At 68.0% G+C, this 57,671-nt stretch carries 35 protein-coding genes and 1 riboswitch (2 of these 36 cut by a window edge); of the genes, 12 read left to right on the forward strand and 23 right to left on the reverse strand.

Features of this window, described 5'->3' with window-relative positions; genetic code table 11:
• The 6 genes from IDF66_RS09735 to IDF66_RS09760 all read right to left on the reverse strand — a co-directional run.
• Positions 1 to 4,201, reverse strand: partial view of a non-ribosomal peptide synthetase gene (locus IDF66_RS09735; RefSeq protein WP_190266689.1) — the 5' portion only. 371 nt of this gene lie to the left of the window's left edge; 4,201 of the gene's 4,572 nt are visible here — the first part of the coding sequence; it begins with the start codon at positions 4,199 to 4,201; its stop codon lies off the left edge, out of view.
• A complete protein-coding gene (locus IDF66_RS09740; RefSeq protein WP_190266690.1) occupies positions 4,183 to 9,492 on the reverse strand; it encodes a non-ribosomal peptide synthetase in 5,310 nt (1,769 codons plus the stop codon). Before IDF66_RS09740 ends, IDF66_RS09735 begins: the two co-directional genes overlap by 19 nt.
• A gap of 71 nt (positions 9,493 to 9,563) precedes the next feature.
• Positions 9,564 to 10,496: a hypothetical protein gene (locus IDF66_RS09745; protein WP_190266691.1), complete on the reverse strand. Its 933-nt coding sequence runs from the start codon at positions 10,494 to 10,496 to the stop codon at positions 9,564 to 9,566.
• Positions 10,497 to 10,558: 62 nt separating this feature from the next.
• Complete coding sequence (nbtC, locus tag IDF66_RS09750; RefSeq protein ID WP_190266692.1) at positions 10,559 to 13,732, reverse strand: nocobactin polyketide synthase NbtC; 3,174 nt, start codon at positions 13,730 to 13,732, stop codon at positions 10,559 to 10,561.
• Entirely contained in the window at positions 13,725 to 15,047 is a 1,323-nt protein-coding gene (locus IDF66_RS09755; RefSeq protein ID WP_387998887.1) for a beta-ketoacyl [acyl carrier protein] synthase domain-containing protein, read from the reverse strand. Before IDF66_RS09755 ends, nbtC begins: the two co-directional genes overlap by 8 nt.
• Positions 15,044 to 15,823, reverse strand: coding sequence for a thioesterase II family protein (locus IDF66_RS09760; protein WP_190266693.1), 780 nt, complete (start codon positions 15,821 to 15,823; stop codon positions 15,044 to 15,046). The genes IDF66_RS09755 and IDF66_RS09760 overlap by 4 nt, the downstream gene beginning before the upstream one ends.
• Before the next feature lie 79 nt (positions 15,824 to 15,902).
• Between IDF66_RS09760 and IDF66_RS09765 the strand changes: the two genes are divergently transcribed.
• Positions 15,903 to 16,544 carry a GNAT family N-acetyltransferase gene (locus IDF66_RS09765; RefSeq protein ID WP_164308255.1) on the forward strand — a complete coding sequence of 214 codons (642 nt, stop codon included), beginning with the start codon at positions 15,903 to 15,905 and terminating at the stop codon, positions 16,542 to 16,544.
• 38 nt (positions 16,545 to 16,582) lie between these two features.
• Here IDF66_RS09765 and IDF66_RS09770 read toward each other — a convergent pair whose 3' ends face one another.
• Genes IDF66_RS09770 through IDF66_RS09780 form a run of 3 tightly spaced genes read right to left on the reverse strand, consistent with a single transcriptional unit; the run spans position 16,583 to position 22,799 of the window.
• On the reverse strand, positions 16,583 to 17,893 hold the full coding sequence (locus IDF66_RS09770) for a SidA/IucD/PvdA family monooxygenase (protein WP_190266694.1): 1,311 nt from the start codon (positions 17,891 to 17,893) through the stop codon (positions 16,583 to 16,585).
• A complete protein-coding gene (locus IDF66_RS09775; protein ID WP_190266695.1) occupies positions 17,890 to 21,450 on the reverse strand; it encodes a non-ribosomal peptide synthetase in 3,561 nt (1,186 codons plus the stop codon). The genes IDF66_RS09770 and IDF66_RS09775 overlap by 4 nt, the downstream gene beginning before the upstream one ends.
• Complete coding sequence (locus IDF66_RS09780) at positions 21,447 to 22,799, reverse strand: salicylate synthase (RefSeq protein WP_164308252.1); 1,353 nt, start codon at positions 22,797 to 22,799, stop codon at positions 21,447 to 21,449. The genes IDF66_RS09775 and IDF66_RS09780 overlap by 4 nt, the downstream gene beginning before the upstream one ends.
• Before the next feature lie 165 nt (positions 22,800 to 22,964).
• Between IDF66_RS09780 and IDF66_RS09785 the strand changes: the two genes are divergently transcribed.
• The 4 genes from IDF66_RS09785 (at position 22,965) to IDF66_RS09800 (ending at position 26,394) form a co-directional block, all read left to right on the forward strand.
• Positions 22,965 to 24,635, forward strand: coding sequence for a (2,3-dihydroxybenzoyl)adenylate synthase (locus IDF66_RS09785; RefSeq protein ID WP_317628648.1), 1,671 nt, complete (start codon positions 22,965 to 22,967; stop codon positions 24,633 to 24,635).
• A 44-nt stretch (positions 24,636 to 24,679) separates the two neighbouring features.
• Positions 24,680 to 25,366: a phosphatase PAP2 family protein gene (locus IDF66_RS09790; RefSeq protein ID WP_190266698.1), complete on the forward strand. Its 687-nt coding sequence runs from the start codon at positions 24,680 to 24,682 to the stop codon at positions 25,364 to 25,366.
• A gap of 68 nt (positions 25,367 to 25,434) precedes the next feature.
• Positions 25,435 to 25,626: a hypothetical protein gene (locus tag IDF66_RS09795; RefSeq protein ID WP_190266699.1), complete on the forward strand. Its 192-nt coding sequence runs from the start codon at positions 25,435 to 25,437 to the stop codon at positions 25,624 to 25,626.
• Positions 25,627 to 25,731: 105 nt separating this feature from the next.
• Positions 25,732 to 26,394: a DedA family protein gene (locus tag IDF66_RS09800; protein WP_190267420.1), complete on the forward strand. Its 663-nt coding sequence runs from the start codon at positions 25,732 to 25,734 to the stop codon at positions 26,392 to 26,394.
• A 60-nt stretch (positions 26,395 to 26,454) separates the two neighbouring features.
• Here the strand turns inward: IDF66_RS09800 and IDF66_RS09805 are convergent, their stop codons facing one another.
• Positions 26,455 to 27,390: a methionyl-tRNA formyltransferase gene (locus IDF66_RS09805; protein WP_190266700.1), complete on the reverse strand. Its 936-nt coding sequence runs from the start codon at positions 27,388 to 27,390 to the stop codon at positions 26,455 to 26,457.
• 169 nt (positions 27,391 to 27,559) lie between these two features.
• Between IDF66_RS09805 and IDF66_RS09810 the strand changes: the two genes are divergently transcribed.
• Genes IDF66_RS09810 through IDF66_RS09825 form a run of 4 tightly spaced genes read left to right on the forward strand, consistent with a single transcriptional unit; the run spans position 27,560 to position 40,921 of the window.
• The gene (locus IDF66_RS09810) at positions 27,560 to 36,247 is read left to right on the forward strand and encodes a non-ribosomal peptide synthetase (RefSeq protein ID WP_190266701.1); all 8,688 of its coding nucleotides are present in this window, start codon (positions 27,560 to 27,562) and stop codon (positions 36,245 to 36,247) included.
• Complete coding sequence (locus IDF66_RS09815; protein ID WP_190266702.1) at positions 36,244 to 37,824, forward strand: ABC transporter transmembrane domain-containing protein; 1,581 nt, start codon at positions 36,244 to 36,246, stop codon at positions 37,822 to 37,824. The genes IDF66_RS09810 and IDF66_RS09815 overlap by 4 nt, the downstream gene beginning before the upstream one ends.
• Complete coding sequence (locus tag IDF66_RS09820) at positions 37,821 to 39,623, forward strand: ABC transporter ATP-binding protein (RefSeq protein ID WP_190266703.1); 1,803 nt, start codon at positions 37,821 to 37,823, stop codon at positions 39,621 to 39,623. The genes IDF66_RS09815 and IDF66_RS09820 overlap by 4 nt, the downstream gene beginning before the upstream one ends.
• Positions 39,620 to 40,921 carry a lysine N(6)-hydroxylase/L-ornithine N(5)-oxygenase family protein gene (locus IDF66_RS09825; protein WP_190266704.1) on the forward strand — a complete coding sequence of 434 codons (1,302 nt, stop codon included), beginning with the start codon at positions 39,620 to 39,622 and terminating at the stop codon, positions 40,919 to 40,921. Before IDF66_RS09820 ends, IDF66_RS09825 begins: the two co-directional genes overlap by 4 nt.
• A 16-nt stretch (positions 40,922 to 40,937) precedes the next feature.
• Here the strand turns inward: IDF66_RS09825 and IDF66_RS09830 are convergent, their stop codons facing one another.
• The 6 genes from IDF66_RS09830 to IDF66_RS09855 all read right to left on the reverse strand — a co-directional run bounded on the left by IDF66_RS09830 (position 40,938) and on the right by IDF66_RS09855 (position 46,271).
• The gene (locus IDF66_RS09830) at positions 40,938 to 41,930 is read right to left on the reverse strand and encodes an ABC transporter substrate-binding protein (RefSeq protein WP_190266705.1); all 993 of its coding nucleotides are present in this window, start codon (positions 41,928 to 41,930) and stop codon (positions 40,938 to 40,940) included.
• A gap of 34 nt (positions 41,931 to 41,964) precedes the next feature.
• Entirely contained in the window at positions 41,965 to 42,840 is an 876-nt protein-coding gene (locus IDF66_RS09835) for an ABC transporter ATP-binding protein (RefSeq protein WP_190266706.1), read from the reverse strand.
• Positions 42,837 to 43,928 (reverse strand): FecCD family ABC transporter permease, encoded by a 1,092-nt coding sequence (locus IDF66_RS09840; RefSeq protein WP_190266707.1) that lies wholly within the window; start codon positions 43,926 to 43,928, stop codon positions 42,837 to 42,839. The genes IDF66_RS09835 and IDF66_RS09840 overlap by 4 nt, the downstream gene beginning before the upstream one ends.
• Positions 43,925 to 44,977, reverse strand: a complete 1,053-nt coding sequence (locus IDF66_RS09845) for a FecCD family ABC transporter permease (protein ID WP_317628649.1) — start codon at positions 44,975 to 44,977, stop codon at positions 43,925 to 43,927. Before IDF66_RS09845 ends, IDF66_RS09840 begins: the two co-directional genes overlap by 4 nt.
• Before the next feature lie 73 nt (positions 44,978 to 45,050).
• On the reverse strand, positions 45,051 to 45,836 hold the full coding sequence (locus IDF66_RS09850; RefSeq protein ID WP_190266708.1) for a siderophore-interacting protein: 786 nt from the start codon (positions 45,834 to 45,836) through the stop codon (positions 45,051 to 45,053).
• A gap of 87 nt (positions 45,837 to 45,923) precedes the next feature.
• Complete coding sequence (locus tag IDF66_RS09855) at positions 45,924 to 46,271, reverse strand: GNAT family N-acetyltransferase (protein ID WP_190266709.1); 348 nt, start codon at positions 46,269 to 46,271, stop codon at positions 45,924 to 45,926.
• Between the two features lie 226 nt (positions 46,272 to 46,497).
• Positions 46,498 to 46,612, forward strand: a riboswitch (TPP riboswitch).
• Between IDF66_RS09855 and thiC the strand changes: the two genes are divergently transcribed.
• The gene (gene thiC, locus IDF66_RS09860) at positions 46,602 to 48,272 is read left to right on the forward strand and encodes a phosphomethylpyrimidine synthase ThiC (protein WP_190266710.1); all 1,671 of its coding nucleotides are present in this window, start codon (positions 46,602 to 46,604) and stop codon (positions 48,270 to 48,272) included. Its footprint overlaps the riboswitch before it by 11 nt.
• On the forward strand, positions 48,269 to 49,123 hold the full coding sequence (gene thiD / locus IDF66_RS09865) for a bifunctional hydroxymethylpyrimidine kinase/phosphomethylpyrimidine kinase (RefSeq protein WP_190266711.1): 855 nt from the start codon (positions 48,269 to 48,271) through the stop codon (positions 49,121 to 49,123). Before thiC ends, thiD begins: the two co-directional genes overlap by 4 nt.
• A 26-nt stretch (positions 49,124 to 49,149) precedes the next feature.
• On the opposite strand, the gene IDF66_RS09870 is transcribed toward thiD, so the two are convergent.
• The 4 genes from IDF66_RS09870 to IDF66_RS09885 are packed head-to-tail and all read right to left on the reverse strand — an operon-like array spanning position 49,150 to position 54,938.
• Complete coding sequence (locus IDF66_RS09870; RefSeq protein ID WP_387998873.1) at positions 49,150 to 50,808, reverse strand: ABC transporter family substrate-binding protein; 1,659 nt, start codon at positions 50,806 to 50,808, stop codon at positions 49,150 to 49,152.
• On the reverse strand, positions 50,805 to 52,916 hold the full coding sequence (locus tag IDF66_RS09875; protein ID WP_190266712.1) for a dipeptide ABC transporter ATP-binding protein: 2,112 nt from the start codon (positions 52,914 to 52,916) through the stop codon (positions 50,805 to 50,807). The genes IDF66_RS09870 and IDF66_RS09875 overlap by 4 nt, the downstream gene beginning before the upstream one ends.
• Positions 52,913 to 53,953 (reverse strand): ABC transporter permease, encoded by a 1,041-nt coding sequence (locus tag IDF66_RS09880; RefSeq protein WP_190266713.1) that lies wholly within the window; start codon positions 53,951 to 53,953, stop codon positions 52,913 to 52,915. Before IDF66_RS09880 ends, IDF66_RS09875 begins: the two co-directional genes overlap by 4 nt.
• Before the next feature lies 1 nt (position 53,954).
• The gene (locus IDF66_RS09885; protein WP_164308237.1) at positions 53,955 to 54,938 is read right to left on the reverse strand and encodes an ABC transporter permease; all 984 of its coding nucleotides are present in this window, start codon (positions 54,936 to 54,938) and stop codon (positions 53,955 to 53,957) included.
• Positions 54,939 to 55,065: 127 nt separating this feature from the next.
• On the opposite strand from IDF66_RS09885, the gene IDF66_RS09890 reads away from it, so the two are divergent.
• Positions 55,066 to 55,848 (forward strand): HAD-IIA family hydrolase, encoded by a 783-nt coding sequence (locus IDF66_RS09890; protein ID WP_164308236.1) that lies wholly within the window; start codon positions 55,066 to 55,068, stop codon positions 55,846 to 55,848.
• A 142-nt stretch (positions 55,849 to 55,990) separates the two neighbouring features.
• Here the strand turns inward: IDF66_RS09890 and IDF66_RS09895 are convergent, their stop codons facing one another.
• The 3 genes from IDF66_RS09895 to egtB form a co-directional block, all read right to left on the reverse strand.
• Positions 55,991 to 56,371, reverse strand: coding sequence for an SHOCT domain-containing protein (locus IDF66_RS09895; protein ID WP_164308235.1), 381 nt, complete (start codon positions 56,369 to 56,371; stop codon positions 55,991 to 55,993).
• A gap of 161 nt (positions 56,372 to 56,532) precedes the next feature.
• Positions 56,533 to 57,489, reverse strand: a complete 957-nt coding sequence (gene egtD / locus IDF66_RS09900; RefSeq protein WP_190266714.1) for an L-histidine N(alpha)-methyltransferase — start codon at positions 57,487 to 57,489, stop codon at positions 56,533 to 56,535.
• A protein-coding gene (gene egtB, locus IDF66_RS09905; RefSeq protein WP_190266715.1) for an ergothioneine biosynthesis protein EgtB crosses the window boundary here: on the reverse strand, positions 57,486 to 57,671 show its end. 1,071 nt of this gene lie beyond the right edge of the window; only the last 186 of its 1,257 coding nucleotides appear in the window; its start codon lies off the right edge, out of view; its stop codon occupies positions 57,486 to 57,488. Before egtB ends, egtD begins: the two co-directional genes overlap by 4 nt.

Below are 57,671 nucleotides of genomic sequence, written 5' to 3' on the forward strand. Positions count from 1 at the left end.
GGATCTCCGCGACCTGACGGGCAACCTCGTCCAACAGCTTCCGCCCGACGTCCGGTTCGGCGAGCACGTCGTCGGCACCGACCGACCGACCGACACCGAGGCGCACCGGGAAGACACTCGTGAACCAGCCCAGCGTGCGCGACGTGTCGACGCCGGCACCGCCCAGATGGTCCTCTCGGCCGTGCCCCTCGAGCGCGATGTAGGCGCCACCCGTCGCGTCCTGGCCTCGCTGCACCCGCCAGCCTGCGACGGTGAGAGTGAGCGCGGCGAGCAGGAACTCGCGCACGCCGACGGTACGGTCCGCCGCCTTCAGGATCGTCGCGGTGACGTCGATGTCGGTGGTGGTCACCGCCGACCGCAGAGAGGCCCAGGTGTCCGCGGTCGGATCGACCTGCCGGGCCCCGACGGCCGGATCGGGTCCGGCGACCTGGGTGGTCCAATAGTCCTGCTGTGCCAACACATCCGGATTGTCCGCGCGTCCCTCGACGAAGCGGCACCACGCACGGTAATCGGTGTGTTCCTCCGGGAGGGCGGGGATCGTCGACGAGTCGTCGGCGCCGTCGAGCGTCGAGCCTGCCCGCGCGAGGTCCGCGAAGAGCACCTGCCAACTGACCGCGTCGACGGCGAGGTGGTGGATGGCGAGGAGCAGGATGTCGGCGGAGGAACCCTCGGAGTCGTTGCGGCGCATTCGCACTGCCGACACCATCCGGCCCGAGTCGGGGTCGATGCGGTCGTTCGCCGCACGCGCGGCGGCGGTGATGCTGCCGGCGAGGTCCTCGGCGTCACGGACGAACAGCACCGACGCGGCGTCGACCGTGCCGCGGTCGCGGGTGATCAACCCGTCCTCGGTGACGATCGAGCGGAGCATGTCGTGGGCGTCGATCGTGGCCTGCAGGACCGCGATCAGCCCATCGTCGGACACCTCGGCCGGTAGCGCGAACAGCACGGTCTGGGTGAACCGACGGTGATTGCCGTACTCGTACATCCACTCGACGACCGGCAGTGCGGGTACGAGACCTGGACCGGCCGAGAAGGATTCGTCCTCCTCGGCGTTGTCGATCGCGTCGGCGAGGTCGAGCACCGTCGGGCATGACAGCACCATCCGGGGTGTCACGGTGAGGTCGTGTCCGCGCAGCGCGTTCACGGCGGCCATGGCGACGATGCTGTCGAGGCCGAGGTCGAAGAAGTCCTCGTCCGGACCCGGTGCGGTCCCAAGGACGTCGGCGATCACACCGGCGACGATCGTGGCGGTCGGTGTGAGGTCGACGTCGTCGGCAGTGGCGCGTGCCTGCAGTGCGGCGGCGGCCGATTCGGCGAGGACGATGGCGTCCACCTTGCCGTTGCTGTTCATCGGCAGCACCGGCACGCCGACGACCCGCGACGGCACCATGTGCGCGGGGAGCGCTTTCGCGACGTGGGCGCGGACGGCACGGGCGTCGACGTCGTCTCCGGCGGCGAACCCGACCAGTGCCGGCCCGGCGGCCCGGTCGACGACGACGACGGCGGCCGCGGCCACACCGTCGGCGCGTCGGATCGCGGCCTCCACCTCACCGGTCTCGATGCGGTATCCGCGGATCTTCACCTGATCGTCGCTGCGGCCGACGAACAGGATGTTCCCGGCCGCATTGCGACGCACCAGATCTCCGGTGCGATACATCCGCTCGTGGGGGCGGAACGGGTCGGCGACGAATCGCGTACTCGTCATCGCCGGCTTGCGTTGGTAGCCACGGGTCACCTGGGCGCCCGACAGGTACAGCTCGCCGGCGACACCGGTCGGTGTCGGGCGGAGTCGGGAATCGAGGACGTAGGCGCTCATCCGGTCGGTCGGCGTACCGATGGTGGGTACCGCCGAATCCGCGACCCGCGCGACGACCGCCTCGACGGTTGTCTCGGTGGGCCCATAGCAGTTGTGGACGACGGTGTCCGGCAACGCCGACAGCCGGCCCCACAGGGCGGGACCGATCGCCTCCCCGCCCAGGGCCAGCACCGACAGGTGACCTCCGGCCGGCGCCGCGCCGTCCGCGGCATAGCCGCCGACGAGACCGGCCGCGGCCAGCTGTCCGAACATGGACGGCGTGGTGTCGATCATGTCGATCGCGTGCCGGGCCAGATCCGCGACGAGCCGGCCTGCGTCGCGCATCTCGTCCTCACCGAACAGGTGGATCGCGTGGCCGTCGAGTAGCCCGGCCAGCGGTTGCCACGAGGCGTCGAAGCTGAACGTCCAGGCGTGCGCGATCCGCAACGGACGGCCCAGCCGGGCACGTGCGGGGGCGAGCATGTGGTCGCGGTGGTCGCGGCAGTAGCTCATCAGGGCGGCGTGTGTTCCGATGACGCCCTTGGGTTCTCCGGTCGATCCCGACGTGAAGATCAGGTAGGCGGCGCTCGCCGGACTGATCGCCGGTTCGGCGGTCAGAGCAGGCGACGCCGCTCGCGCGGCGATACGGTTGGCCGTCTCCGGGTCGTCCGGGACGACGAGCACGCTGTCGGCGAACCGGCCGGCGTGCGCCCGGTCGGTCACCACCACGGCTGCGCCGGACTGATCGAGGAGGTTCGCGATCCGGGTGTCGGGGAAGGCCAGGTCGATGGGCACATATGCCCCGCCCGCGAGCATCGTCGCGAGGATGGCGACCACGGAACCGGTCGACCGCGGCAATGCCACGGCGACAACGGTTTCGGGTTCAATCCCGTGGTCGCGTAACTCGGCGGCGAGTTGGCTCGCGTGGCTGAAGAGCTCGCCGTAGGTGATCGATTCGTCGTCGGTCACCAGCGCCGGTGCCGTCGGGGTGCGCTCACACTGCCGGACGAAGGCCTCGACGACGGTCGCGGGCAGGTCGGCGGGTGCGTCGTGGTCGGTCTGCTCGAGCGCGGCGCGCTCGGCGGGCAGCAGCACGTCGAGGTGGTCGACGTCAGTGTCCGCAGCATCGGGTAGCGCACGCAGCACCGCGAGGATGCGTTCCGCGACGTCGGCGGCGTCGATCTCGCCCAGCGCATCGTCGATCGACTCGGTGATCACGATCAGCTCGCCGTCGAGCAGGTAGGCGACCACCGTCAGCGGATAGTGCGCAAGACTCTCCATGGCGAGCGGCAGGAACCGGGTGCCGTCGGCCGCGGTCACGGGTTCGGTAGCCGCACCGATGGGCGCGTTCTCGAAGATGAACAGGGTGTCGAAGAGCGTGGCGTGTCCCGCCGACCGCTGGATCTCCGACAGGCCCAGATGTCCCTGGTCGCGCATCGACGCCGAGTCCCGTTGCAGCGCAGCGCACACCGCGGCGACGGTCGTCGGCCGGCCATCGTCGGTACCGGACAGACGGACACGTGAGGGCACGGTGTTGATGAAGAGGCCGATCATCTCGTCGGCCCCGGCGAGTCCCTGCGGGCGTCCCGAGATGGTGGTGCCGAATACGACGTCGGTCCGGTCCGTGAGCCGCGACAGCACCACTGCCCACGCGAACTGGGTGACCGTGTTGGCGGTGAGTCCCGACGACCGCGCCCACGACACCAATCGTTCGGTATCCGCGACGGACAGGCGGTGCCGGGTCCGGACGGGCTCGGTGACCGGCACCGTGGGTGCCGCGATCATGAGTGGTTCGACGCCGTCGAGGTGCTCGCGCCACGACGCCCGGGCCGCCTCGACGTCCTGCGCAGCGAGCCAGGCGATGTAGTTGCGGTACGGGCGAACCGGCGGTAGCGACGCCGCTGAACCGTCGGCCGAGTAGATCGCGAGAATCTCGCCGAAGAACAGCGCGATCGCCCAGCCGTCCATCAGGATGTGGTGCGCGGTCACCAGCAGCCGGGAGCGTTCCCCGGGCAGGTCGATCAGCTTCACCCGCAACGACGGTCCACGCCGAAGGTCGAAACGGTCGGCGCGCTCGGCGGCCGCGATGTCGTCGAAGTCGGTTGCGGTGGCCGAGAGTTCCTCCCACGGCACGTCGACATGCGACGGCACGATCTGCACCGGCTTCGGGAGATCCTTGTCCCACAGCGAGACCCGCAGGTTGGGGTGCCGCTCCATGATCACATCCACACTGCGGCGCAAGATCTGCCGGTCCAATGGGCCGGTGATCTCCACGACGAACTGCATCGAGTACAGGTCGATCCCGTCGCCCGACATCTCGGACAGTGCGAACAGGCCTTCCTGCAGCGGGCTCAGCGCCAGGACGTCCTCGATCTCCGGGGCGGCGCTCACCTCTGGGACTTCCATGCCGCCCCGAGCGATTGCAACATGTCCTCGCTCAGGCCGGATGCACTCATCGGCGCCGCCTCCGCGTCGTCGACGCCGCCACCGGTGGTGTCCTGCGCCTCGACGGCATCGACCGCCGCCGCGAGTTCGGCGATCGTGTAGTGGTCGAAGATCTGCTGAGGCGCCAGCGGCAATCCCTCGGCCGCCGCACGGGCAGACCATTGGATCGAGATGACGCTGTCCCCACCGACGGCGAAGAAGTTGTCGTCGCGGCCCAGACCGTCGACGCCGAGCAGGTCGGTGAGGATGCCGATCAGTCGTTCCTCGGTCGGTGTCTCCGCACCACCCCCGGCCGTCTGCGCCATCGCCACCACCGCGGGCGCAACCTGCCCGTACGGATCGGTGAGACGAGAGCCCGGGGACAGGGCCGCAAGCGATTCGGCCAGCGACGAACCGGCCCCCGCCTCGGTGACGACCCATTCTCGGACCGACCCGAGGTCGGTGGACCCCGTGTGTTGCAACGCAGCAAGCGTCCGCGGCGCCGCGTGTACACGGCGTGGACGTTCGGCGACGATCAGACGCGCGAGTGCGGCCGGGTCGTCGCCGTGCCGGTCGGCCGTGAGTACACCAGGAAGGTCAGGCAGGGCGATCGCCGTCAGGGCGGTGTCGGGCTCGGCGCCGAAGGATTCGAGCATCGCCGCGAAGGCCGCCGCGATCCCGTCGATGGTCTCCTGATCGTAGAGATCCGCGCTGCCGACCACGCGTCCCTCGAGCCCCCCGTCCTCGGTGACCGTCAGGATCGCGTTGAGGTCGAGGAACGACGTGTCCTGCTCCACCGACAACAACGTCACGGTCGTCGCGCCGTCGTCGTCCAGCGGTCGTCCCCAGTCGTTCTGATCTCGATCGCGGAAGTGGATCATGCTCTGGAACAGTGGGTTCCGCGATCGTGTGCGGCGTGGGTTGATCGCCTCGACCAGCCGCTCGATCGGCACATCCTGGTGTGCGAAGGCGTCGAGCACCACATCCCGGCTGCGACCGATCAGTTCCCTCACGGTGGGGGTGCCGTCGGTGCGGGTGCGCAACACCACCATGTTCGCGTAGAGGCCGATCAGGTCGTCGGAACCCGGATCGACGCGGCCTGCGACGGGTGTTCCCACCGCGATGTCGTCGCCACCACCGAGCCGGCTCAACAGCCCGGTGAGCGCAGCGGTCACGGTCATGAACTCGGTCGCGCCGGCGGCGTCGGCCACCCGCCGGAGACGCTGCCGAGCCTCCGGCGTGACCGACAAGTCGGCCAGCACACCGGCTTTGGTGAGGGCCTGCGGACGTGGCCGGTCGGGCGAGACCGTGATCTCGTCCGGCTGACCGGCCAGCGCAGTGCGCCAGTGCTCGATCTGCCTGCGCCCGAAATCTGCTGGGCCGTCCACCCCCTCGGGGGTGCCGGTCCCGACCGGGAACACCTGATGCTGCCACAGGGCATAGTCGGTGTAGGTCAGCGTCGGCGCTACGAGCTCCGGTTGTGCGCCCGCCGCGCGCGCACGATATGCGGCCACGAGATCGGAGATCAGCACATCGGTCGACCAGTGGTCGATGACCATGTGGTGGATGATCAGCGACAGGACCTGCGTCGTCTCGTTCTCCCGCAACAACGTCGGCGTCAACAGCGGACCCGCCGCGAGATCGAACACGTGCTCACGCGCGGCCACCAGCGCCGCATCGCGCTCCTCGGCGCCGCCGACGGTGACAACCGGCAGATCGATCTCCGGCCGCTCACCCACCCGGGCCGTGGGCAGCCCGTCGCGCTCCACGAAGGTCGTCCGCAACGACTCGTGTCGGTCGACCACGTCGCACAGCGCGGCTCCGAGCGCATCGACATCGAGGGGACCGTCGATGCGGAGGGCGAGCGGGATGTTCCCCGCGGCTCCCGGCCCCTCGAACCGATGCTGGAACCACATGGCCAGCTGTGAGAACGACAGTGGGACGGCTTCGGGGCGCTCGACGTGCTCCAGCGGCGGCCGACCGATGCTGACCGACGACGTCGCGCCACCCGTCGATGGCAGGTCTGCTCCCACTTCGTCGAGATCCCCGAGCTCGTCGAGGTCGATGCCGAACTCTTCGCGTACTGCGGTGTTCACCGCCGCGGCCAGCCCCTCCACCGTCGGGTTGTCCAGCGGAAGACGGACATCCACATCGATGCCGAATTCGGTGACCAGGGTCGTCACCAGCCGCGCCGCCAGCAACGAATGGCCGCCGAGGTCGAAGAACGAGGACCCTGCCGTGATGTCGTCCCGTCCGAAGAGCTCGGCATAGACCGCCGCCACACGACGCTCCGTCGGCGTGCGCGGTGCTCGATCGGATCGCACGACGGCGGTGATGACGGGCAGCGCGCCACGGTCGAGTTTCCCGTGTGTGGTCAGCGGGATCTCGTCGATCACCGCGAGCGCTGCGGGCACCAGATGATCCGGCACGGCGGAGCGGGCGTGACGGAGGACGTCGTCCAGGTCGATCGCGCTCCCGGCATGCTCCTGCGGGATCACATAGCCGAGCAGGCGTGCGCCGGAATCGGCGGCATCGACGACCGCAACCGCATGCGCGACATCCGGGTGATCCACGAGCGCCGCCTCGACCTCACCGAGTTCGATCCGATAGCCGCGCACCTTCACCTGCTCATCGGCGCGTCCTACGAATTCCAGATCTCCGTTGCCGTTGCGCCGGGCGAGATCGCCGGTGCGATAGAGCCGTCCACCCCGGCCGAACGGGTCGGCGACGAATCGCGACGCGGTCAGCGAGCCCCGTCCGAGGTATCCGCGCGCGAGTTGCGAGCCGCCCAGGTAGATCTCACCCACCACACCGTCGGGCACGAGGTGCAGACCGGCATCGAGCAGATAGCTCGTCACATTGGTGTTCGGCGTGCCGATCGGCACGATCGAGCTGCCCTGTGGCCCGTCCACCGGGTAGTGCGTGGCGGCGACGACCGCCTCGGTCGGCCCGTAGTTGTTGGACAGCGCCGCGTCGAATGTGGTGGTGAAGGAGTCGGCGACCTCGCCGGAGAACGCCTCACCACCGACCGGCACCGTTCGCAGCATCGTCCACTGCTTGACCTCGGGCACCATCAGCAGCGTCGACAGCAGGGTCGGCACCATGTGCATCACGGTCACGCGTTGCCGCACCAGAAGATCGGCCATGTACGAGATATCCTGCACCGCACGTGGTTTGGGAATCACCAACGTTGCTCCGACCGCCAGGGTGCAGAACACCTCGAACATCGACGCATCGAAGCTCACCGACGACGTCTGCACCAGCCGGTCATCCGGTGAGAGCACCTCGCCTGCACCAAAACCGATCAGATGATCGGCGATTGCCTTGTGCGCCACAGGAACCCCCTTGGGGGTACCCGTGGAGCCGGAGGTGTAGATGACGTACGCGAGATTGTCCGGCCGCAGCGGGGTCCGACGAATCCCGTCGTCCGGTGCGTCCGTGGGGCACTCGGCGGCTTCGGTCTCGGCAGCGGCCAGCGCGTCAGCGTCGAGGACAAGACGTGGCGCGGCGTCGTCGACGAGGAACTGCGTGCGATCGCTGGGGTAATCCGGGTCGATCGGCAGGTAGGCGGCCCCAGCCTTGAGTACGGCCAGCGCCGCCACCACGAATCCCACCGACCCGCCGAGACGCAGACCGACCAGGTCCTCGGTCTCGACGCCCGATGCGAGCATCCAGTGGGCCAACCGATTCGATCGTTCGTCGAGCTGTCGGTAGGTCAGCACCACGTCATCGGAGACCACCGCCTCGTGGTCGGCGCGAGCCAGCACCGCAGCAGCGAACAGCTCCACGACCGTGGTGTCCGCAACGTTTGCGCGACGCCCGGTCGATGCCTCCAACACGCGGGCGAACGCGGCGGGGTCGAGTATCTCCAGGTCACGGATCGGCCGGTCCGGTGCCGCGAGGGCCTGGTCCAGCAGGTGGACATAGGCGTCGGCGATCCCCGCCGCGACGTCGTCGGCGAACAGGGCCGCGTCGTACTGCAGCTCGATCTGCGACTGCTCACCGGTGATGACCGCGAACTCGAGCGGCAGCTGGGCGTTCGGGGTGCCGAGCTCGTCGAGGTAGGTCGAGGTGATGCCGTCGAGGGCGAGACCACTCGCCTGACGGCGAGTACTCAGGCTCACCGACACGAGTTGTGCCAGACCGTCACCGCCGGCCCCGCGGTCCGGGTTGAGCGCTCCGACCACGGCATCCACCGGCGCGTTCTGGTGCGCGAAGCCGGTGACGAGACGCTCACCCGCGGCCGCCGTCAGAGCGGCCAGCGAGTCGGTCGGCGCGAGGCGGGTCCGGGTCAGAATGGTGTTGCCGAAGTACCCGATCAGGTCCGCGGCGTCACCGGGACGATGGGTGACCGGCACCGCGACGGTGAAATCGGTCGCCCCGGTGGTCCGGTGGATCAGCGCATCGGTGACCGCGGCGTGCACCGTGAACGGGCTCACCGACGACGCTCGGGCGAAATCCTCCACCCGGCGTCCCAGGTCGGCCGGTAGCGCCCGGGTCACACGTCCGCTCGCCCGTTCCACACGGGCGGGATGCGTACCGACCGGGAGGGCGAGGGGCTCCGGCGTCGGGGTCATCTGGTCGCGCCAGTAGCGCAGATCGTCGGCCACCGACTCGGGGTCGGTGGGTGGAAGGTCCACATACTGTCGTGCGAGCGCCGGCCGTGTCGACGACCCGGCGGCTGCGTGGTAGGCCGAGTTCACCTCGTCGAACAGGACGGACCAGGATTCGTCGTCCCAGCAGATGTGATGCACGGTGAGCATCACGATGTGCTCGTCGTCCGCGAGGCGGGCCAGCAGCAACCTGATGGGGAACTGCGACGTGAGGTCGAAGGCCGTTCCGAACTCACGCCGCGCGAGGACCTGCAGACGCCGGTCGCGGGCCCGTCCGGTCAGTTCGGCGAGGTCGACCTCCTGCCACGGCATGGCACCGGGCGCGTGATGACGTACCACGGGCTCACCGTCGTGCCCCAGTTCGTAAGTGGAGCGCAGCGTTTCGTGCCGGGCGACCACGCCGTCGAACGCCGCGCGCAGACGCCCGGCATCCAACGGACCGTCGAGGCGATACGCGACACCGACGTTCAGCGATGTATCGGACGGATCGCGGTGGGACACGAACCAGAGTCGACGTTGGGCGGACGCCAACGGGGAGGTCGACCCCGCCGGCCGGGCCGGAAGGGCGACAGGTCCCCCGCCGGAGTCCCGCCCGAGTCCGTCGGCCGCGAGTCGCTGTCGCAGCAACTCTTTCTTTCGCTGCAAGAGGTCGTCAGCCATGCCGCTCAGTTTACATAGGCAACCCTAACCCGGGTGCCTCGGCCTGCTGATCGGACGAGACGGCACCCGAGTCAGAGCGAGCAGGGAATACCGCCGTAGGCGCCGAGGTCACAGATCGAGCGGTTGGACAGCTTCCACTGCCCGCCCTGCCATACCCAGTAGAGCGGCATGCGCGCGGGTTGCCAACCGGGAGAACGGAGTTCGAGAGTCGCTTTCATCGTGTTGCCGGTGACGGTCACCGGCCCCGTGATGCGGTAGGTCATGCCCATCGGGCGGAACCGCTGCAGCAGCGTCGCGATGGGTTGCGCCTGACGGACCGCTTTCGCTCCGCCCTCGAGACGCTGCGCCTTCGCGGCCGTCGAGCCGTTGCCGGTCAGGGTGTCGAGATCGTTCTGCAACTGCGCCGGGGACTTCGCCGGATGTGCAGACTGCTGCCGGGCCGGCGCCTGGGCAGCGGGGGCCTGCGGGACGGCCTGCGGTGCCGCCTGCGGCGCGGCGCCGGGCAGCATCCCGCCGCCTGACGCACCTCCCCCGGCAGGCAGATCCGCGCTGCTGCCCTCGCCCGCCGGAGCGGCGGCCGCACCCGGAGCGGCTCCTTGCGCCGGGGCCTGGGGATTCGCCGCGGCCGCCGGTGGTGCCGCCGCGCCCTGCGGCGCAGCGCTCTGTGCCGAGCCGAGGTTGACGACCGTCGGCTGGGCGCCACCGGCCGCGTCGCCGTTGCGGCCGATGTCCGATACCAGCAGCCCCACCACGCCGATCGTCACGACCACGGCGGAGATGATCGCGGAGATGCCGCCGGCCATCATCACCGTCGGCCAGTTGACCCCGCCGCCCCCACTGCCGCCGCCATCGGCGGCGTCACCTGCGGTGTCACCTGCGGTGTCGCCGAGATCGGCGCCGTCAGCTGCCGAATATGCCTGTGGGCCGATGGGCCCGGTATCGGTGTCGTCGTAACCTGACGGCATCTGTGTGTGCGTTCCCGTTGATTCGTAGTCGGTCGCCATGAGACCACTTCCCCTTATTAGGCCGATTAGCCTGACCTTACTTGACGGATGGTGCGGCGCACTCATCCGATGAGATCGACGACCTCGTGCAACGACGCTCCACCGAGAATTGCCTCCACGGGCAGGTCCTGGCCGAGGGCGGTCTTGACACGTTTGCGGAAGTCGAGTGCCTGGAGTGAATCGAGCCCGAGCGCGACGAGCGGCATATCCGGATCGACGTCGGCATCCTGGGCTTGCAGACCCATCGTGACGGCGAGTTCGGCTCGGAGGAGATCCGCGACCGAGGCGCCGCGTCCCGCCTGCGACACCGGTTCGGCGACGGCGGCTCGCGACGGCGTCGGGTCGCTGCCACCATCGACGACACCGCCGACCTCCACCGTCGGATGCTCGGCCGTGATCGGGACGACGACGTCGGTGGACAGATCCGGCAGATCGGCGAGCACCGGCTGATACCCGAACAGACCGAGCAGGTCGCGTAACTCGGTCCAGTCGGCCGACAACACGATGCTGTCGCCGGTCAGATCGGTCAGCCCGGCCGCCATGGCCGCAGCGGGGGCCATCGGCACCACGCCTGCGCCCTCGACCGCGGCAACCCCGTCCGCGTCGAGCGGGCCCTGCACGCGCCAGAGTCCCCACTCGATCGACGCGGCAGCGATACCCTCGTCACGAAGCTGCGCCGCCGCGATCCCGAGCATGCGATTCGCCAGGGCGTACAGGGCCTGATCCCGACCGCCGAGCGAGGCCGCCAGCGACGAGCACACCACCACGGACACCCCATCCGCGAGCGGAAGTGCTCGCACCACGTTCTGCAGCCCGGCGACCTTCGCGCGGATCGAGTCCGTGACGGCGGTCCGGCTGATCTCGTCGATCGACGTCGAGACGTAATTCAAGGCCGCGTGGAGCAGAAGTGTCACCGGCTCGGCGAGCATCTCGGCCAGACGATCCACCCCGGCCTCGTCGGTGACATCACCGGGCACGACGTCGATCACCGTGTCGACGCGCCGCCGCAGCGCCTCGATCCTGCGCACGGCGTCGGCGGACCCGCCGGTCCGGCTCACCAGGGTGATCCGGCCTGCTCCGGCGGACGCGTAGTACTCACAGAACTCGAGGCCCAGTTTGCCCGTACCGCCGGTGATCAACACGTGGTCGAGCTTCGGCAGGGGCCCGCGTGCCACCGAATCCGTGGTGGCCCAGCGCTTCACATGAACCGATCCGCCCCTGATCGCGAGCTCGGGCTCGTCGGCGATGTGCAGTGCGGCGACGATCGCGTCGGCAGCGGGCTCGCCCCGGGACGGTTCCAGGTCGAGGTGACGGAAGCGGGTCGCGGGATGCTCGGCAGCAGCACAGCGCAGGGCCGCCGTGATCGATCCGTGGACGAGGTCGGGTGCGGGGTCGGAATCGGTGACCTGCTCACCGCCGACGGTGATCCACCAGAACTGTTCGGGCAGTGTCTCGAGCCCGGCCCGCCAGCGCGCATCGGCCAGCACGTCTGCCAGCAATTCCGGCGCGGTGGCCGGCGAGCTCCCGGCGCTTCCGGTCAGCAGCACCGCGGTGTCGATGTCGCCTGCCGGTGTCGGATCGTCACCGGGGCCGATCACGGTCACCACCGCGCCGTGCCCGGGGGCCGCCGCCTGGATAGCACCTGCCTGCGCGGCACCTCGGCCCGTCGGGTCGAGGACGACAATCCTCCTGGGTGACAACATCTTCCGCCTGGACAACGGAGACCAGCCACTGACGATCCGGTGCACCGATCGGCCTGCGCGCTGCGCCGCCCACTCCGGCGAGTTGATCGGGTCCGCGAGCCCGGACTCCCGATCGGCCCACAGGTGGGTGCGACGCATGACCGTGTTGGGGAAGTCCTCGAGAGGCACAGGCGGAATCGGGCTCCGGGACTCGGCCATCAGTGCATCCCAACGGAATCCCGCGTCGGCAACGGCCAGCGCCGCGACATTGCGGGTGAACTCGTCGAGACCGTCGGCATCGCGCCTGGAGGTCCCGGTCACCGGTCGTGCCGCGAGACCGTCGTCATCGATGTCCGACAGGGTCTCGCCCATCGCCAGCAACAGTGTCGGGTGCTCGGACATCTCGATGAAGAAGTCGGCCCGGTGTTCGACGGCCGCACCGGCGATGGCCTTGTCGAATCGGACGCGGTTGCGCAGATTCCAGAACCAGTAGTCCCCCAGCGCCATCGATTCGTCGACCGCCGCGCCGAGGGTGGCACCGACGCACGGCAGGTCACCGGAGAGCATTGCGGAGTTCTCCAGGTACGTGCCGAGCGCGTCGAGGAAGGCAGGCTGATACTCGCTCACGATGCTGGTGTGGGCGGGGTATTCGACGCGGATCTCTTTTGCGAACTTTCCTTGTGCGCTCAGCGAATCCACCATCTCGAGGACCGTGTCACGTCTGCCCGACACGCACAGGATGTGCGCGGAGTTCACCACCGACAGTTGCGCCCACCCCGAGTGCCGGGCGAGCATGTCCTCACATTCGTCGACGTCGATCCCGACAACCGCCATCGTGTGACCACGCGGCGAGATGTCGTGTACCAGGCGAGCGCGAATGGTCACGATGGTCAGCGCGTCCGACAAGGTCATCACACCGCTGCGCACCGCGGCGGCGATCTCCCCCTGGCTGTGCCCCACCGTCAGCGACGGTGTGGCACCTGCGGCATCCCACATCGCAGTGAGCCCGACCATCTGCATGAACAGCGCGGGCTGGATCACCCGGACATCGGTGGTCGACGGATCGTCCGGATCGACCTCCCCCAACACATAGTCCCTGGGCGACGACCCGAACAGCCGCACCGATTGTTCATGACAGGCGTCGACCGCCTGCCGGAACGGGGCCGACAGATCGTAGAAAGTCCGTCCCATTCCCGGCCGCTGGCTGCCCTGTCCGGGGTAGGTGTAGGCGACCCGTCGCGCCGTCGCCGATCCGGTACCGCGGACCACGGCGGGGTGGGCGCGGCCACGGGCCAACGAGTCGAGTGCGTCGACGAGTTCCTCCCGATCGCCGGCGAGGACGAGCGCTCGGTATCGGCGCGCTGGCCGCGTCCGCATGAGGTGCGAGCCGATGGCACCGACGGTGACGGCCGGATGAGCCCGCACGTAGGCCAGCAATGCATCGGCCTCCTCGACGACCAGGTCGGCAACATCGGAGGAGACGAGGACCGCTGTGCGGCCATCGGGCAGACGAGGTCCGGTCTGTTCAGCGGCCGGGGGCGGGGTCTCAGACATGATCGATCTCTCTGTCGGTCGCGGGCATCGAGACGATGGCGTGCGCGTTGGTGCCGGCCACCCCGAAGCTGGACACCGCCGCCAGCCTCCGTCCCGCGCGCGCCGGCCAGTCCGCACGCTGCGTCGACAACCGCAGACCACCACCGTCCCAATCGACTTTGTCGGTCGGATCGTCGGCGAACAGACTGGGCACGGTCATCCCATGGCGGCCGCACAGCAGCACCTTGATCAGGCCCATCATCCCGGCGGCGGCCTGTGCGTGTCCGGCATTCGATTTCACCGAACCGAGCAGGACAGGTTCCTGCCCCGACCGCGCCGCGCCGTATGTGTTCTGCAACGCCCGCAACTCCATCGGGTCGCCGAGGGGCGTGCCCGTCCCATGCCCTTCCACCACATCGATGTCGGCCGGGCACACACCGGCGGCCGCGATCGTGCGTTCCACGAGACGCTGCTGGGCCTCGGCGCTGGGCACCACGATCGGGGCGCCCCGCCCATTGTGATTGACCCGCGTCGCCAGCACCGTCCCCAGGATCCGGTGACCCAGTCGACGCGCGCGTCCCTCTGTCTCGACCACGACGGCACCGGCACCTTCGCCCCAGAGCGTGCCGGTGGCCGAGGCGCTGTACGAGCGGCAATGGCCGTCGGCGGCGAGGCCGTTGTTCTTGGCGAACTCGAAGAAGGCAGCGGGCGAGCCCATCACGCAGACCCCACCGGCGATCGCCCAGGCACACTCACCGCTCCGAATGGCGTTCGCGGCCAGGTGCAGCGCGGTGAGCGACGACGCGCACGCGGTGTCCACGGTCATCGACGGCCCGACCACGCCGAGTGCGTGCGAGATGCGACCGGCAACCGCACCCAGCGCCGTACCCGCGATCCGGTGCCCGGAGAACTCGTTGACGGCGGCGGCCCGCGGACCGTACTCGGCCATCGATGCCCCCATGTACACGCCGACCTCCTCGTCGTCGAGAGCAGTCGGGTTGATGCCGGCATTCTCGACCGCACGCCACGCCACCCGCATCGCCACGCGTTGCTGCGGGTCCATCGCGATCGCCTCGCGGGGGCTTATCCCGAAGAACATCGGGTCGAATTCAGCTGCGCCACGGAGGAATCCACCCGCGTCGGCGACGTCGCCCCACCCGTCGATCGACCCGAGAGCGAGGACTTGATCGACAGGCCAGTCCCGGTCCCGGGGAAACGGTTCGACGAGCTCGACGCCGTCGGCGAGCGCGGTGAAGAATTCCGCGGGCGTCTCGATCCCTCCTGGTGCCTCGACCGCCATCCCGGCGATGACGATCGGCTCCGGCGACGACATCATCGGCGTCCGCTCGCCACGGGCTCGGTCAGTACGTCGAGGACTCCCGGACCTTTCTCGTGCAGGTAGAAGTGTCCGCCGTCGAACACACTGACCTCCACATCGTCGGCGTGGACCGACCAGGTGTGCAGATCGTGCGGTTTGATCACCGGATCGTCGGCGCCACCGACCACGGCGATCGGCGCGGCGATCCGGTCGTCGGCGCTCGCCCGATACGCGTCGAACGCCTGGTAGTCGGCGCGCAGCACCGGCAGGGCCATCCGCATCACGGCGTCGCTGCCCATCACACCGCTGCCGGTCCCCTCCAGCACCGAGAGGTGTGCCATCAGCCCCTCGTCGTCGGTCGGGTGCGGAGGCAGCTCCGCGACCCGGCTCGGTGCCGTTGCCGCGGACACCACCAGACGCCTGATCGGCGTCGAGCCCTCCTCGGCGAGCCGGACGAACTCGAAGCCGACCAGCGCACCCATGCTGTGGCCGAACACCGTCAACGGGACGTCGGCCTCCTCGGTGCGATTGGAGTACTCGGCGTAGGCCTCGGCCGCCAGGGCGTGCAGCCCGGTCGCAGCAGGCTCCCGCATGCGGTCCTGCCGACCCGGGTACTGCATGATCAGGACGGTGAACTCCCGGCTGAACAGCTCGGAGAGCGTCCGGTACGCCGATGCCCCGCTCCCCGCGTGGCCGAAGATCAGCAGGGGCGGCGATCCGGGCCGCAACGGTTGATGGAACTGGCGCAACGCGCCGAGGGCTGGTCGGGACTGGGTGTTCTGATTGCTTGTCATCTCATCATTTCCACTGGAGTGCTGAGCGTAGGCTAGCCTGTGCTCGAAAGTCTCTACGAGGTCGAATGGAGCGCCGCTGATGAACACCGCCGACACCCGATCGGGCGCCCCCTACACGATCGGGCGCGAGATCACCGATGTCACTGCGGAAGTCGACGCCGCAGGCCCTCCGGTGGTCCCGGGGCCGACGGGTCGATTCACACTGCGGCCGGTGGATCCCGACGGCGATGACCCGGCACTGCTCGTCTCGTGGTTCGCCCGTCCGCATCTCGTCGAGACCTGGGAACAGGAATGGTCTCCGGAGCGCTGGCGCGCCGACTCGGCGTATCGGCTGGCCGGCGATTATTCGCGGCCGCTGATCGTGTCTCTCGACGACACGGAGATCGGGTACATCGAGCTCTACCGACCGGCGCGCGACGAGATCGCCACCCTGTACCCGGCCGATCCGCACGACATGGGCCTCCACATCGCGACCGCGGAGCCGGGGCTCACCGGCCGAGGGGTGATGTCGGCATGGATGGCCGAGCTGGCGGATGCCCTGTTTCGCGCCGATACTCGTTGCCGCCGAGTGGTTCTCGAACCGGATGCGCGAAACGAGCGGATGCGCAGGGCGTTGACCAAACGCGGCTGGACCGACCTCGGCGAGTTCGATGTGCGGCCCGATCGCAGGATCGCGCTGCACGTGCTCGGACGCACCGCGGCCGACGTGCCGACGATCTGACCTCGCTGCGCCGCCCGCACACATCTGCCTGCCATCCATCAGCTGGCCTCGTCGACACGAGATTCACGGGCACCTCGTCCCTGCCGGACGGCAAGGCGCAGAATTCGATTCGACACCTCACCGAGGCAGCTGAGGTTCGGGAATCCCGGGCCCTGGGCGAAGCCGGCGAGGTTCGGCAGATAGAGCTTGGGCGTGAGCCCGGTGACCGCCAGGTCGTGTCCGATCGACGACTCGATGCGCTCCAGCGTCGGAGGCCAGCCGAGCGTCAGCTCCAGGATGTCGGCGGCATCCTCGGTGAAGAGGTCGAGGAACCAGAGCGGTTGACCACCGGTCGCGTCCACCACGAGGTCGAAGGAGTGGGTCTGTGCAGGCCTGCCGGGGTTGTGCAGTGTCACCGCGATCAGGTCGTCAGCGCGCCGCGCCGATACCACGCGACCCTGGAGGTGGTGAACCCTGTTGTCCCCGAGCAGATTCTCCTGCACGGTGACCGAGAAGACCCCCCGATCCGTGCGTCGGATCACGTCACGTCGCTCCGCAGGCGACAGACTCGGCCAACCGGTCGGATCGCTGAACATGGCGTTCTCGAAGTAACTCTCGCCGCGCGTGTAGATCGTCGCACCGGGCGATATCACCGAGACGGTCATCACCTCGTGGCGCACGAGTTCGTCGAGTGCGGAGCCTGCGGTCTCACCGCCGCCGATCACCGCCGCGCGTGACGCGACCGGCAATCCCCTACGCGACACCAGGTCCCAGAACGCCGACACCGAGAGCACTCGCTCGTCGTCGATCATCGCGCTCCCGCTCGACCCGGGGCCGGTGACCAGCAGACCGTCCCCGACGATCTCGCTGCGACGGCCGTCCGCCCCGACGACATCGAGACTCCACTGGTCCTCGTCGGCCGAGATCGACCGCACGGTACCGATGGTGACATCGAGCTCGATGCGGGTCGCCACCCATTGCAGGTACCGGGCCCACACGTTGTGGTGCGGGTTCGGGCGTCCGCGATCCACCCATTCGGCGTAGGTCTGGTGTTCCACCAGAAACGACATCCAGCTGTAATCCAGCATCCGCCTGCTGATCTCGGCGTTCATCGCGCCGTCTCCGCGGCCCGCGACCGCGGACCGATACGGGAAGCCGATGTCCTTCTCCGGGCTGGTGCCGAGCCGGTGGCGCCCGTCGGTCCATCCGCCGATGGACTGCCAGTTGGCACCCACGGCATGGGCCTCGACCACACGCACCCGCGGCGCCGGGAGGCCCAGGTCACGCATCACCTTCGCCTTGGCCGCGACCGCGAGAGCCTTGGGGCCCGCACCGATGATGATCATCGTCTCCGGTTGTCGGACGCTCATCCGTGGGTCTCCGTCAGTTCGGTGTCGAGTCTCGCCGCGTCGACGGCCTCGTCATCCATCCCGACCACTTCCAGATACAGGGCGGCAACCTGCTCGAGGCGCCCGGGTCGCTCATCTGCTTCATCGATGCGCCGGGCGAGTTCGCGGACCGATCGGGCCGTGAAGATGTCGACGACCCCGACGTGCGGCGCATCCAGCCATTCGCGCACGCGGGCGACGACCGTCGTGGCCAGCACCGAATCGCCACCGATCGCGAAGAAGTCATCGGTGACGCCGACCCCATGCTGGTCGACCGACAGTGTCTCCGCCACGATACCGAGCAGGGCTTTCTCCAGATCGTCTGCGGGCGCGATGCTTTCGGAAACGATCTCGCCACCGTCGAACAGCCCGCCGATCATCTTGCGGTCGAGTTTCCCGTTCGAGGTGAGGGGAAGCGTGTCGACGATCTCGATTCGTGACGGGATCATGTACGTGGGCAGCAGGTTGCGCAGTTCCGACTCGATCGTCGACGACGATGGCGATGACGATGGTGTCGTCGACGACGCAGCATCGTCGACGACGACGGCGGCGACGAGAGTGCGCAGTCCGCCCGAGCCGTCGACCACGGTCGCGACGGCCTGGCGGACACCGTCCACCGATCGCAGCGCGCCTTCGACCTCACCGAGTTCCACCCGGAAGCCGCGGACCTTCACCTGATGGTCGGCGCGGCCGAGGAATTCGATCGTGCCGTCCGGCCAGTACCGGGCGAGATCACCGGTGCGATACCACCGCTGCCCCTCGCGCTCGATGAACCGGTCGGCGGTGCGTACCGGATCATTCCGGTAGCCGTGGGCGACGCCCGAGCCACCGACCCAGAGTTCGCCGGTGACCCAGTCCGGGCAGTCGCGATCAGATGAATCGACCACCCGACACCGGACGTTGCGCAGGGGGGTCCCGAACGGAACCGACGTCCAATGCGCCGGCGGATCGGTGGTCTCGCACACGGTGCCGTGGATGGCGATCTCGGTTGCTCCGCCGAGTCCCGCGAATCGTGTCGCCGGCGCCAGTGCGTGCAACCGCCGTGGCAGATCGACGCCCACCCAGTCGCCGCCCAGAAGCGTTGCGCGCAGCGAATCCCCGAGTCCGCCCGTCTCCGTCTCGGCCACTGTCAGCAACATGTCCAGGGCGCTGGGGACGCAGGTGAGGACCGACGCACGATGCTCACGGAGGAGTTCGAGCCAGGCCGCCGGGTCCCTGGCGGCATCGGCATCGACGACGACCACGGCGCCGCCCGCGCTGAAGAGCCCGAAGATGTCGTATACCGAGATGTCGAATTCGAGCGCGGCGACGGTGAGCGACCGGTCGTCCGGACCGACCGAGAACCGGTCATTGACGTCATCGATGGTGTTCATGGCGGCTCGGTGCGGCACCTCGACGCCCTTCGGCGTGCCGGTGGATCCCGAGGTGAACAGGATGTAGGCCACCGACTCCGGATCGGGCAGGACCGCCTCGGCGAACGGCGTGCCGTGACGCCGCGCCTGATCGAGATCGACGGTGATCACCCCGTCCGGCACGTCGTCGAGGGACGCGCCGCTGCCGACGAGAGCGTTGATCTCACCGGTGTCGAGGATCGTCTCGCGCCTGGCCGACGGCTGGTCGTATCCGATGGGAACCCAGATCGCCCCCGCCGCGAAGACCCCGAGCGTGGCGACCACCTGCTCCGGCCCCTTCGGGAGTTGCACACCGACCGCGTCTCCGGTCAGCACGCCGGCGTGGCGGAGCGCACCGGCCACCGCGAAGGCCTCGCGGGCGAGTTCCCCATACGAGAGGGTCCCGTCGCGCCAGATGAGGGCGGTCCGGTCCGGTTCATGTGTCGCACGCGCGAAGAACTCCTCGTGGAGCACCCGGCCGCTCGTCTCGCCTGCGGTTGCGTTGACACGCTCGCGGACTGCCCGCTGTTCGGGCGGCAGCTGCGGCGCCGATGTCGCCATCCACCCCGCGTCGCCGTGACCGAGCCTGTCGATGGCCGCGGTGTACTGCGCGAACATCGCCTCCACGACGCCGGGAGGAAACGCCGATTCCCGTACGTCCCAGTTGAGCAGCAGCCCACCGCGCAGTTCGGTCACCTGCGCATCGAGTGTGACCTGCGGCCCCTGCGACACGATCCAGGCCGGCTCCCCCAACCGCTCGAGGACGGCATCGGAGAAGAGTTCACCCAGACCCAGCGCGCTGGTGTAGACGACGGGCGCGATCACCTGTTCGCCCCGCGCCCTGCCCAGGTCCCGAAGTACCTCGAGCGCACCGTAACTCGAGTGTGATCCGTTGGCGTGCATCGTTTTCTGCATCGCACGGGTGAGGTCGAGGACGGACTGCGCGTGTCGCACATCGACGTCGATCAGGATCGACGAACTGAAGTCACCCGACACCCGCTCGATGTCGGGATGTACCGGCTCCCGATGGAACAGTGGGACATTCAGGAGGAATCGATCATCGCTCGACCACGCGCCGATGGTGGCCGCGAAGACCGCGGCCAAGGCGATCGCCGGTGTCACGCCCCGCTCGTGCGCGGCCGCGAGCAGCGTCTCCTTCGCCTCCGGACCGACCCAGTGGTGATGCCGGACCACTCGAGCAGCGTCCGCGACCTCGCCGAAACCTTCACTCCGCGTGGGGAGTGCCGGACCTGATGGCAGATCGGCGATCCGCTCGGCCCACCACGCCTGGTCGCGAGCGCGGGCCGGATCAGGATTCGCTGCCCGATGCTGTAGGTAGTCGCGGTAGGTGTAGTCCAGGGTCGGCAGGGTGCCACCGTCGTGGAGAGTGACCAGATCCGCCAGCAGCACACGGTAACTCATCGCGTCGGCGGCCAGCATGTCGATGTCGAGATGGACACGATGGCGGCCGTCCGGCAGGAGTGTGAGGGTCAGATCGACCACCTGTCCGGCCGCGACGTCGAGCAGCTGGTGACTCTTGGCTCGGCGGGTCCGCGCGAGGGCGGCGTCGATCTCGTCGGCTTCGAGAGATCGCAGGTCGTCGACAGCCAGCAGCTCGCGTGCCAACGACGGTAGAACCCGTTGCGTCCCGTCCGGTCGGAACTCCGCACGAAGCATCGGATGACGGGCCACCAGCGACTCCATCGCGGAGCGCAGTCGGTCGGCATCGAGCCCCACGCCGTCGAACTCGACGTAGAGGTGGGCGGCCACGCCACCGAGATCGGCCACCTCGGTCCGCCCGATCCAGTAGGCGTGCTGCATCGGCGCCAGGGCGAACGGTTCCGACTGTGCGGCAACGTCTTCTGCCGCATCCGCGGCGACGGGACCACTTTCGGCGACCGCCTCCGGGGCCTCGGCGACCGGATCGGTCGCGGCCAGCATCGCCGCCCACGCCTCGACCGTCGGCTCGGCCGCGAGCTGCGCGAAATTCAGTCGATGACCGCGCTTGCGCCACCCGCCCGCGATCTTCATCATCCTGATCGAATCCAGCCCGAGTTCGATCAGATCGGTGTCGGACCGGACGTCCTCCGGTGCGATGTCGAGCGCTTCGGCGATCGCGCTGGTGACCTCGTGACGATGGCTGCTCATGATCTGTCACTCCCCTCTGCATGCCGCCGGACCACATAAGGAGCCACGCTGCCGAGCTTCTCGCACGTCTCCTCGAACTCGCGGTCGGGGTTCGACTGGCCGACGATGCCTGCACCGGCACGCAGCCACGCCCGGTTCCCGACCGCGAAGATACTCCGTAGGGTCAGGGTTGCCTCGAGGTCGCCTGCCGAAGACGCCACCACCACGGCACCGGAGTAGAGTCCGCGACTATCGGGCTCCAGGCGGTAGATGGCCTCCAGCGCAGCCGATTTCGGAATTCCCGACGCGGTGATGGACGGGAACAGCACCGCCAGCGCCTGCCACGGCCCGGCCTCGGGCGAGAGCTCACCGCGGACGGTCGATGCGAGATGCTGGACGCTTCCGCGCTCGCGAACCACCATGAACTCGCTGACCACGGTCGTGCCGGGAAGGGATACCGAGGCGATCTCCTCGAAACACGCCTGCACCGACATCGCGTGCTCCGCGATCTCTTTCGCGTCGGCGAGCAGGTCGGCGCGGGCAGCGGCGTCGAGTTCCGCCGACCGCCCGAATGCCCGTGTACCGGCCAGCGGTTCGGTGATCACCGTACCGTCGGGTTCGGTCGCCAGCACCAGTTCCGGGCTGAATCCGGCCGCGGACAACGAGCCGAGATCGAGGAGGTACGACCGCGCCGGATTGTTGCCTGCCCGGCCCCGGGCGTAGGTCGCCGGGATGTCGACATCGAACGGGACGTCGACACGACGGGACATGATCACCTTTTGGTAGTCGCCCCTGTTGATCTCGTCGATGGCCTGGGCCACGCGGCCGCGGTAGTCGTCGTGGTCCACGTCGACGTCGACATGCGTCGGCCCCGGCGGTGTCATTGCGGTCGCCGCGAGCTCGCGCAGGCGCGCGGCCCGGGCGTCGTCGGCGGTGCCGGTGTCGACACCGGAGCCGTCCACGAACGCCTCGAACTCGGGGACCATCAGATGCGCGAGGACGACGCCGTCGGGGACGCTGTCGACAAGACCGTGGAACGGCGCGCAGTAGTCGAACCCGATCCAGCCGTAGACCCGCCATTCGGTGTCCGTCAGCGCGTCCAGCGCCTCGGCCACGGCCGCGGACGGGTCGCCATGCCACGGGGTGCGCACCTGTTGACCGGCTTCGGTGACGATCACCGCGGTCGTGGTGACCACGATCCGCGCGGCCACCCCGGCAGCGAACGTCCACCGCCGATCACGTTCGTACACGACGTGTTCACCGAACTCACCGGATGCGGCCCACGTCGCACAGACCCTGGCGGCGATCTCCGGGGACAACCGAGGGCGACGAGGCGCGCCGGCGGCGTGCGAGTCGACAGTCAACGACATGCGGACTTCCTTCGTTGTGGGGAAATCGAGGACTAATGCATTAGGACAGCCTAAACTATGCCCCTTCGCCCGTTGATTGCGGATAAGGGTAACCTAATTCACTGTGCTCGACCGAGCACCGGAGATCCGACAGACGTCCTGCGTCTCGCCGCAGAAAGGCCCAGCGTGCAGAACCCGACAGCCGACGCCGTCGCGTCCGACCTCACCGTCGGCTTCGCACCGCATCCCGCGTCCGCGGCGAGCCGCTATCGGGAGTCCGGAGTGTTTCCCGGACGGCCTCTGTGGCACGTACTCGGTGACGCAGCCTCGCAGCGGCCCGGTCGGCCTGCGGTGACCGACGCATCTGTGGACGATGCCGTCACCCTGACGTACGCGGAGTTCGAGTCGGCAGCGACCCGACGCGCCGCCGGTTTCACGAGCGCCGGACTGCGCCCCGGTGACCGGGTCATCCTCCAGCAACACAACTCGGCCGGGTTCGCGATCAATCTCTTCGGCCTGCTGCGCGCGGGCGTCGTCCCGGTGATGACGCTGCCCGCACACCGCAGTGCCGAGATCGTGCATCTCGCCGCCGGCTCCGGGGCCGTCGCCTACATCACCGAGGACGATCGCCGCGGATTCGACCACCGTGAGCTCGCCGTCGCGGTACAGGCTGCGGTGCCGTCGATACAGACGGTCTTCATCGACGGCGACCCCGGCCCGTTCGCCGCCCTGCCCGATGCCGACCCCGCCGACGTGCCGCTGCTGGTCGAAGACGACATCGACCCGGACGGTCCTGCCCTCTTCCTGATCTCGGGCGGCACCACCGGCCTGCCCAAGCTCATCGCGCGGACTCACAACGACTACGCGTACAACGCGCGGCGATCGGCGGAGATCGCCGGGCTGCACGCCGACGACACCTACCTCGTGGCGCTGCCCGGCGCCCACAACTTCCCGCTCTGTTGCCCCGGGATACTCGGCATGGTGACGGTCGGTGGGCATGTCGTGTTCACCGACAATCCGAGTCCCGACAACACTTTCGATCTCATCGAGACCCATCGCGTCACCGTCACCGCGCTGGTGCCTGCTCTCGCGCAGGTGTGGTGCGCGGCCACCGAGTGGGAGCCCGCCGACATCAGCTCGCTGCGTCTGCTCCAGGTCGGTGGCGCAAAGCTCGCCGCACCGGATGCGGTGGCCCTCGACGCCGCGCTCGGCGAGGTGGTCCAGCAGGTGTTCGGGATGGCCGAAGGACTCATCTGCTACACCCGCCTCGACGACCCTCGGGAACTCGTGCACGCCACCCAGGGCGCACCGATGTCGGAATACGACGAGATCCGCGTGGTCGACGAGGACGGCCGAGATGTCGCCGACGGGACCGAAGGCGAACTCCTGGTCCGTGGTCCGTACACGATTCGGGGCTACTACCGGGCCGACGAGCACAATCTGCGATCGTTCACGTCGGACGGTTACTACCGATCCGGCGACAAGGTGCGGCGCCTGCCCTCCGGGCACCTCGCCGTGACCGGGCGTATCAAGGACACCGTGGTGCGCGCAGGTGAGAACGTGGCTGCCGACGACGTGGAGGAGAATCTGCTGGCGCACAGGTCGATTCGGCAGGCCGCGGTGATCGGGCTCCCCGACGACGCGCTGGGTGAGAAGATCTGTGCCGTCGTCGTGCTGTCGCACGAACACCCGCGCGGTGAGCCGCTCGAACTGCCCGCCGTCCGGGCCTTCCTGACCGAACGGGGCATGGCGGCGTTCAAACTCCCGGACACGCTCCAGGTCGTCGCGGCTCTCCCGCTCACGGCCGTCGGGAAGATCGACAAGGCGGCCCTTCGGGAGCCGTCGCCAGGCGCCTGAGCCGACTCAGCGTCTCCTCAGCATGCCGGGCGCACAGTGGACGGATGCCCCCCAATCAACTGAGGACCATCACCGGTCTCGTTCTGCTGGCGGCGGTGTGCGTCTTCGGCATCGGGATGATGTTGGACGGAATGCCGATGTGGATCGACGACCTCGTCGCGAACTCGACTCTCGCACATCGTGGTTCCGGCCTGACCTCAGTGGTCAGGGAAGTGACACTGATGTTCAGCCCGCTTGCCGTCACCATCTGGACTGTGTGCGCGGCAGCATTCTTCGTCGTCCGTGACCGCACGCTCCGACGCGCCTTTCCACTGGTGGCGTCGGTTGCCGTGGCCGGCGTGATCGGCGAACTCGTGAAGATCGTGGTGCACCGGCACCGGCCACCGATCGCCTACCAACTGGGCACAGTCGAGACGACGTACTCCTACCCTTCCGGGCACCTCACGGGCACGACGACTTTCGTCTTCGCGGTGGCGCTGATCGCCACCACGCAGTCGAGCAGGATCGTCAGGATCGCCGCACTGTCGGGCGCCGCCCTGATCACCCTGGTGGCCGCATGCACCCGCATCTACCTCGGCGTCCACTGGGTCACCGACGTCGTGGCCGGTGTCTGCGTAGGCGTCGCCGTGGCCCTCGTGGTGCCGATCTGGGCGGAGAAACTCTTGCGCATCGTGGCCGCACACTCCCCAGATCGACTGGGACGCCATATCTTCCCGGCTGTCCCGCAATGACGGGACGGCCATCGGACCGGTCTCGCCGGTCGCGCGCCCGTCGATCGATCAGACGTGCCATGCCGCTGATGCTGATGGCAGCAGCTCTGCTCGTCACTGCCGGTGTAGGCGTCGCACTCATCGGCGACGGGAAATCGACGGCGTCGGTCCGCCACCACGAACGAGCCGCAATCCTCGAAAGCGCGGAGTGGCTCGCCGCTCGGCACCCCGGACTCGATCATCGCGCCCGCAGCGAACATGTCTTCGACGGACATGAGTGACCTCATGTCCCGCATACGGACTCAGCACCTCCTCAGCATCCCGTCGCTACCGTCGCCACCATGATCATGACTTCCGTTGCCGCGGCGACCACGCACGCGAGCGCGATGCCGGGCATCCTCGACCCCGTCTCCCTCCTCGGGTACTTCGGCACCTGGGCACTCGCCGGACTGCTCCTGGTGATCGCCGTCGAATCGGGTGTGCTGTTTCCACTGCTCCCCGGTGATTCACTGCTCTTCGTCGCGGGGATGGTCATCGCATCGGGCGGAAAGGAAGGGGTCCCCGCGTTCGCCTCGCTGTGGCAGGTTCTCGTACTCGCCCCGCCGGCTGCCATCCTGGGCGCCGAGCTCGGCTATCTCATCGGCCGCACCGTTGGCACCCGGTGGTTCGGACCCGACCGTCGAGTTCTCAAGCAGCGCTACGTCGACGAGGCCCATGAGTTCTTCGACAGACGCGGGGCAAGCACGGTGCTGGTGGCCCGATTCGTCCCGATCGTACGAACGATCACCCCGATCGTGGCGGGCGCGGCAGGAATGAAACACCGAACCTTTTTGATCTACAACGTCATCGGTGCCGTCACGTGGACATGCGGTGTCACCTTGCTGGGATACTGGCTGGGACAGTTCACAGTGATCCAGAAGCTGATCGAGCCGATCTTCGTCCTGATAGTCCTTGCCTCGGTGGCACCGATGGCCTGGCAGGCGGTCTCTCGCCGACGGCATCGCCGGGAGACCGAGTCCCGACCGGGTCCGACCGCCGACATCAGTTGAGCATCTGACTTCCACGCCGGCCGGTCGGCAACCGGAGATCCGGACGGGGACCGGCCCGGCTCACCCGAGGTATCCGCCTCCGTGCGGGAAGAACTCCTTTCCGGCGTGCTCGACGCCGTCGTCGGTGCGTAGCCGCTCGATCACCAGACCCTTGCCTCGCCCCAGGTGCGCGTCTGAGCCGGCGACGATCACCATGCCGTCACCTTCGTGGATGAACACCCGTCCTGGCGTGCCACCGTAGACACACCGGGACACAGACGCTTTGGTGATCCTCAACCGCTGACCACGAAAGTGTGTGTACGCGTTCGGATATGGATCGGACTGAGCCCGCACCAGTCGATCGATCTGGTCGGCAGGCCAGTTCCAGTTGATCTCCGAATCGATCTCGGATCGCTTGTGGAAGAAGGTCCGGTCCTCGAGGCGCTGCGGCGTCCAGACCGCTGTACCTGCTTCGATCTGCTCGAGCGCATCACCGAGTACGCCGGGGATCAGGTCGATGGTCGCCGCGACGAGTTCGGTCGCCGTGGACGTCGACGTGATCGGAACGGCTCGCTGGAGTACGACGTCGCCGGTGTCGAGGCCGTCGTCCATCCGGTGCGCGGTGAGGCCGACTTCGGTTTCACCGCTGATCAGCGCCCAGATCACCGGCGAGAAGCCGGTGAACTTCGGCAACAGCGAGTCGTGCAGATTCAGGGTTCCGTGGGGCGGCAGGTCGAACAGTTCCCGGGGCAGCCACGTGCGCCAGTTGTTGGCGACGATGATGTCGGGTTCGAGGTGCTTGACCCGCTCGATCAGCTCGTCATCCGGACGTTGGGCCAGGTGAACCGGTATGCCGTGGTCACGAGCAAGATCCTCGACCGAATCCGACCAGATGGTCTCGTATGCGTGTTCGCTCGGCGGGTGCGTCACCGACAGCACGACCTCGTGCCGCGAATCGATGAGCGCCTCGAGTGTCCGATGGCCCCAGGTCTGGTAGCCGAAGGTCACGATCCGCATCCGGTTCATCCTCCCTGTGGCGCACGACAATCGACGCGGTGACGACCGGTGGGGGACATCGCCGGGTTTTGACAGCGTGCGAATGGTTCACTTCAATAACTGAGGTAAGCGTAACCTCATTACCCGGCTCTGTGAAACCGAGCCTCGACATGGCCGCGAGGAACCCCCGTTGAACCCAGGAACGATCGATGATCAGGTCGGTGCCGGTGGACGGCTGCCCGAATCACGTCACACGGTTGACGTCACGTCGCCTCGCCTGCCTCTCACCGCGGCCCAACGGGGACTGTGGTTCGCTCAACAACTGATCCCGGACACCCCGATCGTCATCGCGACCTACGTGGAACTCCACGGCGACCTCGACATCGATCTGCTCGATCGCGTCTGCCGCCGTGGCCTGACCGAGGTCGAGTGCCTGGTCCGGATCGGTGAGGTCGACGGGGTGCCCCACCAGGTCATCGACCGTGCCGCCGACGACGACTTCCCCATCGTCGACGTGAGTGGTCACGACGATCCGTCCGCTGCCGCCCACGAGTGGATGGTCCGCGACTACACCGCGGGTTTCGACCTGCTCTCCGATCGGCTCATCCGCGGTGCCGTCATCCGTCTCGCCGATGGCCATCACTACTGGTACTCGTGCATCCACCACATCGTCGTCGACGGATACGGCGCGATCCGGTTCATGAATCGCGCCGCCGAGTTGTACACCGCCGAGCTCACCGGGACCGGCGAGTCCGAGGAGCGCTACAGCGCATCCCGGCTCGAGGATCTCGTGACCGCAGACTCCGAGTACCGGGATTCGAAGCGGTTCCGGACCGACCGCGATTACTGGATGACCAAGGCGCGCAACCTTCCTGCACCCTTGTCCCCGGCAGGCGTGACCGGCATTCCCGACATCACTCCCCTGCGCGGTGGCGGATTGCTCTCGCCCGACCTGTCGAATCGCCTCGCCGATGCCGCCGAGCGCTACGGCAGCATCGACGCCGCCGTCACCATCGCCGCCGTCGCCGCCTACTTCGCCATCGCCACCAACACCTCCGATGTGGTGCTCAGCCTTCCGGTGACCGGCCGCACCAACGCCGTGCTGCGCAAGGGCGCGGGCATGGTGTCCAACGTCGTACCGATCCGGGTGCAGGTGGGGGCGGCCACCACCGTCGGCGAACTGGTGAAGGCCACCGGCCTCGAACTCACCGGCGCACTCCGTCATCAGCGCTACCGAAGCGAGGACCTCCACGCCGACCTCGCCGCCACCGACCCGGCACGCGCAACCGCAGGCGTCGAGATCGGCGGGCTGTACGGCCCGACCATCAACGTGATGAACTTCCCGACCGATCTCGAATTGGGTTCCGTCGCAGGGCACTTCAATGTCCTGACCTCTGGCCCCATCGCCGATATGATGGTCAACCTCTATCCGGCGGCCGACGGCACCCGAGTCGACATCCTGGCGAACCACCACCTCTACGATTCCGACACGCTCGCACGCCACCACGACCGGATGATCCAGCTCCTCGAGGCCTTCGCCGACGGCGATCCGGACCGTACGGTGCTCTCGGTCGACACGCTCACCGAGACGGAGCGAGCCTCTCTGGTACCGGCGCGAGGCCCGATCGCCCCGCCTGCACGCACGCTCGGGGAGATCATCGAGGAGGCCGCTACCCGAGCCCCTGGCAACATCGCATTCACCTATCACGACGGCACAGGCGAGCACGGCAGGGTCACCTACCGCGACGCCGCGCGCTGGGCGTCGGCCGTCGCAGATCACCTGATCCGACGTGGTGCGCGGCCCGGCGCCTTCGTCGCCGTCGCGGTCGAGCGATCCCTGGACTCCGTCCGATCCGTCTGGGCCGTTGCACGTTCGGGCGCCGGATTCGTTCCGGTTGACCCGGATTATCCGGCCGATCGGATCGGTCACATCCTCACCGACAGCGGCTCGCGGATCGGTATCACCACCCGGGCGCTTCGCGACCGCCTGCCCGACGACGTCGACTGGCTGGTCCTCGACGACATCGGCGACCCCGATGCGACGCGCGACCATCTCGCCGAGCGCGAATCTGCCGGTGCGACACCGCGGACCGCTCGTGTGGACGATGCCGCGTACATGATCTACACCTCGGGGTCGACCGGCACGCCCAAGGGGGTCGTCGTGACCCACCGCGGCCTGTCCGCGCTGGCCGCCGAACGGCGCCACAATTATCACGTCACCGCCGACTCCCGATTCCTGCACAACACGTCACCGAGTTTCGACATGGCTGTTGGCGAACAGGTCTCGGCGTTGTCGGCATCGGCGACACTCGTCGTCGCCGCGCCCGGGCTGACCCCCGACGAGCTCGCCGACGTCATCACACGCGCCGACGTGACCCACGCACTGCTCACTCCGACGGTGCTGTCCACCCTCGCACCCGAACGGCTCGAAGGGTTGAGGGTGCTGGGCGTCGGAGGCGAGGCGGTGAACTCGGATCTCGTCCGGCGCTGGGCGCCCGGGCGAGCGATGCGAAACGGCTACGGGCCCACCGAGGCAACCGACATCGCCACGGTCGCCGCACTGACCGCGGACGCCCGGGTCACCATCGGTGGCCCGGTCCACGATTTCGAGGTCGTGGTCCTGGACTCATGGCTGCGGCCGGTACCTCCCGGCGTACGGGGGGAGCTCTATCTGTCCGGCCCGGGTCTGGCCCGCGGATACCACGGCCTGGCCGCGCTCACCGCGTCACGGTTCGTGGCCTCCCCCCTCGCGACGGGCGGCCGGATGTACCGCACCGGCGACGTCGTGTCGTGGGCGCCGGGCGACCTCGACACCCCGTACCTCGAATACCACGGACGATCCGACAATCAGGTCAAGATCCGGGGCCGCCGCATCGAGCTCGGCGAGATCGAGGCGACCCTGGTGCAACTCGCCGTCGTGTCCAACGCGGTGGTCGCCGTGTGCGACACCGCCGCAGGCGCCCGGCTGGTCGCCTACGTCGTCGGGACACCCGACGCGGTCGTCGATGTGGATGCGGTGCGCGAGTGGTGTGAACAGCGGCTTCCGGCCGGTCTCGTTCCCGATGGCGTCGTGGTCCTCGAGCAGCTTCCCGTCACCCCCAACGGCAAGCTCGATGTCTCGAGGCTCCCCGCACCGACCTTCACCGCCGAGAAGCCCTACCGCGCACCCCGAACATCCGAGGAGCAGATGCTGGCCGAGCTCTTCGGCGAAGTGCTGGGGCATGATCGCGTCGGTGCCGACGACTCGTTCTTCGCACTCGGCGGCGACAGCATCGGCGCCATCGGGCTCGTCTCCCGGGCCCGTACGATCGGTCTGAACCTCACTCCTCGCGACGTGTTCGAGCGGAAGACCGTCGCAGCGCTCGCACGCGTCGCGGCCACCCAGGCCGCGCAACCCGGCCTCGACGAACTCCCCGGCGGTGGCGTGGGCCGCGTGCCGCTGACCCCGATCATGCACTGGCTCCTCGCCCGGCCGGGTGGTATCGACCGCTACGCACAACATCTCGTCCTGCGATTGCCTGCAGGCATCGGGCGAGAGGGGATCGCCGAGACACTCTCGGCCGTGATCGCCCATCACGATGCCTTACGGGCCCGGCTGGTCGACCAGGACACGGCGCTGCGGGTCGACCCCGAGAGCGCGGTGCGGGCCGACTCCCTGATCCGACGCATCGACCTCGACTCCGACGCGGACCTCGCCGAGGTGGCGCGGGTCGCTCTCGACGCGGCCCTGGGCCGGCTCGACCCCCGCGCGGGCATCATGAGCCAATTCGTCTGGCTTCACCGGGAATCCGACGACGACCTGCTCATCGCAGCGATCCACCACCTCGCGGTCGACGGGGTGTCGTGGCGAATCCTCGTGCCCGACATGATGACCGCGTGGTCGGCTGTCGACGCGGGACGGCCCGTCGCGCTCGCACCCGTCGGCACCTCACTTCGCAGGTGGGCACACGGCCTCGCGGAACGCTCCACGGCGATCGCCGAGGCCGACAACGACCGTTGGGCCACCGCACTCGATGCCGCGTCCCCGGCGGGCACCTGGCAGATCGATCCCGCCCGCGACCACGTCGCCGATCTCGTCCACCGCGAATTGCGGCTCGGCCCGGATCTGACACGCTCGGTGGTCGAGTCGATTCCCACGGCGTTCCGCGCGACCACCGAGGACATCCTCGTCGCCACCCTCGCCCTGGCGCTGGCCACATCGTCTGCGACGACACCCGATTCCCTGGTCGTCCAGCTCGAAGGGCACGGACGCGAGGAGTCCTTGCTGCCCGGTGCCGATCTCTCGCGCACCGTCGGCTGGTTCACCACGGCCTTTCCGCTGCGTATCGACCGAGACCGCCTGCATACGAGTCGGGGGACCACTCCCGACGGACCGGCGGCGATCGAGGCAGTCAAGTACGTCAAAGAGTTGATCCGCGGATTGCCCTCTCGTGGAGCCAGTTACGGGATCATCCGACACCTCTCCCCGACCGGCGAGGGCGCGATCACCGCACTCGCCGACGTCACGCCGGCCGTGAGCCTCAACTATCTCGGCCGTATCTCCGCAGACGCCATACCCGCCGAGTTCGCCGGCCTCGGGTGGTTACCCACCGACGAGTTGGGCCGACTCCCCGTCACGCCCGACGCCGGCATGCCCGCGGTGGCGGCCCTCGACGTCAACGCCATCGTGACGGGCGCGCCGAGCACCGGTATGCAGCTGACCGCCGGTGTCGACCATGTCGCACGAATCATCGACGAGAGCACCGTCACCGGCGTCCTCGCACGGTGGGAACAGCTGCTGACCGCGCTGGCCGACGCCGTTCGCGAGGGCACGCACGGATGGACGCCGTCCGACGTCACCCCCGCCCGCGTCACCCAGCGGGACCTGGACCGGTGGGTCGCGCAGTATCCGAACCTGGTGGACGTCTGGCCGAGCTCTCCTCTGCAACAGGGATTTGCCTTCCACACCGCGCTCGCCGCGGAATCCGCCTCGGGCTTCGCGGCATCGGACATCTACGTCTCGCAGGCGACCATCACCCTCGACGGCGCGGTCGACGCCGACCGTCTCCACACCGCTGCCCGTGCGGTGGTGTCGCGACATCCCGCCCTGCGCACGGCGTTCACCACCTCCGACACCGGTGATCTGGTGGCGCTGCTCGACGCCGGAGCCGAACCCGGCTGGCAGGTCGACGATCTCACCGATCTCGAACCCGGGCTGCAGTCCGTCCGCCTCGCCGGAATCCGAGATCGTCAGCGTGCACGCCCCTTTTCACTCGGCGATGCCCCGTTACTGCGGTTCGGCCTCGTCCGCATGGCACCCGAGTCGTTCGCACTCGTGGTCACCGTCCACCACGTCGTCGTCGACGGCTGGTCCATGCCCCTGCTGCTCCGAGATCTCCTCGTCCTCTACGCAACACACGGTTCGGACGCAGCGCTGCCGGATGCACCCAGTTACCGCGACTTCCTGGTGTGGCTCTCGAACCGAGACCGGGATGCGGCGCGGAACGCCTGGTCACAGGCATTCGAGGGTAGGGCGCACGCCTCGTTGCTCGCCCCTGCTGCCGCCACGTCGGTCGATCCGTCGCCTCCACGGCGCGCGGCTCTCGACCTCGGACCCGAACGATGGGCCCGAATCACGCAGTGCGCCAACGATGCCGGCGTCACCGTGAACACGGTTGTGCAATCGCTCTGGGCGATGCTCCTGGGACGACTCACACCTGGCGACGATGCCACGCGCGGTGGCGTGGATGTCACCTTCGGTGCGACCGTCTCGGGCCGGCCCGCGGAGCTCGACCGGGTCGACGAGACCGTCGGGTTGTTCATCAACACGGTGCCGGTCCGGGTGCGTGCCGAGGCAGGCGAACCCATCGCCACTGTCTGGCAACGTCTCCACGACGAGCAGGCCCGCCTGATCGACCACCACCATCTGGGACTCGCCGAGATCGGACATGCGGCAGGCCCGGGTTCCGGATTCGACACGCTGGTCGTCTTCGAGTCGTACCCGATCGACACCGAAGCACTCGACACCGCCAACGGTGTCGACGGGGTGCGGGTCGTCGACGTGGCGATCGACGAGTCGACCCATTACCCCCTCAGCCTGACCGTCGAGATGCAACCGCATCCCCGACTCGTCTTCAGCGCACGCACCGATGTCGTCGACGCACGTGCCCTGACGGGGTTGGTCGAGCGTTTAGATCGCCTCCTGCGCACCGTGTGCACCGACCCGTCGGTTGCCGTGGGTGCTCTGCCTGCCCTGACCGAATCCGAAGAGCAGCACACGGTTCCACTCCGAGGCCTGCCGGCCGAGCCGGCGATGACCCTGCGACAGATCATCCGCCGCGCGGTGGACCGACGCCCGGACGGAATCGCCATCCGCGCGGCCGGCCGATCGATCACCTATGCCGAGGCCGACCAGTGGTCCGACGAGGTGGCATCTCTGCTGTCCGCGGCGGGCGCGGGACCCGAGGACTATGTCGCGATCGCCCTTCGCCGGTCGGCCGATTCGGTCCGCAGCGTGTGGGCCGTCGCCAAGACCGGTGCCGCATTCCTGCCCGTCGACCCCACCTACCCTGCGGACCGCATCGCGTTGCTCCTGGGGGACTCGGGTGCCCGCCTGGGTGTCACGGATCGGCGGACGCGTCCGCACCTCCCGGATTCGATCGAGTGGCTGGTTCTCGACGACCGGCCGACGCGACCGGAGCGTACCGGAGAGCGAATCCGCCTCAGGGAGAACGTCGATCACCCCGCATACCTGATCTACACCTCGGGTTCCACCGGACTCCCCAAGGGGGTCGTGGTGTCTCATCGAGGCCTCGCCAATCTGGTCGGCGAGCGGCGGCACACCTACCTCGTCGACGAGGATTCGCGATTCCTCCACAACACGTCGCCGAGCTTCGACATGTCGGTCGGCGAACAGCTCGCTGCCCTGTCCGCGTCCGCGACACTCGTGATCAGCGACCCCGAGGCCGGCCCGACGTCGCTGCCCGAGTTGGTCGGGCGAGAGGGTGTGACCCACGCCCTGCTGACGCCGACGGCACTGGCCACCATCGATCCCGAAGCGCTCGCCGGAGTTCGCGTCCTCGGGGTCGGCGGCGAGGCGATCGGACGTGAGCTGGTGTCGCGCTGGGCGCCCGGCCGGACGATGCGCAACGGGTACGGCCCCACCGAGGCGACCGACATCGCCACCGTCGCCTCACTCGAACCCGACACGGTCCCGGCGACCGGCACCGTCCCGATCGGTCGCCCTGTCCGGGGTTTCGAGATGATCGTCCTCGATCCGGCGCTGCGCCCGGTCGCGCGCGGCACGGTGGGAGAGCTCTACGTCGCCGGCCCTGCTCTCGCGCGTGGCTATCACGGTCGGCCGGCGCTGACCGCCGATCGATTCGTCGCGAACCCGTTCGGCAGACCCGGTGATCGGATGTATCGGACCGGCGATCTGGTGTCACTCGCCCAGGACGACTCGATCCGATATCTCGGTCGCGCGGACCGGCAGGTCAAGGTCCGCGGGCATCGGATCGAACCGGGCGAGATCGAGGCAGCCCTGCTCCGGAATCCGGTAGTCCGGCAGGCCGTGGCGGTCGGCAAGCCCGGCCCGCACGGCGATACCGTGCTGGTCGGGTACGTCGTCGGGTTCGATTCCGCACACGTCGACGGCGGGGCACCGCAGCCCCGGGAGATCCGCGACGAGCTCGCCCGAACCCTCCCACGGCACATGGTGCCGTCGACGATCGTCGTCCTCGACGCGATTCCGACGACACCGTCGGGCAAGGTGGACGAGCGATCCCTGCCCGACCCGGAGTTCGTGTCGATGACCGCCTTCGCCGCGCCCACGACGCCGACCGAGCAGATCGTCGTCGACGAGTTCGCACGGCAACTGGGCATCGAGCGGGTGGGCACCGACGACGATTTCTTCCTGCTGGGCGGCACGTCGCTGTCGGCGTTCGCGATGGTTGCCAGACTTCGCGATCGGACCGGCTCCCTGGTGCCGATCGCCGCGGTTCTCGACGACCCGACGCCTCGCGCGCTCGCCCGCAGACTCGACGATCCCGATCCCGTCGCGGACGATGCGGCACTGCGCGTCCTGCTGCCGATCCGCCCGTCGGGCACCGGCGCCCCACTGTTCTGCGTCCATCCGGCCATCGGATTGTCGTGGGGTTACGCCGGGTTGCTCCGTCACCTCGACGCCGACCGGCCCGTGTACGGCCTCCAGATCCCGGGAATGATCGACGACGACTCGGTCCTCACCTACGACACGATCGACGATCTGGCCGACCGCTATCTCCGGGAGATCCGGAACGTGGTGCCGCACGGTCCCGTCCACCTGCTGGGTTGGTCACTGGGTGGTGTGATCGCCCATTCGATCGCAGCTCGGATCGTGGCTGCCGGAAGCGTCGTCGCGTCGCTGACCTTGTTGGACAGCGTGATCCCGTCGGCCATGCCCGACCGGGACGACACGATGCGACTGACGGATCTGGTGAGCGCACTGGGCCTCGAGGATCACCCGATCGCGACTCTCGGCGACGAGAGTGCACCCGTGACGCGGGCATCGGTGGATGACCTGCTGGCACAGGTGGAGGACATGCCGCCGGGCCTGCAACCCGAGATCGTGTACTACCTGATCGACGCCGCCGCGCACACTGACCGACTGCTCCGACGGCATGTGCCGCCCGTGTACGACGGCGACGCATTGTTCGTGACCGCCGATCCCGACGACACCGCAGGCTCGACCGCGAAGTCGAGCTGGATGGGCCCCATCGCCGGGCATGTCGACGAGCTCCGCGTCCGGTGCACGCACTGGGAGATGTGCTCCCACGCCGCGATGCGCGCCATCGGCCCGGCGGTCGAGGGGTACCTCGACCGATCCGTTCCGGCGCACCGGAACGGACGTGCGACGCCATGAGCGACCTCGACATGGCACCGGTGGATCACCGCGGCCGGACACCAGACGGCGCCCGGGTCCTGCGTGGCTCGGTCCGGGACAACAGACGCTCCCTGATCGCCTCCACCGCACTCCTGTCGCTGCATCAGTTCTGCGAGGTGTCGGTCCCCGTCCTGATCGGTGTGGCAGTCGATCGCGCGCTCGGCAATGCCGACGTGGCATCGCTGATCCGGTGGCTCACGGTCCTGGCCCTGGTCTTCCTCGTCCTGACCGTCGCGTATCGATACGGCGCCCGGATCGCCATGACGGCGGCTCAAGGCGAGGCACATCGACTCCGGATGCGATGTGCCGCAACAATCGTCGAGGACACCCCGCCCACCGCCACGGAGCTGCGCGACGGTGAGATGCTGAGCATCGCCAACTCCGATGCCGACGAGACCGGGAACCTGCTCCGCTATGTGCCCCAGGCGGGTTCGGCCGTCATGGCGCTGATCGCCTGCGCCGCTGTGCTCATCGGCATCGACACAGCGCTTGGCATCACCGTCCTGATCGCGGTACCTCTGGCACTCTCGGTCGTACAGCTCCTGTCTCCGTTCACCACGCGTCTCATCGGTGCCCAACAGCATCACATCGGCCGTTCCACCGCACTCGCGACCGACCTCGTGACCGGGATGCGGACGCTGCGGGGCATCGGCGCACTCGGCATCGCGTCCGACCGCTATCGGGAGGCCGACGGCCGGGCCCGACTCGCGATGCGGCGCGCGGCCATCGGACACGGCGCGTTCTTCGGCGCGGCCACCGGCGTGACCGGTCTGATCGCGGTCGGGGTCGCCGCACTGGCGGGCTGGTTCGCGTTGTCCGGCCAGATCAGCGTCGGCGCACTCATCACCGTCCTCGGTGTGGCCCAGTTCCTGACCGAACCGCTCGCGATCGCCGCGATGTTGCCGGGCCGCGTCGCGACGGCCCGCGCATCCGCCGAACGCATCTCGACGCTGACCGCCCGACATCGGCTCGCCGGGGACACCACCGTCCCCATCGACCACGACTCGACGACGGTGCCGTGCCCGGGAGAGTTCGTGGCCGTTCGGGCCCCGGACTCCGCCGCCGCCCGCACCTATGCGAGCACGATCGGTTCCGATCACCGATCCGGCCTGCTCGTCGAACCGCATTCGGTCGACCTGTTCACCGGGACCATCTGGTCGAATCTGGTCGTCGACCCGCACGCTGCCCCGCCCCGGGCCACCGTCGTCGAGCTCCTGCGGGCACTGGGCAGCCTGGACATCCTGAGCGGGGGCGGCACAGAGGCTCTCGACACGCCAGTCTCCGATCGCGGGCTGTCGCTCTCCGGAGGTCAGCGACAACGACTCGCGCTGGCGCGCGCCCTCATCCGGGACCCGGGCACTCTCGTTCTGCACGATCCGACGACTGCCGTCGACGCCATGACCGAACGGGTCGTCGCCGAGGCCGTGTACCGGCATCGACACGGCCGGGGGGCGACCCGCTCGACGACCGTGATCACCAACAGTCCCGCGTGGCTCAGGGTGGCCGATCGTGTGGTCGCCCTTCCCGGGTGCGCCACGACGGAGCCCGCCTCATGACGGCGCTGCGGGTGGCCGATCGAGCCGAGGCATCACGCTGGGTGTTGCGGGCCGTGCGGACCCGGCCCGTGCTGACCGCGACCGTCACGATGCTCTGCACGGTGACGGCCGTCTGTGCGGTGATTCCCGTACTCGCGCTCGGGATTCTGGTCGATCGGGTGAGCAGTCACGCGACCGCGGGCTCGTTGATCCCGGTGGCGCTGCTGGCCGCGGGGGCCGCGGCCGTCGGTGGGCTGGCGGCCGGGGCGACCATGTATGGGGTGGCGCGCCTCGGTGCCGACGTGATCGCCGATCTGCGCGCCGAGGCGGTGGACGCCGCTCTGCACCTCCCGCGTGCGGCCATCGAGAAGGCCGGCCGGGGCGACGTTCTCTCGCGCCTGAACAACGACGTCACCGTCATCAATCGTGCGGTCACCACGGTGATCCCGACAGTCGTGACCGCGGCGGCTCTCACCGTGGTGAGCGTGATCGCGATGGCCGGACTCGATTGGCGGTTGGGCCTCGCCGGTTTCAGCGCCATCCCGTTCTACGTCGCGGCCCTGCGGTGGTACATCCCCCGTTCGGCGCCCGTGTACGCCGCCGAACGCGTCGCCGCGGCCGAGCGCGCACAGGCGATCGTCGAATCGGTGACCAGTCGCGACACCGTACTCGCCTACGACCTGCAGACACGTGAGCTCGACCGCATCGAGGTGTCCTCGGCGCGCACCCGCGACCTCGCGGTCTCGGTGTTCACCCTGTTCACCCGCCTGGTTGGCCGGGTCAACAGGGCCGAATTCGTCGGTCTGGCAGCGATTCTCTCGATCGGCTTCTGGCTCGTCTCCACCGGCGACGTCACCGTCGGGGCGACGACCGCGGCCGCCCTGCTCTTCCATCGTCTGTTCAATCCGATCGGGATGATCCTCTACAGTTCCGCGGAGTTGCAGCTGGCGGGAGCCGGTCTCACCCGACTGGTCGGCGTGGTCGAGGCGACGACGTCGGCTCCCGCCGGGGATTCCGGGGTCGACCCACCCGTGTCACAGGTCCCCGAGGTCGGGGTGACATTGCGCGACATCTGGTTCGGCTACACACCCGATCATGCGGTTCTGCGTGGTCTCGATCTCGACATCCCCCGGGGCCATCGACTCGCGCTGGTCGGCGCGAGCGGGGCAGGCAAGTCGACGGTCGGCGGCCTGATCGACGGCACCCTCAGGTGTGATCACGGAGAGATACGCACACCCGCAGGCGCACAGATCTTCACCGTCAGCCAAGACGTCCACGTGTTCGCCGGCCCACTCATCGATGATCTCCGCCTGGCAGCGCCGGACGCCACCCGCGCAGAGGCCTTCGAGGCGCTGGCCACCGTCGGCGCCGACGGATGGGTCCGGGCATTGCCATCCGGGATCGACACCGTCGTCGGCGAAGGCGGCTGCCGTCTCGGCGACGCCCAGGCACAACAGGTCGCGCTGGCCCGTCTGGTGCTCGCCGACCCCGAGATCGCGATCCTGGACGAGGCGACGGCGGAGGCCGACAGCGACCAGGCGGCCGACCTCGATCGGGCCGCCCTGGCGGCGACGGCGGGACGCACGACGCTGGTGATCGCACATCGACTCTCCCAGGCGCTCACCGCGGATTCCGTCGCGATCATCGCCGATGGCGTCATCACCGAACACGGCCCCCCGGACACGCTCATCGGCGCGGGAGGCGAACTGACGCGGCTGTGGAACACCTTCCACGGCCGACACCTCGGCCACCACGATCCTTCTGATCCGATCCGACAGCTCCAGCAGACAATCACCTCCGACGCAAGGACTCACCGATGACCCGCACGACCTCACACAGCCATCGCTTCGATCCGACCGACATCGTCGACATCGGCGGAATCGGCTTCGGGCCGTCGAACCTCGGCCTGGCCATCGCCGTCTCGGAGCTCGACGAACCTCAGATGACACCGCTGACGGCCCGGTTCGTCGAGCGGCAGGCCACCTTCAGTTGGCATCCGGGAATGTTGCTGCCGCGCACCACCATGCAGATCTCCTTCCTCAAGGACCTCGCCACCCAGCGAAACGTGCAGAGCCGCTTCACATTCCTCAATTACCTCGCGCACCGGGGCAGGCTGATCGACTTCATCAACCATCAGACGTTCTTTCCCTCGCGGCACGAGTTCCACGACTATCTCGAGTGGGCGGCACAGTTCGTCGATGCCGACGTGCTGTACGGAACGAGCGCCATCGACGTCGAGGTCGAGGACGATCACTTCGCGGTCCATCTCGACGGCCGGTATCCCGGCGTCCTGCGGGCCCGCAACCTGGTGGTCTCCACCGGATTGTCGGCACGGCTGCCGGACGGGGTCTGCGCATCACGGCGCGTGTTCCACAACCACCGCCTGCTGACCCACCTCGAGGACATGCCGCCGCAGCAGCACAACCGATTCGCGGTGATCGGAGCCGGACAGAGTGCTGCCGAGGTCGTCGAGTACCTCCACACCACATATCCGGACGCGGAGGTCCACGCGGTATTCGCGAAGTACGGATACACGCCCGCCGACGACAGCCCGTATGCCAACCGGGTCTTCGACCCCAGCGCCGTCGACGATTTCCATTCCGCGACGCCGGAATTCCGCCGCCGACTGTTGGGCTATCACCGCGCGACCAACTACTCCGCGGTCGACCTCCCCCTGATCGAGGAACTCTACGGACGTGAGTATGCCGAACGCGTGAGCGGGCAGCGACGACTCTTCATGCACGGCGCATCGGATCTGGCCGGGATCGCCGAGACGCCCGCGGGCGTCGATGTGACGGTGTCCCACGGACCGACCGGACTCACCGAGGTGTTGTCGTGCGACGCGGTGGTCTGCGCCACGGGTTTCCATCAGATGAACCTGCGGAGCTCCCTCGGCGGGCTCGCCGATCACGTCGTCACCGATCCCGAGGGGCCACGGGTCAACCGCGACTACCGCGTCGAGATGAACCGTGAACTGCCGGGCGGCATCTACCTCCAGGGCGGCACAGAACACACCCACGGGCTGTCGTCGTCGCTGCTGTCCAACGTGGCCGTGCGATCCGGAGAGATCGTGCGCAGGATCGCCCGGGATCGCGTCGCCACCCCGGCGCGCGACTGACGATCGCGGTCGCGACTCAGACGACCTTGGCGGCCGCCCCCGCCAGCATCGGGGTGATGCGTTCGAGCGCGTACCGCAGCGACTCCGGGGTCCCGGCGGACATGCCCTGCACGATCGGGTCGGTCTCGGCCAGTTCGACCGCGCGGCCGTCGCGGGTCACCGGCAGCGAGTTGATGAGGTTGTCGTCCTGTAGCTGGGCGAGCGGCATCCCGATCGGCGCGAACACCGCCACCTGAGAGTCGAGACTCGACACCTTCTCCACGGGAACGGAAGCGAAAAAGCCCTGTGCCCGGAGCTGTGCGACCGGCGGGAACTGGATGAAGCCGAGTTCGGCGATCGTGTCGAACCGCGCATCACCCGGTAGGTAGGCACCGTAGGCCGAGCCGAACTTGGCGCCCCAGACAAAGGTCTTGCCGGCGAAGGCGGGGTTCTCCGAGCGGAGTCGGCTCTGCAGGTCGGTGGTCTGTTTGATCTGCGCCTCACCGTCGGAGGACTTTCCGAGAGCGTTGGCGATCAGCTGCGTCTGCGTCTTCCAGTTGACCGCGTAGTCGGGTGCGTTCGCGGGTGCGGTGACCACCGGCGCGATCGCCTTCAGGCTGTCGGTGACCTTGGCGTCCGACTTGGCCCGTACGTTGAGGATCAGATCCGGATTCAGTTCCTTGATCTGCTGATAGTTGAAATCACCCGCGCTCGCAGCGGAGATGATCTCCGGGCTGTCGCTGCCGAATTGGTCTGTTGCCCACGGACCCACGCCCTTTGCCCCGGCCCCGAACGACATCCAGTCATAGATGGCCACCGGCTTCACCCCGAGGCTCAGCGCGATCTCACCGTCGGACCAGCCGAGCGCGACCACACGAGGATTGTCGGGGAGACCGAGGTCGGCGGTCGTCGACGGATCCGAGTACACGGCGTTCTCGGTGTCGTCGGACTGGATGCATCCGGTCATGGCGAGCGCCAGGACGACGACGAGTCCGATCAGACTCGACAGTCGGCGGACTGATGGGGTCATCGGATCTCCTCGGTCGGGTGTTCGGTTGCGGTCGTCACGATGTCGAGTCCCGCAGGATGGCGGTGTCGCCGGGCACGCGGTCGAACGAGACCGCACCGTCGCCGAGCGGGATCACCAGTGGTGTACCGGTCTCCGGATCCTCGATGATCCGGGACCGGACCCCGAAGGTCCGTTCGACCAAGTCGGCGTCGATCACCTCGGCGGGTGGGCCCTGCGCGATGATCTCGCCGCTGCGCATCGCGATGATGTGGGTCGCATAGCGGGCCGCCTGATTGAGGTCGTGCAGAACCGCGACGAGGGTCGTGCCACTCCGGTTCAACGTCGAACACAGCTCCAGCACCTCGATCTGGTGGGCGAGATCCAGATAGGTCGTCGGCTCGTCGAGCAGCAGGATGGGCGTTTGCTGGGCCAACGCCATCGCGATCCAGACCCGCTGCCGCTGGCCGCCCGACAGTGCCTGCACGGGCCGCTGGGACAGCTCGGTCAATCTCGTCACCTGCAGGGCGAAGTCGACTGCATCCTGGTCGGCGTCGGTCCACTGACGGAACATCGTCTGGTACGGAAACCTGCCGCGTGAGACCAGGTCGATGATCGTGATCCCCTCGGGTGCGATCGATTGCTGGGGCAGCAGCCCGACCTCACGGGCGAACTCCTTGCCGCCGAACTTCTTCACGTCCCGACCGTCGAGGAGAACGGAACCACTGTGCGGCGTGAGCAGACGCGACAGGGTCCGCAGGAGTGTCGACTTGCCGCAGGCATTCGGCCCGACGATCACGGTGAAGGACGAGTCGGGAATCACGACGTCCAGCCCGGCGAGGATGGTGCGTTCGTCGTAGCCGACATCCAGTCCGGCGCCGGTGAGCCTGTCGGTGACCCCACCCTCGACCGGGGACGCTGATTCGGTGGTCATGGCCTGGCCTTTCGTGACTGGGCGATGAGGAGCCCCAACAGGTAGATGCCTCCGATCGAGGTGGTCACGACGCCGACCGGGAGCTGCACCTCGGGTGCGAGGATCGTCCGGGCGATCGCATCACAGCTGACGAGCAGGACCGCACCGAAAGCGGCAGAGGTCACCAGCGGGATACCTGGACTCGGCGAGATCCGCGCGGCGAGCTGCGGGGCCACCAGCGCGACGAACGCGATGGGCCCGGCGACGGCGGTGATGACGGCTGCGAAACCGACTCCCAGGATCAGCAACAGGATCTGCGTGCGTGCCACGTCGACGCCCTTGCTCTGCGCGGAATCCGAGCCGAGTTCGAACATCCGCATCCGAGGCGCGACGACGATCAGGAAAGGGACGAGAACCGCCAGCGCGATCACGACCGGGATGGTGTCCGACATCTGCATGTCGTGCAGATCACCCATCCCCCACGAGGCCGCCGCTGCCGCGTTCTGCACGTCGGCCGTGGCGATCAGATAGCCGTTGAACGCGACCAGCATCGCGTTGATCCCGATCCCGACCACGATGAAACGGTAACCGCTTGTCCCACCACGCATCCCGAGGTAGTAAACGGCGACAGCGGTGACCAGCGCCCCGAGCATCGCACCGATCGTGGCGGTCCCGGAACCGCCGTGCATGACCAGCATCACGATCAGCGCGCCGGTATAGGCACCGGTGGTGAATCCGATGATGTCGGGGCTCCCCAACGGGTTTCGGGTGACGGTCTGGAAGATGGCCCCCGACAAGGCCAGCGAGGCGCCCCCGGCGAGGGCGATGATCACCGCAGGCAACGCCGCGGCCACCAGATCCGCGGGAGCTCCCGCGGTCTGTCCGGCCAACACCTGGAGTGTCGTACCGAACCCCAGGCTCGGGCTGTCGGTGGTGCTGACGCCGAGTGACCAGATGCCGACGAGCAGCGCGACCACCACCAGTACGACGGCGATCGCCAGCGCCGCCAGGTCCATTCGGACGCTGACGAACCGAGTGCGCACGAACGTGATCCGGCGCGGCCAGCGGGCCGGAGCGTTCGCCTGCGTGCCCTTCTGCTGCAAGGTCATTCGTCGACCACTCCCTTTCGGCGGACCAGCGCGATCAGGACCGGCGCACCGATGAAGGCGGTGACCATCCCGACCGGCAACTCGCTCGAGGTGGCCACGCGTGCGATCAGATCAGAACCCACCATCACGATCGGTCCGACGACCACGCACATGGGCAGCAGCCATCGGTTGTCCGGTCCGAACAGGATCCGGGCCACATGGGGGACCATGAGACCCACGAACGTGATCGGCCCCAACGCCGCGGTGGCCGCGCCACACAGGACGGTGACGATGACGAAGCCGGCCAGGCGGATCCGTCGGACCCCGATCCCCAGCGCACGCGCACGATCGTCGCCGAGTGCCAGCCCGTTGAGGTACGGGATCAGGAGCATCGACGCCACCGCACCGATGACGATCGGAATCCACACGATCGACACCTGATCCCAGTTGCGGCCGTCGAGCGTACCGACCTGCCAGGAACGGATGGTGTCGAAGGACTTCGGGTCGATCATGGTGAGACCGAAGCCCACACCGCTGAAGATGGAACCCGCGGCCACGCCCGTCAGGACCAGCTTCTCCGGGCTCGCACCGCTGATGCCGCGGGAGCCGACGAAGTACACCAGGGTGGCCGCCAGGAGCGCGCCAACCATGGCCGCGGCCATGTACCCGCCGGTGGTGGTGGTCCCGAACGCCACCGCCGCGACCACCATCGCGAAGTAGGCACCCGAGTTCACGCCGAGAATTCCCGGGTCCGCCAAGGGATTTCGGGTCAGTCCCTGCATGATCGCGCCTGCCGCGCCGAGAGCGATACCGACCAGCACCGCGAGCAGTGTTCGCGGCACCCGGTTGTTGCGGATCACCTCGAGCGTCGTCGGATCACCCTCGTCGAACAGCGCGCGCCATGCGTCGGCGACCGAGTAGTCACCGGAACCGATGAAGAAGCCGAGGAAGGTCAGCACCACCCCCACGGCGATCAGAAGGAGCAGCACCGCCACCCGCGACAGTGACCGGAGGCCCGACGACTTGGGCGCATGCGTAGACGCAGGCCGGTCCGCGGTGTCGACGGTCACGAGGGCCACCGTTCGTCGAGGAACTGTGTCACCCCACTATAAGTTAGGGCGCCCTTAAGTACCGGACATTCGTCTAGGACTCCGGCGCGCCCGCTCGCCAGTACGCCTGTGCCTTCACACCCGACTTGCCCAGTCTGTAATCGTTCTTGAACGAGCTCGACACGGCTCGGGTGGCCTTCATGTCCAGCGCGACCCAGCCGAAATGGCCCGTCGCGTCGAACGCCGCATCACGAACGGCCTCGACCAGGGCATCTCCACCGCGATCCCGTTTGATCCAGTTGATGGTGTCCTGGTCGCGAAGCCGCAACGGCAGCGACTTGTCGGACTCGTGCGCGTACTCGAACCAGACCGTGGCAGCGCTGGACGGATTCGCCGATGCGGAGATCGCGTCGAGCAGCGAGTTGATGGCAGGCAGCGCGGCAGTGTCCCCGGCTATCAGCCAGCCGGCCGGTGCGGGCTCCGGAATGGCGAACTTGGACCCCATGAACGTCGACGAGATCGTGTCCCCGGGTTCCGCGGCCGCAGCCCATCGGGTCGCCGCGCCGTCGTGGATCGCGAACTCGAGGTGGAACGAATCGGTCGCCGGGTCGGGGTCGACCAGGGTGTAGGCGCGCTGGTGCAGCTTGCCGTGCTTGTTCTCGAACCAGATCCGGACCCACATGGTCGGATGTACCGGACGGTCGCTCAGCAGGCCACCACCGGTGAACCCCAAACGGATGTACTCGTCGGTCACCTTCTCGTTGCTCGTGACCGTGAGCAGGTAGTCGTCAGCACCGAGCAGTTTGAGCACAGCCCCCTGCCAGCCACGCGACTTCGCCTTCGTCGACTCCGTCTGATTGAGATTGTCGAAATCGACCATCCGAACGACCCACTTCCCCTCGAGAACACTCCGCGTAGCCTCAGGCTAGCCTATGCTAACCCGGAATCCCCGGGTCCGGCCAGAAGATCACGCGGGCGCGAGTGGCACCAGCCCGGGATGGGCATCGAGGTAGCTCTTGGTGAACGAGCACACCGGCCGTAGTCGGGCACCTTGGGCGCGGACGTAGTCGACGGCACCGCGCATCAGACGCGTGCCGAGTCCGTGACCGGTGTATTCGTCGTAGAGGACGGTGTGCAGGATGGTGATCGTCCGTGTGCCGTTCACGACATCGGTGCTGTATCCGAGGACGCCGACCAGGTCGCCTGCCACCCACAGCTCGAACCGCTCCCGGACCGGGTTGTGCACGACCTGCGATATCTGTTGCAGGATTGCCTGCGCAGACTGCGGTGGCCGATATCGATGTTTCCGTTGCATGAGCCCCTCCGGCCATCACGAGACAACCCGATGACAGGACTCCCCTTCCCACCAGCGAGCTCGGGACCCGTTCTGTGATCCCGGTCACATACCCTACCCTACGATCCCGTAGGGAACAGGAAACGGCGAAGGTTTTTCGCGGTGGTGGGCATCCCATGGCGCGCGTGTGGGTGGTCGCCGCCGGCGATCGGCACGTAGGGTGTCGCATAGGCCGATCGGCCGCACAATTGCACAACGCGGGGGCTCCCACGATCACCGGGGGCTGAGATGGCGACGGGCGGTCGCCGACCGCCCGAACCTGTCCGGATAATGCCGGCGTAGGGAGCCATCATGGGGACACCTGTATCCGAATCCGTCGTGACCACCGGTCCGATCGAGGGCAGCCGCAAGCACTATCGTGAACTCGATCACCTGCGGATTCCCCAGCGACGCATCGAACTCACCAATGGTGAGCACCTGGACGTCTACGACACGTCCGGCCCGTACACCGACACGAACGCGACGATCGACGTCGAGCGCGGACTGCCCCCCACCCGGGATTCCTGGCACCGTCCGGCCGCGATCGACGGTGCGTCGACGCAGCTCGCGTGGGCACGTGCAGGCATCGTCACCGACGAGATGCGGTTCATCGCCGCGCGCGAAGGCGTCGACGAGGAACTCGTCCGTCACGAGGTCGCCGTCGGCCGGGCCGTGATCCCGGCCAACCATCGTCATCCGGAATCCGAGCCGATGATCATCGGCAAGGCGTTCGCCGTGAAGGTCAACGCCAACATCGGCAACTCCGCGGTCACCAGCTCCGTCGCCGCGGAGGTCGAGAAGATGGTGTGGGCGTCGCGCTGGGGCGCCGACACGATCATGGACCTGTCCACCGGCAAGGACATCCACATGACCCGCGAGTGGATCCTGCGGAACTCGCCGGTCCCGGTGGGCACCGTTCCGATCTACCAGGCCCTCGAGAAAGTCAATGGCGACCCCACGGAGCTGACCTGGGAGATCTACCGCGACACCGTGATCGAGCAGGCCGAACAGGGCGTCGACTACATGACCGTGCACGCGGGGGTCCTGCTGCGTTACGTGCCGCTGACCGCACGCAGGGTCACCGGCATCGTCTCGCGCGGCGGATCGATCATGGCGGCCTGGTGCCTCGCGCATCACGAGGAGTCGTTCCTCTACACCCACTACGACGAGCTGTGTGAGATCTTCCGACGCTACGACATCACGTTCTCCCTGGGCGACGGTCTGCGGCCGGGATCGATCGCCGACGCCAACGACGAGGCGCAGTTCGCCGAGCTCCGGACCCTCGGCGAACTGACCAAGATCGCGAAATCACATGGCGTGCAGGTGATGATCGAGGGCCCCGGCCATGTCCCGATGCACAAGATCGCGGAGAACGTGCGCCTCGAGGAAGAGCTCTGCGAGGAGGCACCGTTCTACACGCTCGGTCCGCTGGCGACCGACATCGCGCCCGCCTACGACCACATCACCTCGGCCATCGGCGCAGCGCTCATCGCGCAGGCCGGAACCGCGATGCTGTGTTACGTCACGCCGAAGGAGCATTTGGGACTACCTGATCGCGACGACGTGAAGGTCGGTGTGATCACCTACAAGATCGCCGCCCACTCCGCCGACCTCGCCAAGGGCCATCCCGGAGCGCAGGAGCGTGACGACGCGTTGTCGAAGGCACGCTTCGAGTTCCGTTGGGTCGATCAGTTCAACCTCGCGCTCGACCCGGACACCGCCCGCGAGTACCACGACGAGACGATGCCGGCCGAGCCGGCCAAGACGGCTCACTTCTGCTCGATGTGTGGACCGAAATTCTGCTCGATGCGGATCTCCGCGGACGTCCGCACCTATGCCGAGGAGAACGGACTCGTGACGGCCGAGGACATCGACCGCACGATCGCCGAGGAGATGGCCGCGAAGTCGGCCGAATTCGTCGAGGCAGGAAAACACGTCTACCTGCCGCTCGAGGCGACGACCAGAGGTTCTGCCGCCCGATGAGCGAGGATCTCGGACTGCCGACCGCCGCACCGGGTGTCACACCGGCACGCGTCCTGACGATCGCGGGGTCGGACTCGGGCGGCGGTGCCGGCATCCAGGCCGATATGCGCACCTTCGCGTTGCTCGGCCTGCACGCGTGTGTGGCGGTGACCGCGGTGACCGTCCAGAACTCGTTGGGCGTCCAGGGATTTCAGGAGATCGAACCGGAGACGGTTGCCGCGCAGATGCACAGCGTGGTCGCCGACATCGGGGTCGGGGCGGCCAAGACCGGCATGCTCGCGTCGGCGCCGATCATCGAGGCCGTGGCCGGCGCATGCATCGACCTGGGCATCGGACGCGACAGCGGTGTCCCACTCGTCGTCGACCCGGTGTGTGCATCGATGCACGGCGATCCGCTGCTGGCCACCGAAGCCCTGGACACGTTGCGGTCCAAGCTGATCCCGCTGGCCACGGTCGTCACGCCGAACCTCGACGAGGTCCGGCTGATCACCGCGATCGACGTGGTCGACGCGACGTCCCAACGCGCGGCAGCCCACGCCCTGCACGACCTCGGAGTGCAGTGGGCGCTGGTGAAGGGCGGACACCTGCGATCGTCCGAGCAGAGTCCCGACCTGCTGTTCGACGGCGACGAGTTCCATGAGTTCGTCCACCCGAGGATCGCCACCGCCCACGATCACGGCGCTGGCGACACCCTGGCTGCAGCCATCGCGAGCGCACTCGCCCACGGCTATTCGGTCCCCGACGCCGTGTCGTTCGCCAAGCGATGGGTCACCCGCGGGCTCGAGTCCGCCTACCCTCTCGGCGCCGGGCACGGTCCGGTGAACCCGCTCTGGCGGGTCGCCCGCCCCTGACCGCCCGCCCCGCCGGGTGGGCGGCACTACTTCTGCCAGCCCACGTCCTCCACCGGACCGATGTAGAACTGTCCGGCGCCGTAATTGGCGAGCTTCTCCTTGACCGCGATCATGGCCGGGCCGTTGAACAATGGTAGATCGGAGTACTGGCCGAATGCCTGCCGTTCCACCTTGTTGCCTGCGGAGATCTGTGCCATCGGCTCCGGGATCCGTGCCACCCGAGCGATCTCGGCATCGAGTTCCGGGGACCCGGCGCCAGCCTTGTTCAGCTGCGATCCCTCGCACCAGGTCTGGCAGAGATAGGCCATCCCGAACGGATCACTGGACGAAAATGCTATCAGGAACAGGTCGAATTCCTTGTTGACGACGACCTTCGAGAAGTCCGACGACGGTCGCTGGGAGATCACCACATCCACCCCGATCTGTTTGAGGATGGCCTGAAACGCACGGCCCAGATTCTGGATGGCAGGCGAGTCGGAGAGGATCGGCAGCGTCAACGACAGTCGCCTGCCGTCTTTCACCCGGATGCCGTCGTCGTCATCCCCGACGTGCCAGCCTGCGTCATCGAGGAGCCTGCGTGCGCGGTCGGGGTCGTAGTCGATGACGCCCTTGACGTTGTCCTCGTAGCCGGGCTGGAACGAGTACATCTGTAACGATCCGGGCAGTGGCTCGGTGTAGTTGAGCCCGGTGAATCGGATGCGTGCCAACGTGTTCCGGTCGACACCGCGAAGCACGGCCTCGCGTACGCGCCGGTCTGCCAGGATCGGCGTGTCCAGGTTGACCACCAGCAGTGACTGCTGCGGTGAGGCCGCTGTCCGAATCGTGACGCCACCCATCGTGATCACCTGTGCGCGGGAGTCCTTGCTGCCGACCCCGATCGCATCGAGTTCGCCGTTTCGAAAGGCATTGATGGCGGCCTGGTCCTCCAGTTGCCGGAACACCCGCCGATCGAGTTTGCCGGGGTTGCCCCACCAGTGCGGATTGCGCTTGAAGATGACGACGCCTGCATTCGGATCGTACGAATCGATGGTGTACGGCCCGGCACCCCATTCCGGGTGCGGGTTCTGCAGGTATGTGCGGTTGTAGAGATCGGCGGTGTTCACCTTCGGGTTCAGCAAGTAGTTGAACAGCCCGTCCGGCCACGCCCAGACTCCCTTGAACCGGACCACCGCCTGCCGATCGTCGACTCCCCTGGTGACCGAATCGATCTGGTCGTAGCCATCGGTGGAACTGACGGCGTAATTCGGATCGGTGCCGTTGCTCGAGCGCCAGGTGTTCACGAAGGAGCGATAGTCGATCGGGGCGCCGTCGTTGTAGCGGGCCTTCGGGTTGATGGTGTAGGTGACCACGGTCTTGCCGTCCACCAGTTCCTTGCGGACGTCGGTCAGGTAATCGCGGTTGAACGAGTAGGTGCCGTCGGGCGCGAAGTAGGCCAGGGTCGGGTTGTACCACCGCCAGAGCAGCAGGGTGTAGGCGGAGCCGTCGGCCTGGAAGGTGTTCCATTGCGGACTCACCTCGGTGATCGCGGTGGTGAGGCTCCCGCCGTCCCTGACATTCTCCCGCGGTTGCGGATTGAGGTCGGCACCGGTCGTCGAGATCGCCGAGTCGCCCAGTTGCACACCACATCCGACGAGACTCACGATCGTCAGGGAGATCACGAGCATCGACACGACGATCCTCTTCACGGCGCCTCCTGCGACATCGGCATCCGATCGGTGAAATGGCAGGCCGCACGGTGGTCGGTGCCCGCACCGGCGAGGGCGGGCTCCTGCTCCCGACACCGGGATTGCTCGGACTCACCGAGAGTGGGATACAGCGGGCACCGGCCCGCGAACGCACAGCCGACGATCTCGGCGGTGGGACTCGGCTGCTCGCCGCGCAGCAGGATCGGGGTGCGGGCCCGCTCGGCGCGTGGGTCCGGGATCGGGACGGCCGACAACAGCGCCTGCGTGTACGGGTGTCTCGGTTCGTCGAACACGGCGGCGGTCGGACCGACCTCGACGAACCGGCCGAGATACATCACCGCAACCCGGTCCGCCATATGACGAACCACCGAGAGATCGTGTGCCACCACGAGATACGCGACGTCCCCGTCGGCCTGCAGTCGACGGATGAGATTGACGACGTCAGCCTGCACCGAGACGTCGAGCGCCGAGAGCGGCTCGTCGAGGATGATCAGTTTGGGATCGGTCGCCAGTGCTCGCGCGATGGCGAGGCGCTGACGCTGGCCACCCGAGAATGCCGACGGATATCGGTCCGCGTGCGCCGGATCGAGTCCGACCCGGCGCAGCAGTCCCCCGACTCGGTCCTCGGTGTCCTGTTTGGACAGACCCAGTGCGCGCAAGGGTTCTCCGACGACGTCGAAGGCGGTGAAGCGTGGGTCGAGCGCTTCCGACGGGTCCTGGAAGACGATCGCCATCTCGCGACGCAGGACCCGGGCCCGTCGTCGGGACAGTTCGGCCGGGTCGGTGCCGGACAGTCGGACGACGCCTGGCGGCTGCCCGAAATCCATCACCTCGAGCAGTGTGGTGGATTTTCCGCTGCCCGACTCGCCGACGATCGCCATGGTCTCACCGCGGCGGATGTCGAAGGAGACCCCGTCCACGGCCCGTACCGTCCCGACCCGGCGCTTCATGATCCCGCTGGTGAGCGGGAACTCCTTGCGCAGGCCGGCCACTTCGAGGATCACCGGCCGGTCCTCGCTGTCCGGCGTGGGCGCTCCGCGGGTACCGACGACGGGTTCGCCGTAGACGGGATGTCCGTCGATGGTGGCGTCATCGCCGATCTCGGTTGCCCGGACACACGCCGCCGCATGTGCCCCCGCCCCGGACACCTCATCGTCCCTACCGACAGGTGTCAATTCCGGTTCGTGCTGCAGACATTCGTCGATCACGATCGGACAGCGCGGGGCGAACTGGCAGGCCGACGGCGGATCGATCAGTACCGGCGGGGTGCCCGGGATCGGTGTGAGCGATTGGGCGATCCGGTCGACCCGTGGTACCGCACCGAGCAACCCGATGGTGTACGGCATCCGTGGCCCGTCGAAAAGCGGTTCCGCAGCGGCGCGTTCGACGGCCCGACCGCCGTACATCACCACCACGTCGTCGGCGGCACCGGCCACCACTCCGAGGTCGTGGGTGATGAGCACGATGGCCGCACCGGTCTCGGCCTGCGCGGTCCGCAGCAAGGACATGATCTGCGCCTGGATGGTCACATCGAGCGCGGTGGTCGGTTCGTCGGCGACGATCACCGCGGGTTCGTTCGCGATGGCCATCGCGATCATCACGCGCTGGCGCATCCCACCAGACAGCTCGTGCGGGAACGCCTTGACCCGTCGAGCCGGGTCCGGGATGCCGACGAGATCGAGCAGTTCGACCGCCCGTGCCATCGCTGCCTTGTTTCCGATGTCCCGATGCGCCGTGAGGGCCTCGACGATCTGGGCACCGACGGTGAACACGGGCGTCAGCGACGAGAGCGGGTCCTGGAAGATCATCGAGATCTCCCGCCCCCGGACCGTCGACATCTGCTTGTCGTCCAGCCCGAGCAGTTCACGTCCGTCCAGTGCGACCGATCCACTCACCACCGCGGAATCCGGGAGAAGTCCCAGGATCGCCAACGCGGACACCGATTTCCCGGAGCCCGACTCGCCGACCACTGCAAGCGTGGACGACGCAGACACATCGAACGAGAGGCCGCGGACCGCATCGACCCGGCCTGCCTCGGAGCCGAAGGACACCCGCAGATCCCGCACGGACAGCACGGGTGCGGTTGCGCGGTCCGTCGAGATGCTCATGCGCGGGCCCCCGATCCGGACGTCGGATCCAAGGCGTCGCGCAGTCCGTCGGCGATCAGCGCCAACGAGACGGTCAGCAAGGTCAGCACCGCGGCGGGGAAGTAGAACAGCCAGGGCGATGCGAACAGCGCTCCGGTGCCGGACTGGAGCAGGGCGCCGAGGGTGACGTCGGGGATCTTCACGCCGAGGCCGAGGAACGACAGACCGGTCTCGGCGAGGACCGTCGCCACCACGCCGAGCGCGAAGTTGATCACCAGCAACGAGGCGAGGTTGGGCAGGATGTGGCGGGCGACGATCGTGAGGGGCGGCTCCCCCAGATACCGTGCGGCCGAGACGTAATCACGCTCCCGGATCGACTGCGCCATGGAATGGATGATGCGCGCCAACATCATCCAGCCCGTCAGGGTGAGGACCACGATGAGCCAACGCCAGTCACCGCCGGTCTTGTTGGAGATCAGCGCGAGGATCAGGAAGGTCGGCACCACCAGAAGCAGATAGATGACGCCCAGGATGACCCGCTGCACCCAGCCACCGAAATAGGCGGCGAGCGCACCGACGAACGCGGCGATCACCGTGGTGCCCAACGAGACCGACAGAGCGATGACGAGTGAGCGTTGCAGGCCGTGCACGACCTGCGCGTACAGGTCGTTACCCGCGTCGTTGGTGCCGAACCAGTGCCCGGACGACGGCGGGAACCCGATGGCCAGGAAATCGGTGTCGGTGTAGGAGTACGTGCTGAACAGTCCGCCGAAGAGCGCGAAGCAGACCAGGATCACGAAGATCACCAGGCCGACCAGCGCCGAACGATGACGCGCGAACCGTCGCGCGATGAGTCCGGCGCGGCCCAGTCGCCTGCGGGCGATCGGCGTCTGCATGCTGTCCTCGACCGGACCGACACCGTCGGCGAGCAACCCACCCGTCTCACCCATGATGGGCGCGGTGGCCGTCGGGTCATGAGCGTTCCCGTCGCGGAAGCGTTTCGAATCGGGGTCACGGGGCCGGTCGTTGCGCGACGGTTCCGGAGGCATCATCACCATGTCAGGTCACCCGCACTCGTGGATCGAGGTAGACCACCGCCAGATCGGCGAGGATCGCGCCGACGGCGGTGGCCAGGGCACCGAAGGCGGCCACGGCCACGGCCCCGTACACGTCGTTGGTGTTGATGGACGTGACGAAGTATCGACCCATCCCCTCCCACCCGAAGATCGTCTCGGTGATGACGGCGCCGGTGAAGACCGCCGGGATCGCGAAGGCCACTCCGACGGCCACCGGGATGATCGCGGTACGCAACGCATGTCGTCGCACCGCGACGCCGCGCGTCAACCCCTTGGCGCGGGCGGTTCGGACATAGTCCGCATCGATGGTGTCGAGCAGCAGCGAGCGCTGCATGAGGTGCAGGCCCGCATACTGCACCGCGACCAGCGTGATCGTCGGCAGGATCAGGTGTTTGATCCGGTCGGCCAGCACCGGGAAGAACCCGTGGACGTCGATGCTCGACGATCCCGCCACGTACACCACCGTGTGGCCCACCCGCTGATTGATCGCGATGCCGAGTAGCACCACCGCGAGGCCGGCCACCGCGACGGGGATGTTGATCATCACGATCGAGACCAGTTGCCAAGCGCGGTCGGCCAATCGGTAGTGACGCAGTGCCGTGTAGACGCCGAGCGCGATGCCCAGCAGCGTCGCCAGCACAGTGGCCGCGGCGAGCAGCTGCACCGACGACCAGATCCGGAAGCCCACCTGCGCGTTGACGCTGGTGCCGACCGGCGTGGAACCCCAGTCCCAGTGCAGCAGGATGCCGGTCAGCCAGGTCCACCATCGCTCGAGCACGGGCGTCTTGTCGTTGAGGTTGTACCCCGTCAGCGTGTTGTCCACGACCTCGGGAGGCAGCGGAGGTTTGCGCTCGGCATAGTTCGACCGCGGATCGAGGAACCAGGTCGCCAGGAAGAACGTGAGGTTGGTCGCCACGAAGACAAGGACCGCCCAGGCGGCGATGCGCTTGCACAGATATCCGATCACCTACGACCTCTGACTCCGACTGTCCCGGCCGGGGCTGAATCGGCCGCAGTCGACCCATTGTGTCAGCGCGACGGCCGATTCGCCGGGTTCCGCGCGGCGCGGTGTTCAGCGCGTCCATAATCGGGCCATGGCCTGGAACTACCTCATGGACATGGACGGCGTGCTCACCAGCGAGGAGCACCTGATCCCCGGTGCCGACGCGTTTCTCGCCGAACTGACCTCCAACGGCACACCGTTCACCGTGCTCACCAACAACTCCATCCGCACGCCACGGGATCTGCGGGCCCGCCTGCTCCGCATCGGTCTCGACATCCCGGAATCGGCCATCTGGACGTCGGCGCTGGCCACCGCGCGATTCCTCGACTCGCAACGTCCGGGCGGCTCGGCCTACGTCGTCGGCGAGTCCGGCCTCACCACCGCACTCCACGAGATCGGCTACGTGATCACCGATTCGGACCCCGATTATGTGGTCCTCGGCGAGACGCGCACCTATTCGTTCGAAGCCATCACGACCGCGATCCGCCTCGTCGAGCGAGGCGCGCGGTTCATCGCCACCAACCCGGATGCCACGGGTCCGTCCACGAGCGGGTCGCTCCCGGCGACCGGTGCGGTGGCAGCCCTGATCAGCCGGGCCACCGGGCGCGACCCCTACTACGTCGGCAAACCCAATCCGCTGATGATGCGGTCGGCGCTGCGGCAGATGGGCGCTCATTCCGAGCACACGTTGATGATCGGCGACCGGATGGACACCGACGTCATCGCCGGGATGGAAGCCGGTCTCCAGACGCTGCTGGTGCTGTCGGGCATCTCCACGCCGGCGTCGGTGGAGCTCTACCCCTACCGCCCGACCGAGGTGATCGGCTCGGTGGCCGATCTGGTCGGCCGCACCCAGGATCCGTTCCGCAGCTGACCGCGACGGGATAGACGCCGACAGCAACCCCGAATACGCCGACAGCACCCCCACTCCGACAGGAGTGCGGGTGCTGTCGACGAGCAATCGGGCTCTCGCGGCGTGAACTCGAGGAATCCGTCAGCCGGAGGCCGTCCTCAGATCAGGCGAGTGCCTTGGCCTTCAGGGCCTCGAACTCCTCCTGGGTGATGGTCCCGGCGTCGAGCAATGCCTTGGCGTCAGCGATGTGATCGGCCGGGCTCTTGCCTGCGACCGACTGGATGTAACTGTCGGTGGCCTGCTTGGCTTCCTGGGCCGCCTCGCCCTGGCGTTCGGCCATGCCGCGGCCCTTGGCGAGGAGATACACGATCGAGGTGATGTACGGCAGGATGATCAGGAAGACCACCCAGATGGCCTTCGCCCAGCCGGACGCCTTCTTGTCGCGGAACAGGTCGGTGATGATGAACCAGAGGACGATCAGGTAGGCGACGAACGCGAAGATGACGATCGTGTACCAGATGAAGTCCCAGAACGAGTCCCACATGGGAAATGCTCCTTGCATGTCAATTCCGGCCCGACGGGGATCGCCGGGCCGACAAAAGCTTCTCACAGCCCGTACTCAGGGGCACGGCTTGACGAGGATTCGCTCACCCCGAGTCGGGGCTTGCGGACGCCGACGGCGCGGCAGCGCCGTGCCCAGCGGCCTCACCGACGGCTGAGCGTCACCTGGAAGTCTCCCGCGTCGTCGGTCCACGACTTCACCACGTCGAGGCCCGCGGCCGCGAGTTCGTCGGCGAGATCCCCCGGGTCGAACTTCGTGCTGATCTCGGTCAGCACGTCCGCGCCCCGCGGTAGCCGCCACCGCCGGTCCAGCGCAGCGAAATACACGTCGATGTCGCGGCGCGCCCGGAGCCACATCTCGATGCGGTGGCGGGCGGGATTCCACCGCGCGATGTGATCGAAGTCGTCGACGTAGAGCCCCTGCGCGTCGAGTCCGGTACGCAGCACCTCGATCATGTTGCGATTGAAATCGGCGGTCACCCCGGCCTTGTCGTTGTACGCCGCGACGAGTCGGCCGGTGTCCTTGATGAGATCGGCACCGAGCAGGAAGTAGTCACCGGGCGCCAGCGCATCCGCAAGCGTGCGGAGGAATGCCGCACGCTCGGCCACGTCGAAGTTGCCGATGGTCCCGCCGAGGAAGACGGCGATTCGCGGTCCGGCGGCGGCCGGCAACGTGAGATCCGGACTCGTGAAATCGGCGACCATGGGTTCGACGCCGATGTCCGGATAGTCGAGGGCCAGTTCGGCCGACGACGACTCGAGGATCTCGGTGCTGACGTCGAGCGGCACGTACGTGAACGGCCGTCCTGCGGAGCTGGCCCGCTCGGCGAAGGCGCGCAACAGCAGTCGGGTCTTGGTCGAGGTTCCGGAACCGAACTCGACCATCATGGCCGCATCCGTCACCGCCGCGATATCGGCACTGCCCGCCCTCAGGATCGCGGTCTCCCGACGGGTCGGATAGTACTCGGGTACTCGGGTGATCTCGTCGAACAGCAGGCTCCCGCGCTCGTCGTAGAGCCACTTCGTCGGGAGGGTCGGCGGATCGGCCCACAGGCCTGCCACGGCGTCGACGGCAAGTGCGTCGTCGATGCTGACGGTCATCGGGCCAGCCGCAGGCCGGAGAACGCCCACCGGGCAGGGGCCGGAAAGAAGTTCCGGTAGGTCACCCGCTCGTGGCCCGACGGCGTCACCGCGCTCGCGCCACGAAGGACATGCTGATCGCACATGAACTTCCCGTTGTACTCACCCACCGCGCCGTTGGCCGGGACGAAGCCCGGATACGG

Origin of the sequence: Gordonia hankookensis (assembly GCF_014673215.1) — a bacterium.
Taxonomy (GTDB): domain Bacteria; phylum Actinomycetota; class Actinomycetes; order Mycobacteriales; family Mycobacteriaceae; genus Gordonia; species Gordonia hankookensis.

Excerpts from the sequence above, each read along its gene's own strand:
- IDF66_RS09805 (WP_190266700.1), bottom strand. The coding sequence starts at position 27,390 with ATGCGGATCGTGACCTTCGGCTACCAGACCTGGGGCCATCGGACACTC.
- IDF66_RS09820 (WP_190266703.1), top strand. The coding sequence starts at position 37,821 with ATGACGGCGCTGCGGGTGGCCGATCGAGCCGAGGCATCACGCTGGGTG.
- IDF66_RS09895 (WP_164308235.1), bottom strand. The coding sequence starts at position 56,371 with ATGTGGGACTCGTTCTGGGACTTCATCTGGTACACGATCGTCATCTTC.
- IDF66_RS09765 (WP_164308255.1), top strand. The coding sequence starts at position 15,903 with ATGAACACCGCCGACACCCGATCGGGCGCCCCCTACACGATCGGGCGC.
- IDF66_RS09755 (WP_387998887.1), bottom strand. The coding sequence starts at position 15,047 with ATGATGTCGTCGCCGGAGCCGATCGTCATCGCCGGGATGGCGGTCGAG.
- IDF66_RS09855 (WP_190266709.1), bottom strand. The coding sequence starts at position 46,271 with ATGCAACGGAAACATCGATATCGGCCACCGCAGTCTGCGCAGGCAATC.
- IDF66_RS09890 (WP_164308236.1), top strand. The coding sequence starts at position 55,066 with ATGGCCTGGAACTACCTCATGGACATGGACGGCGTGCTCACCAGCGAG.
- IDF66_RS09800 (WP_190267420.1), top strand. The coding sequence starts at position 25,732 with ATGCCGGGCATCCTCGACCCCGTCTCCCTCCTCGGGTACTTCGGCACC.
- IDF66_RS09770 (WP_190266694.1), bottom strand. The coding sequence starts at position 17,893 with ATGAGCGTCCGACAACCGGAGACGATGATCATCATCGGTGCGGGCCCC.
- IDF66_RS09745 (WP_190266691.1), bottom strand. The coding sequence starts at position 10,496 with ATGGCGACCGACTACGAATCAACGGGAACGCACACACAGATGCCGTCA.
- IDF66_RS09760 (WP_190266693.1), bottom strand. The coding sequence starts at position 15,823 with ATGACAAGCAATCAGAACACCCAGTCCCGACCAGCCCTCGGCGCGTTG.
- IDF66_RS09775 (WP_190266695.1), bottom strand. The coding sequence starts at position 21,450 with ATGAGCAGCCATCGTCACGAGGTCACCAGCGCGATCGCCGAAGCGCTC.
- IDF66_RS09780 (WP_164308252.1), bottom strand. The coding sequence starts at position 22,799 with ATGTCGTTGACTGTCGACTCGCACGCCGCCGGCGCGCCTCGTCGCCCT.
- IDF66_RS09840 (WP_190266707.1), bottom strand. The coding sequence starts at position 43,928 with ATGACCTTGCAGCAGAAGGGCACGCAGGCGAACGCTCCGGCCCGCTGG.
- IDF66_RS09830 (WP_190266705.1), bottom strand. The coding sequence starts at position 41,930 with ATGACCCCATCAGTCCGCCGACTGTCGAGTCTGATCGGACTCGTCGTC.
- thiD (WP_190266711.1), top strand. The coding sequence starts at position 48,269 with ATGAGCGAGGATCTCGGACTGCCGACCGCCGCACCGGGTGTCACACCG.
- IDF66_RS09740 (WP_190266690.1), bottom strand. The coding sequence starts at position 9,492 with ATGGCTGACGACCTCTTGCAGCGAAAGAAAGAGTTGCTGCGACAGCGA.
- egtD (WP_190266714.1), bottom strand. The coding sequence starts at position 57,489 with ATGACCGTCAGCATCGACGACGCACTTGCCGTCGACGCCGTGGCAGGC.
- IDF66_RS09875 (WP_190266712.1), bottom strand. The coding sequence starts at position 52,916 with ATGAGCATCTCGACGGACCGCGCAACCGCACCCGTGCTGTCCGTGCGG.
- IDF66_RS09815 (WP_190266702.1), top strand. The coding sequence starts at position 36,244 with ATGAGCGACCTCGACATGGCACCGGTGGATCACCGCGGCCGGACACCA.
- IDF66_RS09880 (WP_190266713.1), bottom strand. The coding sequence starts at position 53,953 with ATGGTGATGATGCCTCCGGAACCGTCGCGCAACGACCGGCCCCGTGAC.
- nbtC (WP_190266692.1), bottom strand. The coding sequence starts at position 13,732 with ATGTCTGAGACCCCGCCCCCGGCCGCTGAACAGACCGGACCTCGTCTG.
- IDF66_RS09790 (WP_190266698.1), top strand. The coding sequence starts at position 24,680 with ATGCCCCCCAATCAACTGAGGACCATCACCGGTCTCGTTCTGCTGGCG.
- thiC (WP_190266710.1), top strand. The coding sequence starts at position 46,602 with ATGGGGACACCTGTATCCGAATCCGTCGTGACCACCGGTCCGATCGAG.
- IDF66_RS09795 (WP_190266699.1), top strand. The coding sequence starts at position 25,435 with ATGCTGATGGCAGCAGCTCTGCTCGTCACTGCCGGTGTAGGCGTCGCA.
- IDF66_RS09850 (WP_190266708.1), bottom strand. The coding sequence starts at position 45,836 with ATGGTCGATTTCGACAATCTCAATCAGACGGAGTCGACGAAGGCGAAG.
- IDF66_RS09825 (WP_190266704.1), top strand. The coding sequence starts at position 39,620 with ATGACCCGCACGACCTCACACAGCCATCGCTTCGATCCGACCGACATC.
- IDF66_RS09835 (WP_190266706.1), bottom strand. The coding sequence starts at position 42,840 with ATGACCACCGAATCAGCGTCCCCGGTCGAGGGTGGGGTCACCGACAGG.